This window comes from Nonomuraea sp. NPDC004580 (assembly GCF_040609855.1).
Taxonomy (GTDB): domain Bacteria; phylum Actinomycetota; class Actinomycetes; order Streptosporangiales; family Streptosporangiaceae; genus Nonomuraea; species Nonomuraea salmonea.
This window is the reverse complement of sequence record NZ_JBEXLH010000009.1, coordinates 18,632-74,372: the sequence shown is the minus strand read 5'-3', so window position 1 is coordinate 74,372 and position 55,741 is coordinate 18,632. Positions and strand designations below refer to the sequence as shown.

Genomic DNA, 55,741 nt, shown 5'->3' with positions numbered 1-55,741 from the left:
GTTGACGCCCTGCTGCCGGCCCAGGTGGTCGGCGAGCAGCAGGTTGAGCACCCGCTGGGGGAAGGTCGCCAGGATCGGCTCCGCGCCGGGCAGGTTCAGGCCCGCGAGCGCGGCCTTCAGCCCGTCGAAGCCGGAGATGACCGCGCTGACCTGGCCGCCGGCGCGCGCGATCCGGCGCAGGACCTCGTCCCACTGCTCGGCCTCGACCGCTTCCTCGATGTCGCGCAGCAACTCAAGGAGGAAGCCGACGGACCCGGTGGTGGCATTGAGCGCCGGCGCGATGGTGGTGGCCTGCGCGTCCGTCAGTGGCAGCCCGACACCGGCGAAGAACTGGCGCGCCCCGGCAGGGGAGAGGCCGGTCAGCGGGGACAGCAGCGTGGACAGCCGGCCGAGCAGCCCGTCGAGGCTGCCCCGCTCACCGGTCACGACCGCGCTCGCGGGCGGGCGAGCGCGGCGGGGACGTCCTGCATCGTCTCGACCGGCAGCAGCGCGTCGATGAGCTTCTGCCCGTAGCGTTCGAGGTCGCGGCCGAGCGCGGGCCCGGCGTGCTGGAGCAGCAGGGAGAGCATGGTGCCGGCCAGCCGGGCGCGGCTCACGCCGTTGATCACCGTCGGGATCGGGTGCCCGGGAGTGCGGACGCCCCGCACGCAGTGATGGTAGAAGGCCGCCCCCTGCAGGGCCTGCCAGGCGGCGGCGACGTGGCGTTCCGACCTGAGCAACTCCCGCACCTCCCTCCGGTGCTGTCCGATCTTGCCCAGCAGCAGCCGCCCGAGCAGGCTGGTACGCAGCTGGTCACGCAGTTCCGCCACCCCGCGCCGCTGGGCCAGTTCGGCCGCGGACGGAGGACGGCCCATGACGATGTGGACCGCGCCGCCGGCGCTGGGAGCGGCGCCCGACCAGCCGTTTTCGACGGCGGGGATCTCCACCTGGAGCCGCTGAAGAATCTTGCCGATGGGCGTGGCGATGCCGATGTTCCTGACGTTCGCGAACTCGGGCGCGCTCAGGTCGACGTTCATGTACTTGTCGATCGGCCCCGCTCGGATGATCATCGCGACGACGCGGTTCTCGTGATTGATCACCACGCTGCCCGAGTCGCCGCCCTCGAAGGTCAGCTCCTCACCGTTGCGGTAGCTGTCGATCAGCGACTGCCCGGGGATCGGGCTGGGCCTCGGCAGGATCAGGAACTGGTTGACGTTCGTCATGGACCCGGCCGCGTGATCGCTGGGATCGGAGATCTCCATTCTCATCACGATGCGGTCGGGGTCGGCGGGGTCCTGCGGGGCGAGGGTGTTGCTCAGCAGGGTGCCGTACTTGAGCCGCCCGTTGACGGCGTTGTAGACCCGCACGTACTGCTCGCGAGTCGGCAACGTGCCCAGGGGCGGTCCCTTACCGATGCCGAGGCCGCTGGTGACCGCTCCCTTGATCGGGATCGTGGTCACCGTGCCACCCAGGTCGACCCGCCAGGCGTTGTGGAACGTGACACCGGGGTCGAGCCGGGCCATGGCGCAGTCGGTCTCGCTGGCGTGGCCGTTCGCGGTGGAGATCCAGTTGAAGCCGCCCGTCCACTGGCCTTCGCGGTAGCCGCCCACCCACTCGCCGCCCTCGATGGGCTGGGCCTTGAGGTTCGGGTCGTGGACGGGACGGCCGATCCGTACGCCGCCCGAGCAGCAGGAGCTGTAGTCGGGGGAGTGGACGGCCATGTTGTCGATCACCTTGAACCCGGGGAACAGGACGTGGGAACAGCTCAGCAGAACGGGATGGCCGCTGCTGTCGCGGGCGAAGCAGCCCAGCGAGCCGGGCCCTTTATCGTGATTGGTCTCGATACTGGCGCCGGCCGTGATGGACGGTGGAGCGGCCGCCGCGAACGGGAGTGGCGTCGTGAGATTCTCCACCGTGCTCATGGCGACTCCTCCCTGCCCGCTCCCGCGGGTTCGGCCGATCCGGCCGGTGTCACGCCGAGGCGGTCCAGCACCGGTGCGATGGGGCAGGCGACGCCGTCGCCGCCCGCGGTGGTTCCCCAGAGCAGCCCGACGAGGCGGCGCTGCCCGTCCAGCAGCGCGGCGCCCGAGTCGCCCGACGTCGAGAAGACCCGCCCTGGATCGCGCGGCCCGACCAGCAGCTGCCCCGGCGCGCGGAACTCGCGGCCGTCGATGAACGGCCGGTCGGGGTAGGCGACGTCGAGGAGGACGCCGTCGGTGCGGCCGGTGCCCGGCCCGTGCTTGCACACCAGGGCCTTCGGCTCGGGGCGGGCGACCTCCACCGGCCACGGACCGGCGAGCGCGAGCCGCAGCCAGCCGGGCAGGTTCCGTACGTCGTCGAGCCTGATCAGCGCGGCGTCGACGAAGTACTCCTCGCCGTCATGCTTGACGGTGCCGAGGTGGCCGTGTCCGGCCTGTCCCAGCCGGACGGGCTCGTCGCCGTCGGACGGCAGCGCCCAGACGACGTCCCCGGCCTGAGCTCCGCATCCGTGGAGCACGTGGTGGCCGGTCAGCAGGTGCAGGGCGCCTTCGGCGTCGCGTACGAGGACGGAGGCGACGCCCGGCACGCCGCGGGCGTTGACGATCCGCACGGCCGGCGGCCCCATGAGACCCGGCAGGCTCAGCGTGCCGTCGGGCGAGGTCGCCCGTCGCAGCAGGTCCAGGATGTACTCGCCGTGGGCGGCGAGGTCGGCGCGCAGCCCCTCGCTGCCCTCCCTCATCAGCACGTCGCGCATCGCGGTCAGCGTCTCCACCGGGCTCACCCCGTCGATCTCCGCCGGGAGCGGCCGGTCCGGCCGCTCGGCGCCGCGCAGGACGGCATTGACGTACGCGGGTCCTTTGCGGCGGTGCCAGGTGACCATGACGCGCCGGTTGTGATGCACCAGCTCGCGGACCTCGGTCACGTGCCGGCGGATCACCCTGCCCAGCCGTTCGCCCAGCTCGCTGCGCTCCAGGGAGGTCCATGCGGCGTGGACCGCCGACCAGTCCAGCGGGCGCCCGCCTCGCCTGATGGCCATTCCGGGAACGGCGACCGCGGCGCCGGCCGTGGTCACGCCGGGCGGAGCCAGCTCGACGTTCAGGTGCTTGAACGCGGCCCCGACGAAGATGCCCTGGGAGCGTCCGGTGAGGATCTCGACAGGGGCGCTCATCCCCTTGACGAGAATGATCTGTTTGAGCCCCTGGGCGAGGATGCCCACCACTTTGCGGTCGTCGTCGACGATGGGGGTGCCGGAGTCTCCGGGCTCCGAGAAGTGCTTGCCTCTGACGATCAGCGTCGGCTCGGCGGCGGTGCCGCCGACCGTGACGGTCAGACCGGACTGATCGAAGTGCGCCTTGATCTTCTGCGGGGTGCTCGTCGGGTCGGCGGTGAGATACCGCTCCATGTCCAGCCGGTACTCGGTGACCGGCTCCTGGGCGGGAGGAGGCACGACCTCGACCTCGAACACCCACGCCTGTCCATCGCCGCCGACCTCCTTGATCGGCACCCGTTTCAGCGCGACGATCCTGCCGCGGGAGAACTGGGTCTTCGCGCCGTACTTCTGCACCGCGATGTGGCGTTCGACGGGCAGCGACACCGCGCAGTCGGGCGACGGCTCGGACGCCGAGAGCGTCCATTCCGCGATGAGGTCACGGACCCCCGCGATCATGCCGATCTTCGGCAGCTCGTTGGACGCGTCCGTCTTGGCGGCGAGCTCGACGAGCGCGGCGTCCACCGCGAAATCGACTTGGCCGATCCTGACCTTGGCCTGGATGGACTTGTCCATCAGCTGATCAAGGGTCTCGCGTACCACGGTGCCGATCGGGTTGTTGCACTCGATCTCGCAGCATTTGCTCAGCTCCGGTGAGTACACGATCTTCGTGTCGTCGGCCGCCTCCGGGGTCGGTGCCATGCCGAGGACGTGCGCGCACGTCAGCATGTACCGGCCCGATGCCCCCGGCTTTCTGACGATCAGTCCGGCGGTGCCCTGGTCGAAATGGCCGAGTTTGCCGCGTGTCACTCCCTTTCCCGCATGCACGCTGGGCGTGCTGGAGTGCGGGACGGCGCGCGGCCCGAGAAGCTCGTGGAGGGAAAGCCGCCCTTCACCACCGACGGGATCGTCACTCATCTTGTCTGCCCGCGAGGACGGGCTGAAGTGGTGCCCTTCATGGGAGATGCCACGCGCATCACCTCATTCGGTCGGGATGACTGCGCATCTCGGCTCGCACGTTACGAGTTCATTGGACCCGCGAAATGAGGCGGTGGCAAGTATTTCGAAGAAATGAGTTGACCCACATGAAAGTCGGCGGATATGCAAAAAGAGATCTTCGTATATAGCCCTCGGGCATTCAAGGTGACATTTCGTGATTTGTCAGGTTGTGGCATTTCTCTGAGGGGCCGGCGGCAGGCTGCCTGCGCCGCATGGACCGTCGCGGCGGTGATCCACCGGATCAGGTCGTCACGTCAACTCGCCCCCGTGCTGCAGGCCGGAGCCTCCGTGATTGCCGTCGACGACGCAGAAGTCGTTGCCCTCCGGATCCCGCATCCAGGCATGGGCCTCGAACCGCTCCTTGCCGTTCGCGCCCAGGCCGGCCAGGTGGTCGATCTCCGCCGGCCAGTCCGCGGACACGATGTCGACATGCACGGGTCTTCGGCCGCGGCTCGAGCTGGACCTTCTGGAGGTACGTGAGTGGTGCGGGGCTTGCGTCAGTATGGCGGGATGGACTCTGAAAAACTTCGTGAATCGATCGGCAAGGCCTGGGCGACGGACGTGCTGCCCAGTCTGTCCGGGCTGGTCGAGATCCCCGCCGTGTCGCCCGCCTACGACGCCGCCTGGCAGGAGAACGGGCAGCTGCGGGCCGCCGTCGAGCACGTGCGGGATTGGGTGGCGGCGCGGGGGCTGCCCGGCGCGCGCTGCGAGGTCGTGCAGCTGGACGGACGCGCTCCGCTGCTGTTCGTGGACGTGCCCGCGACGCCGGGCGCGACGGCGGCCGGGACCGTGCTGCTGTACGGGCACCTCGACAAACAGCCGCCGCTCGGTGACTGGTCGGAGGGCTTGGGTCCGTGGCGGGCCGTGGTCCGCGACGACCGGCTCTACGGCCGTGGCGCCGCCGACGACGGTTACTCGGGCTATGCGGCCACGACCGCGCTGGAGGCCGTGCACGAGGCGGGCGGCGAGCACGCCAGGGCCGTCATGCTGCTGGAGACGGGGGAGGAGTCCGGCAGCCCGGACCTGCCCGCGTACCTGGAGCATCTCGCCGACCGGCTCGGCGAGGTGTCGCTGGTGGTCTGCCTGGACGGCGGCGGCGGTGACTATGAGCGGTTGTGGCTGACGTCCAGCCTGCGCGGCGCGGTGCAGGCGACCGTGACGGTGCGGGTTCTGGAGGCGAGCGTGCATTCCGGGCTCGGGAGTGGCATCGTGCCGAGCTCGTTCCGCGTCATGCGCCTGCTGCTCGACCGGCTGGAGGACCCGGAGACCGGCGAGGTCAAGGTGCCCGAGATGGTGGTCCCCATCCCGGAGGAGCGGCGCGCGGAGGCGGCGGAGCTCGTCGCCCGGCATCCGGACGTCGCCGTGCCCCGGCTCCCGGTGCTGCCTGGCATGCGTCGCGTGTCCGACGACGAGGTCGAGCTCGTCCTGAACAACACCTGGCGGCCGACGCTGTCCATCACCGGCGCCGCCGGACTGCCCGACCCGGGGGTGGCGGGCGCCGTGCTGCGCGACCGGACGTCCCTGCGGCTGAGCTTCCGCCTGCCGCCCTCGGCCGACGCCGAGGCGGCGCGGGCCGCGCTAGAGCGGATCCTCACGACCGACGTGCCGTACGGGGCGCAGGTCGAGGTGGGCGAGTACATGGTGATGAACGGCTGGCACGCCCCGGCGACCGCCCCCTGGCTGACGTCGGAGTTGCGGCGGGTCGGCGAGGGCGTGTTCGGCAAACCGTGCCAGAACCTGGGCATCGGCGGCGGAATTCCGTTCATGGAGATGCTCGGCAGGCGGTACCCGCGGGCGCAGTTCGTCGTGACGGGGGCGCTGGGTGCGGACTCGAACGCGCACGTACCGGACGAATGGCTGAACATCCCGTTCGCGGTGCAGGTAACGGAAGCCGTCGCCCACCTCCTCGACGCCCACGCCCGCGCCGCCGACCCGGCCTGAACCCTCGTGACGCGGGCCCCGGCCACCCGGGGCCTGCCGGACACGGCCAAGACCGCGTCAGCCCCGGCGCCGACGCGGCTCGCACCGCACGCGAGAGGATCGTCAGTTCTGGGTGAAGGCGAGTGGCACGCCGCAGGCCTCCTCGGCGGTGACGTAGAAGCCGTCGGGGGTGGTGCGGGTGTCGATCATGTTGTGCTCGATGAGGTGGCGTGCGGCGGTCAGGCCGCGTACGGCGACGGTGTGGGCGGCCAGCAGGGGCAGGGCGGGCACCGTGTGGCCAGGCAGGACGTCGCCGAGCGCGGACTGCGGGATGATCTCCACTCGGCCGTGTCGCAGCATGAGCACGTGTTTGGGGCCGTCGATCCACACGTCGGCGTCCAGGAGGCGGGCGTAGCGCTCCTCGTGCTCGTCGATTTCGTCGTCGGGCACGGCCACCAGCACGCTGTACAGGCCGACGGCGCCGTTGGGGTGGTCGAGGTAGCGGGGTTGGTGGACGTACTGCGGGGTGTGGTGCTGGGTGGCCTGGAGCGCTCCTTCCGGGGTGTGTCCCGCGTCGATGCGGACGCTGTCGGCGCGTACCGTGCGGGCGCCCTCGGGGGTGGCGACCTCGCGTTCCAGCGCGCGGATGCCGGTGGAGGCCAGACGGGCGGCGTGCAGCCGGTCGGCGGTGGTCTGGATGTCGCGTGAGCCGAGCGTCATCAGCAGGCCGCGGTAGGTCCGGCGCAACTGGTGAACGCCCCAGGGGTCAGGGGCGGCCGGGTCGACGATGCCGAGCAGTTCGATGAACGACTGCCCGAAGTAGGCGCACCGGTTGGCGGTGCAGGTGGGCATGAGCGGGCCGCCGGGTCGTTCGGCCAGGTGGTGAGGTGAGACGGGGCTGAGCGTGAAGCCGAGAGCCTCGAAGCGGGCGGCGGCCGCGGCGAGGTCGGTGGTGATGAGCACTGTGTGGTCGATGGAGCCGATGTCGGCGGTCATGTGGATCGTCCTCAAGAGTTCGGTGGGTCAGGCGGCCGCCGCGACGGCGGCGGCGATGAACAGCACTTGCAGGGCCGTACGGGTGGGCAGGGGCGTCACCGGCTTGCCTGCCAGGGTGAGACCGCGGCGGGCGGCTGAGACGTTGGCCGGGAACATGGCGAGCATGAGCAGGGCCAGCCCGATCGCGGCGTAGGGCGCGAGCGGCGGGTACAGCAGCCCGGCGGCGCCGGCCAGCTCCAGCACGCCGGTGAGCGTGACCATGAGCTCCTTGTGCGGGATCGCCGGCGGGATCATGGCGACGAAGTCGCGCCGCCATGAGGGCAGGAAGTGCGGCACGCCGGTGAATGCGAACATCAGGGCGAGCGCGCCGCGCAGGGCCGGCTGCCAGCCGTCCAGGATGTCGACACCGGCCAGGCCGATGAGACGCAGAACGACGAAGCCCCCGGTGAGGGCGATGAACGGAACCATCCCGTCCTCCAATCTTGTCGCTGGCAAGATTGGAGGAGGATGCGCATCTTGTCAATGTCAAGATAAGGTGAGGTCGTCGCACCGGACCCGGAGGTGAGAGAGATCGATCAGTACCACCACGGCAACCTGAAACGCGTCATCATCGACGCCGCGCTGCAGGCCATCGGCGAGTCGGGCCCGGCGGGCTGGAGCCTGCGTGAACTGGCCCGCCGCGCGGGCGTCTCTCACGCCGCGCCCGCCCACCACTTCGGCGACAAGCAAGGCCTGCTGACCGCCGTGGCCGTCGAGGGTTTCGCGTTGTTCGGCGACGCACTCGAGCGCGCGGCCGATGACGTGTGGGAGGTCGGCATCGCCTACGTCCGCTTCGCCATCGACCATCGGCCCTACTTCGAGGTGATGTTCCGGCCCGAGCTCTACCGCGCCGACGATCCGGCCGTCCAGGCCGCACACGAACGCGCCGCGAACGTGCTCATCACCAGCGCCCGCGCCCTGTCACCTGGTCCCGAGCACGACCGGATGACCACCATCGCCGCCTGGTCGCTGGCGCACGGCTTCACCAGCCTGTGGCTCAGCGGCGCGCTGCCCGAGAGCACTCACGAAGACCCGGAGGCGCTGGCCCGCTCGATGATCCACCTCGTCCTCGGCGCCCTGCGATGAGCGATCGGGCGCTCGCCCCGCGTGAGCACGGCGTCAGCACGGCTGGACTGTGAAAATAGTTATCATTTACGCTCGCTTCGCATCAAGGGCAAATCCATGCCTCGAACGGATCGGAAGGACAGCGAGTGATCGTCCATCGCCGGCTGCTGCAGCTGGCCGGCAGCGTGAGCGGGCCCATCGCGGCCTGCGTGGGCCTGGGCCTGGCCGTCAGCGGCGCGTACGTCGCCCAGGCCGTCCTGCTCGCCGCGGCCCTGACGGCTCTGGCGCGCGGGGACTCCATGACCGCCGTTCGCCTGGTGGCCTGGGCCCTGGCGGTGACCGCGGCCCGGGCGGTGCTCCTGTGGGCCAGGCAGGTCGTGACCGTGTGGGCGGGCGGGCTGATCAAGGCCAGGCTGCGCGACCGGCTGATCGTGCACCTGAGCCGGCTCGGGCCCGCTCACCTGACCGGCACGCGCACCGGGAACGTGCAGACCACCGTGGTCGAGGGCGTGGAGGGACTCGACCCGTACTTCAGCCGCTACCTGCCGCAGGTCGTCGTCACCTGCTGCGTGCCCGTGGCACTGGTCGGCTGGCTGTTCACGGTCAACCCGCCGGCCGCGGCGGTCCTGGCCGCGGCCGTGGCCGGGGTCCTGGTCATTCCCCGGTTCTGGGACGCGACCCTGCTGCGGCGGGGACGCGGCCGGTGGGCCGCGTTCACCGCGCTCGCCTCCGACTACCTTGAGGCGACGCAGGGCATGGCGACGCTGCGCGCGTTCGGGGCCGACGGCACGCTGGGCGCGCGGCTGGCCGGGCGAGCTCACGGCCTCTACCTGACGACGATGCGCCAGCTCAGGATCTCGCTGGTGGAGACCGGGATCAGCACGTTCTTCGTCCAGGCGGGCACCGCCGCGGCCATCCTCGCCGCCGTGACCGCGGGCAGCGCGTGGGAGGTGTTCGTGGTCCTGGTGATCGCCGTGGAGTGCTTCCGCCCGGTGAAGGGCCTCTCCGACGCCTGGCACGCCGGATATCTCGGAATCACGGCGGTCGACGGCATCGAGGCCCTGCTGGCGGCGTCCCCGTCCGTCGAGGACCGGGGCACGCGACGCGACGTGCCCGACGCGCCCGCCATCACGTTCGAGCACGTCACCTTCACCTACCCGGGCGCCCCGCGGCCCGCCGTCCGCGACGTCTCCTTCACCGTCGAGCCGGGCCGCACCGTCGCCCTGACCGGCCCGTCCGGCGCGGGCAAGAGCACGCTCGCCGCCCTCCTGCAGCGTCACCACGACCCCGACCAGGGGAGGATCACCATCGGCGGGATCGACGTGCGCGACCTTACGCTCGACGCGCTGCGCGGCGATGTCGCCGTCGTGGCGCAGGACACCTACCTCTTCCACGGCACGGTGGCCGAGAACCTGCGCCTGGCCCGGCCGGACGCCACCGACGAGGACCTGATGGCCGCCGCCCGGCTGGCCGCCGCCCACGACTTCATCGCCGAGCTGCCCGACGGTTACGACACGCCCCTGGGAGAGCGCGGGGCGACGCTGTCGGGCGGGCAGCGCCAGCGGCTGGCCATCGCGCGGGCGCTGCTGGCCGACGCCCCCGTCCTGGTGCTCGACGAGGCCACCTCGCACGTGGACGCGCGCACCGCGCAGGCCCTGTCCGAGGTGCGGCGCGGACGTACCTGCCTGATGATCGCCCACCGGCCCGACACCGTCCGCCAGGCCGACCACGTGGTGACCCTGGAGGACGGCACCCTTCTGGAGACCGTGGCATGAACCCGTCCATCCGCTGGCTCGCGGGCGCCGTCGGCGCGCACCGCCGCGCCTTCATCTCCACCCTCGTCTCCAACCTGCTCGGGCAACTCGCCGCGCTCGGCGCGACCGTGACCGGCGCCTGGCTCGTCGGCCGCGCCATCAGCGGGCAGAGCGCCCCGCTCGACCTGGCCGGCGCCGTGCTCGGCGGGCTGGTCGCCGTCGCCACCCTGGCCGCCTGGTGGGAGACCTACGTCGCGCACGACCTGGCCTACCTCGTGCTGGCCAGGCTCAGAGGCCAGGTGTACGACGCGATCGCCAGGATCGCCCCGGCCCGCCTGCTCGGCCGCCGCAGCGGCGACCTGTCGGCGGTCGCGCTGTCGGACATCGAGACCCTGGAGTGGCTGTTCGCCCACACGCTGGCGCAGCTCATCACGGCCGGCACGGTGCTCGTCGCGGGCAGCGTGGCCGCGGCGACGATCGATCCGCTGCTGCTGACGGTGTCGCTGCCGCTGGCCGCATGCGTGGTGGCCGTGCCGCTGTGGTTCCGTGACACCTCGCGCAGGCAGGGCGACGAACTGAGGGCCGCCACCGCCGAGCTGACCTCCGACGTCATCGACACCGTCCAGGGCATGCCCGAGCTCACCGCCTTCAGAGCGCTCGAACGCCGCAGAGACCTGCTGGCGCGCAGGACCCGCCGGCTGGCCCGCGCCCAGGCGGCCGACGCGGCGCGCGGCGGGCTGGAGGCCGCCCTCACCGACCTGCTCCTCGCCGTCGCGGCGGCCGGGACGCTGCTCCTGGTCGCCACGGTGATCCGGAACCCCGCCGCCGCGCCGGTGGCCATGGTGCTGGCCGCCGGCGCGCTCGGCCCAGCGGCGCAGGTGGCGCTGCTGCTCAAGGAGTACGGCACGTTGCGCGCGGCGGCCGGCCGCGTGCACACCCTGGTCACCGCGCCCGCCAACGTGCCGCCGCCGCGCGAGCCCCTCCAGGTGGCCGGACGGCCGGACGTGGTCTTCGAGGACGTGCGCTTCCGGTACACACCCGACGGGCCCGACGTGCTGCGCGGCATGTCCTTCCGCATCCCGTACGGCCAGACGGTCGCCCTGGTCGGAGCGTCGGGGGCGGGCAAGTCCACCTGCGTGTCGCTGCTGCTGCGCTACTGGGACCCGGACGGCGGGCGCATCCTGGTCGGCGGCGTGCCGCTGCCGCGGATCGCCGATCTGCACCGGCACGTCACGGTCGTGCCGCAGGACGTGCGCCTGTTCGCCGGAACGATCGAGGAGAACGTGCGGCTCGGCGCCCCCGGCGCCGACGCGGCGGCCGCCCTGCGCACCGCCCAGCTCACCCTCGACCCGGAGCTGCCGGTCGGCGAGCGGGGCGCCACCCTGTCCGGCGGCCAGCGCGCCAGGGTGGCCGTCGCCCGGGCGCTCGCCACGAGCGCGCCGGTGCTCGTCCTGGACGAGGCGGTGGCCAACCTCGACCCCGACAACGAGGCCCGCCTCACCGAGGCGCTCCGGCAAGCCGCCGCGGGACGCGCCACGCTCGTCATCGCCCACCGCCTGTCCACCATCCGCCAGGCCGACCACATCGTGCTGCTGGAAGAGGGACGCGTCGCCGCCGAAGGCTCCTACGACGAGCTCAGCGAGCGGCTGTCCCACCTGTTCGCCCACCGCCCGTGAGGCAGCCGGTGATCTCGCCGGCCGAGGGCGTGGTCACGTACGGGCCGATCACTCCGCTGACCGACACCGCCACCCCGGCCGGCAAGGTGATCCGGTGGCGCCGTCGATCAGGGCCGCGTGCCCACGCCGATGAGGGACGTGGCGTCCAGATCGGTCATGCCCCGCTCACGCAGGAGGCGTCCGAAGGCGGCGCGCAGGTGGTCGACGGCGGGTTCGGCCAGGCCGGTGAGCATGCCGCGGAAGCCGCTGCCGAGCACCACCTGCCAGGCGACCGCACTGGCCAGGGGGATGCGCAGGGGGAAGCGGGTCACGACGACCCGCGTCAGCCCGCGGGCGGTCAGGTAGGTGCGCAGGTCCTCCTCGGTGTCGATCCTGGACGCCGCCTGCCTCCTGATGGAGGAGCCACCGGGGCTTGCCGTACGTGCTCGACGGCTTCGGCGAACAGGCGGCCGAAGTCCTCCATGGCGCCCTGGGCCCAGGTGGTGATGGCCAGCCGCCCGCCGGGCCGCAGCAGGCCGGCCAGGCGGGTGACGGAGACGTCCATGTCCGGCAGGAAGGAGACGCCGTGGACGCACTGCACCACGTCGTAGGGCCGGTCCTGCCACGTGGCCGCGTCGGCTTGGACGAAGCGCACGTTCCGCAGACCTTCGGCGGCGGCGCGGTGGCGGCCGTGGGCGAGGAGTCCTGCGGCGAGGTCGATGGCGTCCACCTGGCCGTGCGGCCCGGCGGCCCGCGCGGCCGGGACGGCCGAGGCGCCCGTGCCGCAGCACACGTCCAGCACGCGTTCGCCGGAGCGGATCCCGGCGGTCGCGACGGTGGCCTCGCCTATCGGGTTCCACAGCAGCGGTGAGACCGCTGCGTACTGAGTAGCGGCAGTGTCGAAGACGGCGGCGATGCCGGCGGATGTCATGGGGGATCTCCGTAGGGAGAGGGTCGGGTGCGGGCTTTTCCGGGGCGTTCAAGGGGGGCGGGGGCACAGCTCGTTCAGCCGGCGTGACCGGTGGCCGCCCACCCAGCTGACCACCTCGGCCAGCAGCGCGCACACGACGGTATGGCGGCGGTCATGCGGTTCCTTCCGGGGTGAGCTGCCAGCCGCGGGCGCGCAGGCGCTCGTGCCAGAAGCGCGCGTAGGTGCCGCCGGCGGTGAGCAGGGTGTCGTGGTCGCCGTGCTCGGTGATCCGGCCCTGGTCGAGGGGCGATGGCGTCGGCGTTGACCTGCACGGTGCCGGCCAGCTCGCCGAGCTGGGAGATCGGGTCGAGCATCCGGAGAGTGACGATCATCATGCCGATCATCACCGCGATGGTCATGGTGCCCTGCAGGGTGAACATGACCGTGAGCCCGATCACCGCGGTGTGTACGAGCGGGCGCCAGTACCGAGGAAACTCGAGCAGAGGACATGCCTCACCCTTCACGGTCGATGTCCTGACAAGTTGAGCAAATGATAATCATTGTCGGATGATTCGCGTAACCCCGGATGGATCAGGCGGTCAGATCGCTCAGCCAGGCTCATTCGTACGGTTCGTCGGGCACCGCCACCCGCTCCACGCGGGAAGCGCTCATCTCGGGCGGAGAGTAGGCGTCCGTCCCACGAGCTTTCCGCGGAATCCAGGTGCCGGTCACCCGCACCCACGCATCGGTCTTGGGCTCGGGGGCACCCTTCACCATGACCTGCATCGTGAGAGCGTCGGCGGCGCAGCAGCCGATCCGCATGCGCGTCAGGTACCAGCCGTCGTCCCGGCCCGACGGCACGGCGAAACCGGTCAGCCGGACTGTCTTGCCCCGCAGCGATCCGCTGGGGTCGTCCAAGGCCAGATGGGCGAACTCGAGCATGCTCAGCACGTTCACCCGGCCGTCCTTCAGCACGATGGACCGGGCCTCGACGAGAGTCGGCGGAGGAACATGGGGGGTCTGCGTGGCCTGCCGTACGGCGAACGAGCCGAGTGCCGGAGGAGCGATCAGGAAGATCACCGCGAGCGGGGCCACCAGCAACCACGCCACCCCGTGCCCTCCCGTGTGCCCTCCCGTGTGCCCTCCCGCGTGCTCGCGCTCGCGCTCGTGCTCGGGCGCGGGAACGACCGGGTCGCGGCCGATCAGCGCCGCCAGATGCGCCTCCTCGGCCGCGCGGGCGCGGCGGACCTCCGTTCGGCGCGCCGCGCTCCTGCTCCGGCCGTGGTCCAGAGCCTGGGCGGCCACCGCCAGGACGACCAGCGCCACGCCCGCCGCGATCACCAGCGGCCGGAATCCCGGCTTGACATAGTTGGCGACGTCCGCGGAGAAGACGGAGATCTTCAGCAGCGCCCCGCCGAGCAGGAGGAGCAGCAGGTTCTGCGTTACCCGGTGCACCGGCGAGACCTCTATTCGTACGGCTCCGCCGGCCGCGCGACGGCGGTCACAGCGGTCGCCTTCAGGGCCGGGACCACGTAGTCATCCGGTATCCCGTCCCGCCACGGAACCCAGGTGCCCGTGACCGCCACCCACGAGTCCTCCGCCGGAGCGGCCACCCCCTGGACGGCCACCTCCAGCGCGAGCGCGTCGGCGGCACAGCAGCGCACCTGCATCCGGGTCAGGTACCAGCCCCCGCCGTCCTCGGCCGGCACGGCGAAGCCGACCAGCCTGACCGTCCTGCCGGCCGGCGACGGCCCCGGCCGCGCGTAGGCGCGGCCGATGAACTCGCCCAGCGTCAGCTCCGTCACCTCGCCCCCGGCCAGCGCGCTGTAGGCCCCGTTCCGGGCGAGCGCCGGTGGGCCGTCACTCTGCCTGGCCGCGAAGGCGCCGAGCGGGGGCGGGGCGATCAGCACGATGGCGAACACCGGCACGGCCAGCAGCCACGCCACCCGAGGCCCGTGCCGGTGGGCGCCCGGCCGGTCCAGCATGCCGCCGACGACGGACAACAGGCCGAGAACCACCAGGACCGCGCCGGCCCCCACGAGCAGCGGCCGGAATCCGGGCTTGACGTAGTTGACGTACGTCGTGGAGAACGCGGAGATGCTCAGCACCGTCGCGCCCAGGATCAGCAACACGGCGCCCTGTGCCTGGCGGCTCATGACAGCGCCAGGCCCGCGACGAGGCTGACCCCGATCCCGAGGACCAGCGTGAGCGGCGCGAAACGCCAGGCGAAGGCCCGGCCGAACGTGCCCGCCTGCAAGGCGATGAGCTTCAGGTCCACCATCGGCCCGACCACCAGGAACGCCAGCTTGGCCGTGGGGGAGAACGCCGTAAACGACGCCGCCACGAACGCGTCGGCCTCCGAGCAGATCGACAGCAGCACCGCCAGGAACGCCAGCACCAGCACGGACACGACCGGCACCCCGGCCACCGCGGTCAGCCAGTCGCGGGGGATCACCACGTTCAGGGTCGCCGCGGCCAGCGCGCCGACCACCAGGAACCCGCCGGCGTGCAGCAGGTCATGACGCATCGCGTCCACGAAGAGGCTCACCCTGTCCTCGCCGGTCCCGGCAATTCGGCGGGGCGCCGGCAGCCACGCGGCGCGCCCGAACCGGGCCCAGATCCAGCCCGCCAGCACGGCCACGGCCAGCGAGGCGCCAAACCTGGCCACCACCATCGCCGGGTCGTCGGGGAAGGCCACCGCGGTGGCCACCAGCACGACCGGGTTGATCGCCGGGGAGGCCAGCAGGAACGCCAGCGCCGCCGGCGGCGCCACCCCGCGGACCATCAGCCCGGAGGCCACCGGCACCGACGCGCACTCGCAACCGGGCAGCACCGCTCCGGCCAGGCCTGCCACCGGCACCGCCGCATAGGGGCGCCGGGGCACCGCCCGCGTCCAGAACGAGGCGGGCACGAACGCGGTGATGGCCGCAGACAGCGCCACTCCCAGCACCAGGAAAGGCAGCGCCTGCACGCACACCGCCACGAACACGGTCGCCCAAGTCCGCAGCGCCGGATGCGTCAGGTGGGGGGCGAGCAGGAAACGCCCCGCCACCAGCAGGGCCACCAGGACCATCAGCGCCCACGGCAGCCGGAATCCGGCCGAGCCCTGTAGCGCCCGGGACTCCGGCGGCCGGCCACTGCCCGGGACCGGCCGGTCCGCCGTACTCGGCTGCGCCATCACCCTCCCGCCCGCACTCAGGTACGCGGCAGCAGACTAGCGCGGCTGTCTCACCGCTTACGCCCGATAGTGCGGGAGCCGGGCGTGGTGATACGGTCTGCCGGAAATGATTCTCATTTTCTGGAGTGTCCTTGAGATCGTTGCGTGAGTCAGGTCCATCGGACTCCGGCGTGGCATGGTCGCCGGCGGTCCCGGGAGCTGAAGATCCACCCACCGGTGGAGCGAAGGGGCCGGCCATGCCGCTGATCGTCGTTGCGCTGGCCGGTGTCCTCGCGGTGTCGATGCTGCTGGCGATCGGTCTCGGCGCCGCGGCCGTGCCGCCGGGGGAGACGCTGCACTACCTGTGGGCGGCGCTGACCGGCAGCTCGATCACGGCCGAGGAGGTCACCGCGTACCAGATCATCTGGCAGGTACGGACCCCGCGCGTGCTGCTGGCGGTGCTGGTGGGCGCCGGGCTCAGCGTGGTCGGCGTGGCCATCCAGGCGATGGTGCGCAACGCGCTGGCCGACCCGTTCGTGCTCGGCGTGTCGTCGGGGGCGTCGGCCGGAGCGGTGCTGGTCAGCGCCACCGGCGCGCTCACCGCCCTGGGGATCTACGCGGTGTCGGCCGGCGCGTTCCTCGGCGCGCTGCTCGTCTCCGCCCTGGTCTACCTGGCCTCGCGCGGCGCCGGTGGGCTGTCGCCGCTGCGGCTGGTGCTCACCGGGGTGGCGATGGCGTTCGGCTTCCAGGCCGTGATGAGCCTGATCGTGTACTTCGTCCCGGACGGCGAATCGACCAGCACGGTGCTGTTCTGGTCGATGGGCGGCTTCGGCGCGGCGACCTGGGGAGCGCTCCCGGTCGTGGCGGTCGTCACCGTGGTCACCGTCGTGGTGCTGCGCCGCTCCGGGCGGAGCCTGGACGTGCTCGCCCTGGGCGACGAGACCTCGGTGAGCCTGGGCGTGGACACCGTCAGGCTCCGCAAGGGCCTGTTCGTGCTGACCTCGCTGGCCACGGGCGCGATGGTCGCGGTCAGCGGCGCGATCGGCTTCGTCGGGCTGGTCATGCCGCACCTCGTGCGGCTGTGGGCCGGGGCGGCACACGTACGCGTGCTCACCATCGCCCCGCTGGCCGGGGCGATCTTCATGGTCTGGGCCGACCTGGTGGCCAGGACCCTGGTGGCGCCACGCGAGCTGCCACTGGGCGTGATCACCGCGCTGGTCGGCGTGCCGGTCTTCGTCGTCCTGCTGCGCCGCCGAGGCTACCTGTTCGGAGGCCGCTGATGACCCGCCTGCTGCTGGACGACCTCTCGGTGTCCATCGACGGCGCCGCCATCGTCGACGAGCTGGCGCTCGCCGTCGGCGACGGGGAGGTGGTGGGGCTGGTCGGACCCAACGGCTCGGGCAAGACGACGGCGCTGCGCTGCGTGTACCGGGCGTTGCAGCCGACGGGCGGCGCGGTGCGGATCGACGGCGAGGAACTGACGCGGATGCCGCTGCGCGACAGCGCCCGGGTCATCTCCGCTCTCACCCAGGAGGGGCGGGCGGACCTGGACTTCACGGTCGAGGAGATCGTCGCCCTCGGCCGTGCCCCTCACCTGCGCGGTAACCAGGCGCTCAGCGCCCGCGAACGTGAGCTGTGCCGCCAGGCGATGGCCCGGATGGAGGTGCTGCACCTGGCCGGCCGTGGCGTGCTGTCGCTGTCGGGTGGGGAGCGTCAGCGCGTCCTGGTCGCCCGGGCGCTCGTCCAGGAACCCCGGCTGCTCGTGCTCGACGAGCCGACCAACCATCTCGACCTGCACCACCAGATCCGGCTGCTGTCGATGCTCAGGGGCGCCGCGCTGAGCGTGCTGGTCACCCTGCACGACCTCAACCTGGCCGCCTCCGCCTGCGACCGGCTCGCCGTGCTCTCCCACGGCGTCCTCGTCGCGTGCGGCCCGCCCGCCGAGGTGCTCACCGAGGAGCTCCTGCGCGAGGCGTTCGGCGTCGAGGCGAGCGTCGTCCCCCATCCGCTCACCGGGGTCCCCCAGGTGCTCTACGACCTGGGCACGGCCACGACCATGAAAGGAAACCCGAAGTGAACAGACGCACCCCCGCCGTGCTCCTGGCCGGCGCCCTCCTGCTCGCCGGATGCGGCGCGCAGGTGGAGGACGGCGCGAGCGCCGCGCGCACGGTGACGGTCAAGAGGTGCGGCGAGGACGTCCAGTACACCACGCCCCGCCGGGCCGTCGTCTACGAGGGCGGCAGCGCCGACAAGCTGTTCGCCCTCGGCCTGACCCAGCACGTGCACGGCTACGTGATGCCACCCGCCAACCCGCCGGTCACCGAGTCGCCCTGGGCGGCGGAGTACGCCAAAGTGAAGTTCCTCAGCGACGACCTGCTGAACCGGGAGCTCGTCGTGGACGCCAAGGCCGACTTCGTGGTCGCCGGCTGGCGCTCCGGCTTCAGCGACCAGCGCGGCATCACCCCCGCGATCCTCGACGGGCTGAAGATCCAGAGCTTCATGCACACCGAGTCGTGCTTCAACTATCCCGGCCACCCCGAGCGGGTGGCGCCGTTCGAGGCCCTCTACACCGACCTCGAACGCCTCGGCAAGATCTTCGGCGTCGAGGCCAGGGCCCAGGAACTGATCGCCGGCTACCGCAAGCGCGTCGAAGCGGTCCAGGCGCAGGCGCCCAAGGGCGACCCGACCCCTGTCTTCCTGTACGACTCGGGCACGGACAAGCCGTTCACCGCGGGCAGCCAGGTGCCGCCCACCGACATCATCCGCTTCGCCGGCGGCCGCAACGTCTTCGGCGACCTGGACGCGCGCTGGGGCGAGGTCACCTGGGAGGCCGTGGTCGAGGCCAAGCCGGAAGTCATCGTCATCCTGGACTACGGGGACAAGCCCGCCACGGAGAAGATCAAGTTCTTGAAGGAGTTCCCCACCACCAGCAAGCTGCCCGCCGTGGTCAACGATCGCTTCTACGTCCTGGACTACAACGAGGGCATCAGCGGGCCGCGCAACATCGACGGCCTGGAAGGGTTCGCGAAATACCTGCGCGAGCTCCAGACGTGACCGGATGAGCACCGGTCCCTTGCGTCAGGCCCGGTGAGGCAGGGAATAGCCTGCCTCACCGGCACGGGCGTACGCGACCGTCAAGCGGACGCCCACCAGCTCGCTCATCGCTGATCTCGTCCGTCCCCGTCCCCTGGAGGAGTCCACCTGTGATCGCACCCATGACCACCGGCTCGGAGACGTCGCCGCCCGCGGCGCGGTCCATCCTGCGCGAGAGGCGGTTCCTTCGGCTGTGGTGCGGCACCACCGCCTCGGGGCTGGCGACCTGGGCGCTGCCGTTCGTGCTGGGGCTCGCCGTGCTGGACCGCGAGCTCACCGCCGCCGGTCTCGGGATCGTGCTGGCCACCCGGACCGTCGGCTTCCTCGCCGCGGTGCCGATCAGCGGGGTCCTGGCCGATCGGTACTCGCGCCGCGCCGTCGTGTGGTGGGCCGGACTGGCCGCCGCGCTCGCCACCCCGTTCATCGCGCTCGGGCTCGGACGGTCGATCCCGCTCATGGCCGTGGCGGCGGCGATCGTCGGCGCGGGCCAGGGGGCGTGCCGGCCCGCGTTCCAGGCGCTCACGGCCGAGGTCGTGGACGCCGGCCGCCGCCGGCAGGCCAACGCCGCCATGACCCTGGCCGTGCGCGTCACCACCCTCGTCGCGCCGGCGGGCACGGCGTTGCTGGCCGCCGTCCTGAACACCTGGTGGCTGCTGATCGGCACCGGGCTGCTGTGGCTGGCCGCGGCCGTGCTGCCGCCCCGGGGCCTGCCCGCCCCGGCCCGCGAGGCGGACGGCGTGCGGTTCTTCGCGGAATTCTGCGAAGGCGTGCGCGAGGCGCGCCGGCACCCGTGGTTCCTCGCCGGGCTGGGCGCGCTGGCCGCCGTCATCTTCACCGGTTACTCGGCCACCGGGGTGGCGCTCCCGCTGGTCAGCCGCGACCGCTACGGCACGGAGGCGGTCCTGGCGGCGGCGCTCACCGCCTACACCCTCGGCGCCCTCGCCGGCGCGCTGCTCGTGGCCCGCTGGACTCCGCGTGCCCAGGGCTGGGCCGCGCTCGCCGGCCTGGCCCTGTACGGCTTCGCGCCGCTCAGCCTGCTGCTCCCGGTGCACCCGGCGGTGGTGTTCGCCGCGTACGCGCTGGCCGGGCTGGGCATCGAGGTGTTCAACGTGCCCTGGTTCACCGCCACCCAGCGCGAGGTCGAGCCGCGCCTGCTGGCCCGGGTCTCCTCACTCGACTTCCTCGTCTCCTACGGCCTGGCCCCCGTCGGCCTCGCCTTCCTCGCCCCCGCCATCGACGCCTTCGGCTGGCAGCCGGTCCTGGCCGGATGCGCGCTGGTGTGCTTCCTCGCCCCGGCCGCCGCAGCCCTGGTCCCCAGCAGCCGCGGATTCTCCCGACCTGAGAGGCCCTGAAGATGTCCTGCGGCATCCTCCCTGACCGCGTCGACGGCCAGGACACCGATCGCCTCCGTCACCTGCTCACCGAGACGGGTGCGGCCATCCTCACCGGCCTCGCCGCCACTCCCGACGCGCTCGTCGTCGCCGCTGCGCTCACCCTCGGCCACCGGCTGCGGCAGGTGTTCCCGTATCGCAGCAGGCCGTCCCGCGACGCCGGCCCGGTGCACCTGCACGCCGACAGCTTCGACGTGGTCGTCCACATCGGAGGCGTCCCCGTCCGCAGGCGCGACCCCGACGAGGACTACGTCTTCATCCAGGCCGTCCAGACCCCCGGTTCGGGCGGCGAGTCGTTCGTCGCCGACGCCTACCGTTTCGCCAACGACTGCGGGCGACGTGACCCGGACCCGTGGGACTTCCTCACCAGCGCCGACGTCGACCTCTACGGCAAGTGGGCGGACCTGCGCGGGCTGCCTGCCGTACCGCGCGTCGGCCGGCATGTCGAACACCACTACCGTTGCTGGCACGGCCGCGAAGGGCACAGCGGAGAGCGTTTCGTCCGGATCCTGACCGTGCGCAGCGCCGATGCCCGCTGACGGGCGGCTCGCCGGACCTGCCCGCGGCTACTTGATCGCGATGAACCCCTCGAAGGCGAGATATTTCAGGATCGTTCCGTAGCTCGCGAAGCCGGCCTCCCTGAGGAGGGCGAGGTTATCGTCGGTGGAGACCGGCTGCAGCACCCCGAGCAGGCTCTCCTTCTTGTTGAGGATCTCCTCCGGGCTCAAGCCGGCGTTGCGTTTGAACCGGTAGTGCAGCGTCGTGATCAGGTCCTCGAGCTGCGCGCCCGGCGCCAAAACTTTGTCGAACATGAAGAAGGCCCCACCGGGACGGAGCGCCTGGCAGATCCGGCTCAGCACCTGCCGTCGCAGCCCCGGCGGCAGGAAGTGCATGGTCAGGTACGCGACCACAAAGTCGCACTCCTGAAAGGCGATCGTGGTGAGCTCGCCCTCCACGACCTCGACATTGTCGAGACCGGCGCAGTGGTCGCGGGCGGCCTTGACCATCGCGGCCTCGCGGTCGACCCCGATCCAGTGGGCGGCGTGGTTGGCGGGGCCGTGAGTGGCCAGCCGGTGCAGGAGCTGGCCGGTGGCCGAGCCGAGCTCGTAGCCGACGCGGGGCTGGTCGCCGCCGAGGAAGCAGGTGGACAGGTCGCAGACGAGGTCGTGCCCGGCGTCGTAGAACGGCACGGAGTGGCGGGCGTGATCGACGAACACCGCGGGGACGTCGCCGGAGAAGACCCACGATCCGGGTGAGGTGATGGGCAGCGAGGCCACGGCGGGTCACGCTTTCCGGTACGCCGAGATGTTGCGGGTCGAGGTGGCCGTGAAGGGCGCCTTGTCCCAGCTCGACCAGCGCTCGTGCAGCCGCATGCCGGCGATGCGGGCCATCAGGTCGAGCTCGGACGGCCAGATGTAGCGCACGGCGCCGGGGCGTAGCTGCACTCCTTCCGCCTCGCTGAGCCTGATGTGGCAGGTGCGCATCTCCTGCGTCACGTGGTCGGCGGTCGAGACGAACAGCGAGACCGCGTCGGGTTTGACGTTGGAGGTCCAGGCTCTGCCGTTCTCCAGGACGCCGCTGGCGGGCGCCATCAGCTCGACGACGAAGAAGCCGCCGGGTGCCAGGTGCGCGGCGACGTTCTCGAAGCACTGCACCTGCGCCTCCTGCGTGGTGAGCGCTGATAGGGCGAAGCGGGAGATGAAGGCCAGGCCGAACTCGCCGTCGACCTTCACGTCGGCGAAGTCGCCCTCCACGAGGTCGATCTCGTCGCCGCGCGGTTTGGCGCGGAGTTGTTCGAGCATCCAGGGGGAGTTGTCCACGCCGGTCACGGCCAGCCCGCGGTCGAGCAGCGGGAGGGCGAGGCGGCCGGTGCCGATGCCGAGCTCCAGCACGGCTCGCCCGCCGGCCAGCCCGGCGAGGTAGTCGGCGGCGTCCTGGGTGTCGGGCTGGTCGCCGAACTCCGCCTCCCAGCGGGCCGACCATTCCGGTCCGTAGGCGACGGCGTTGAGCGCGTCGGCGTCTTTCATGTCGGGTTTCCTTTCACGCGTGGGGGAGGGGGAAGACGTTCAGCTCGGTCCTGGCGGGCCAGCCGAGCTTGACGGCGGCGTTGCGCAGCCGATCCGCGCCGAGGTAGGGGAAGGCGGCGGCGAAGTTGCCGGCCAGCCCGGGGACGAGGGTTCTGGTGACGTGGAGTCCGGCGGCGGCGACGTCCGGGGTGGTGAGGTCGACGGCGATCACCTCGTAGCCGGCCTGCTCGACCCGCTGCCGATAGGTGCTCAGGGAGCGGTCGGGCATCGTGGACACGGACGAAGCCGGGATGGTGGTTCCGGAGTCCAGCCAGCTTCGCACCCGCTCGACGGCGCGGGGGTCGAGGTTGACCTGCATCTGGCATTCCAGGTCGCCGACGTCGCGGAAGTCGGGGCGGAAGCTGTCGAGGTAGGCGCGGTCGGCTCGCCACTCGTGCATGAAGTGCCGGGCCTTGCGCCCGGCGTGCACGGCCTCCCAATACAGGCCGTCGGGATCCTGTAGATCACGGGCGATCTCCTGGAGTGTCAGCGCTTCGGCCCAGGCCTTCTCCGCCGCGAGCTCGAGGGTGTCGCGGCAGCCGAAGCCGATCGTCAGGATCTGGTCCCCGATGTGCTCGACGACGCCGGCGATGACGGGGACGTCGAACTCGTTGGGCAGCGGGATCAGCCACGCGCGCTGGTGGGGCAGGCCGCCGAAGACCGTGGCCAGGCGTGGCGTCGGTTCCAGGGACGGAAGGGCGGGCAGATTGGCCCACCAGACCATGGTGGCGTCGCGCTCGATCACCTCTTCGAGCCCGGACCGTACGGCGTCGTCGAAGGATTCCCCGGCCGCGACCCCCGCGTAGTACAGGGGGTTCGTGACGGGCTCGTGGTAGTAGGGCCCGACGTAGTAGTTGCAATAGGCCAGGCTGGCGGGGACCCAGATCGGCCGGTCATGGGTAAGGGAGCGGCCCGCGATCCACTGCACCGGCAGGTCGGCGCCGAAGCGGACGAAGGGGAATCCGTCCGCCGCGTACTGGGCTTCGGAGAACAGGACGATCGATTCGGGCGCGAGGGCGTTCTCGCCGGCCTGGCGCAGCTCGGTGTAGGACGCCTTACGTAAGAGTTCGGGCTGGATCCAGTTGGCGCAGTAGCGTTCCACGCTCTCGCCGATCGCCGCCGCCCGCGCCCCGGCCACGTCGCCGAAGGTGCTGGCGCCGCACAGGACATTGGTGGCCCAGGGGAAGCGCCGGCCCATGTCGGCGACGTCGGCCTGCACGGTGGTCAGGGCTCGCGGGATGGCCGGGCCGTGCTCGATGACCCTGGTGGCCGCCACGATGCCGATCCGGTCGTCGAGGAGCAGGTCCGCGCCCGTGAGGCGATGGTTGATCACTTCGGGCGCCGGGCTGCCCGGCAGGGGCAGAAGCGGATGGAGCCGGATCTGCGGGCCCGTGGGATCCACCTCGATCTCGTTGCCGGCCAGGGCGCAGGGCTCGCCGGCCAGCCAGCGGCGCAGCTCGACCAGGAACATCGCGACGAGATAGGTCAGCACGTCTGGAGGCGGCGGTCGCAGGCCGCCGGTCAGCGAGGGCGAGAGGAGCGCGTCGGCGAGGTCCGGCCGCTGCGTCACGCAGGCCCGGCGGGTCAGCAGGTCCCGGTAGGGTGCGGTGCGGCCGGGCTCGATGGCGGGGCCGAAGTAGCATCTGCCCTGGTCCAGGAAGAAGCAGGTCCAGGGTTGGGAGCGCCGGTCGTCCACCTGTGACAGCAGTTCGGGGTCGAAGCGTGTGCTCAGCAGCGCGAGCGGCCGGTCGAGCGGCACGTCGCCGTCGAGGAGGAGCGTCTGCTCGCCGGGTAGGGCGAGCCTCGTGACGATGGGATGCAAGGTGGCATCGGCGAGAAGTACCGGGGTCCGCGGGGTTTCGATGAGGGAGCCGGTCGAGGTGAGCAGGGCGGCGAGTTCCGGCCATGGCGGGGTCGCGTCGGGTGGCGTCGCGGCGAGGTCTTCAAGGGCGCGGACGACGTCCGCCGCGGGCCGCTCGATCTCGAACATCCGGCCGTCCGGCGTGATGAGCACGGTTGCGTCCTCGCCCAGGGGACGCACGTCCACGTTGACTCTCGGAATGTGTTTCAAGATCGTATCCTTGTCGCGTCGGGGGCCGTGGGGCCGGATGCGTGCCGGCCCCACGGGTTTCACCTCGATCAGCTCCAGCGGAAGGCGCGGAAGCCCGTGCTGTGGTTGTGCGGCGCGACGGTGTCGCGGCGCCGTTCGGTGCTGATTTCGCGGATCATGCGCTGACCTCCTTCCTGTGGATGGTTACTGCAGCTGGTGGCGGACCAGCCGGGCGTAGGTGCCGCCGGCTGCCACCAGCTCCGCGTGCGTGCCGATCTCGGCGACCCTGCCGTGATCGAGCACGATCAAGCGGTCGGCGGTGCGGATCGTGGAGAGCCGGTGGGCCACCAGCAGGGTGGTCCGGCCGGCGCGGACCCGGGCCATGGCCAGGCCCAGCAGCCGCTCGCTCTCCGCGTCCACGTTGGAGACGGGCTCGTCGAGGATGAGGATGGGCGCGTCGCGCAGCAGCGCGCGGGCGATGGTGATGCGCTGCCGCTGGCCGCCCGAGACCCGTGCGCCCCATTCGCCGACGACGGTGTCGTAGCCGTCGGGCAGCTCCTCGACGATGAAGTCGTGGGCCAGGGCGGCCTTGGCGGCGGTCTCGATCTCCTCCTGGCTCGCGCCGGGCCTGCCCAGCGCGATGTTGTCGGCGACCGTCCGGTTGAGCAGGTAGATCTCCTGCGGCACCACGGAGATCAGCCGGCGCAGGTCCTGGTCGGCCAGGTCGCGCAGGTCATGGCCGGCGATTCGCACCGAGCCCGATTCGGGGTCCCAGAAGCGCAGCAGCAGGTTGGTGATCGTCGACTTGCCCGCGCCGGAGTGTCCCACCAGCGCCACCGTCTCTCCCGCGGAGATGTCGAAGGTGACGCCGGATACGGCCGGCGGCAGGCTGGGGCCGTACCGGAAGGAGACGTCGCGGAAGGAGACATCCAGCGTCTGCGGCAGGGCGGGCAGCGGCGGCGGCGCGGCCGGTTCGGGGGCCATGGCGGGCGCGTCGACGACCGCGAAGATCCGCTCGCCCGCCGCGGCTACCACGCCGAGCTCACGGGCGGCGTCGCTGAGCTTGGTGACGGGGGCCAGCGCGGCGGCGGCCAGCACGACCGCGGTCGGGAAGAGCACCACCGGCATGCCACCGGTGGCGACCATGACGGCCGATCCGGCGAGCACGCCGACGACTCCCAGCCCGATCAGCAGGTCGGTCACGGCACGTTCGACGCCGACCCGGCTGCCGTGGGCCAGCTGCGCCTCGTGCAGGTCGCGGCCGTGCGCGCCGAGCCGGGTCAGGAAACGCTCCTCCTGGCCGAACGTGGCGATCTCGCGCAGCCCTTGGACGCCGTCCACGGCGGTGGCGTTGAGCCTGCCGAGGTGCAGCCGCCACGCGCGGCCCTGGACGGTGGCCCGCTTGCGCAGCCAGGCGGGAACGAACGCCACCAGGACGGCGATCGGCAGGATGACGAGGGCGAGCACCGGATGGATGAACCACAGGGCCGCCACCGACCCGGTCGGCACCACGACCGCCACGCACAGCGGGCTCAGCGTGTGGGCGAAGAACACCTCCAGCCGTTCGACGTCGTCCATGACCGTGGAGGCCAGGTCGCCCGAGCGGTGCCCCTTGGGGTGCGCGGGCGCGATCCGCTCGAAGCCCGCGTAGAGCCGCTCCCGGATGTCGACCAGAATCCGGAAGGCCATGTCGTGGGCGATGTGCGACTCCACGAAGGCCAGCACCGCGCGGGGGATCACCAGGCAGGCCAGCACGATCAGCCCGGGGCGCAGCTCGGCCACGCCCGCGCCGGTGATCGCGGTGCCGGCCACCCAGGCGCCGACTGCGGCGATCGCCACGGTGAGGGCCTGGTCGAACACGCCGCTGCCGATGGCGCCGGTCAGGTGCAGCCGGTAGGGCCGCACGACGGCCAGCAGGGGGCGCAGGCCGGAGATCATCGGCTCACCGCCTGCGCCGCCACGAGCTGCTGGTAACCCGCCGACCGTTCGAGCAGCTCGGCGTGGGTGCCGGCGTCTGCGACCCGGCCGTGGTCGAGCAGCAGGATGCGGTCGGCGTCCCGTACGGTCGACAGCCGGTGGGCGATGACCAGCGTCGTCCGGCCGGCGGCCAGCCGGTCGAGAGCCTGCTGGATCTCCGCCTCATGGGCCGAGTCGATGCTGGAGGTGGCCTCGTCGAGGACGAGGATCGGCGCGTCCTTGAGCAGGGCGCGGGCGATGGCGATGCGCTGCCGCTCCCCGCCGGACAGGGTGGCGCCGCGCTCGCCGACCACGGTGTCGTACCCGTCGGCCAGCCTGCTGATGAAGTCGTGGGCGCCGGCGGCGACCGCGGCCGCCTCCACCTGCCCGGCATCGGCGTCCGCCCGGCCGAGCAGCAGGTTGTCGCGGACCGTGCCGTGGAAGAGGTAGGTGTCCTGGGCCACCACGGAGATCAGGCCGCGTAACCGCGCCAGGGACAGCTCCCGGATGTCCTGCCCGCCGACCAGGATGCGGCCGGACCTGGGGTCGAAGAAGCGCAGCAGCAGCGCGACGATCGTGCTCTTGCCCGCGCCGGACCGGCCGACGATCGCGACCGTACGGCCTTCCTCCACCGCGAACGACAGCTCCGAGACGACCTCCTGCCCCTCGCGGTAGCCGAAGGACACGCGGTCGAACGAGATCGACGAAGACGCCGGCGGCGGCTGCGGATGCCGCGTCTCGACGACGGCCGGTGTGGCGTCGAGCAGCTCGAAGATCCCGCCGGCGGCGGAGATGGCCGGGTAGGCGGAGTGGTAGGCCTTCTGCAGCTCCTCCAGGGGCCGGAACGCCTCGCGGGCCAGGAGCAGGACCAGCAGCAGGCCCAGCACGTCGAGCTGCCCGGTGGCCAGCCGCATGGCGCCCAGACCGATCGCCAGGGACACGCCTGCGACCGACAGCAGTCCCATCGCGCCGGTGCGCAGGTTGGCCACCGCCACGAAGCCGATCGAGGCCCGGTAGAACTCGTGGGATTCGCGCGCCAGCTCACGTCCGCGCTCGCGGCTGACGCCGAAGGCCTTCAGCGTCGTCATGCCCTGCAGGACGTCGAGATAGTCGGCGCCGAGCCGGCGCCACAGCCCCCAGAACCAGCCGGCCCGCTCGGCCTGCAGGCGCCGGGCGAGCAGGGGGGTCGCGGTGATCGCGAGCGCTCCGGCGAACAGGACGCCGCCGATGAGCGGATCGACGACGACGAGCCCGGTCAGGATCGCCAGCGCGCCGATCGCGGCGCCCAGCAGCTGGGACAGGAACCGGCTGACGTACACGTCGATCTTCTCCACGCCGTCGACCACCGTCGCCTGGGTGGCGCCCGTGCGGTTGGCCGCGGTGTAGCCGGGCCCCAGCTCGAAGAGCTTGGCGTACAGGCGCCTGCGCAGGGAGTCCTTCACGGCCCGCCCGGTGGTCACGGTGACCAGCTCCCGCGCCCACAGCAGGACCGCCCTGGTCACCAGCATGCTCCCGACGACGGCCAAGGGAACGAGCACGCCCTGCCACGGCTGTCCGGCGAACACGACGGCCAGGGCCTGCGCGATCGCGATGCCCTGCCCCACGTGGGTCGCGGTGATGGCGAGCGTCACCGCCGTGCCGAGAGCCAGCCACCCGCGCGCACCGGCGGCCAGACGTAACAACCGTGGAGTCAAGGGGGCAACCCGTTGCCGAGTGGACGCAGGTTTGATAACCGTTGTCATGTTCAAGGACGCTAACCCGGCACCCGCAGGTGCGCAACAGCAGAGGAGAAAATGGATGAAACGCTTATTCTGCGCACTCCTGGCCGCCGGACTCGCCGCGTGCGGAGCCACCGGCCCTCCGCCCCGGGCGGCGCCCGGGCGGGCCGGCTGCGTGACGGAGTTCTCGTCCGAGGAGAACTACTTCCCCCACCAGGTGAGGGCCGAGTACGCCAAGGGCTGGCAGGTCCGCTACGAGCGCTCGTACAAGGTGCTCAAGACGACGGTGCAGGCGGCGGGCGGGCACGCGAAGGCCGGAAGCCGCGAGATCGACAGCACCTACGTGCTGCTGCAGTGCGGCGCCCCGCGACCCGAGCTGACCGGCGAGCTGGCGGGCGCCACCGTCATCGAGGTCCCTGTCAGGACGATGGTCGACGGCGGCAGTGTCCTGTACGCGTCGCTGGAGAAGCTCGGCAAGGCCGACGCGCTCGTCGGCTACGCCGAACCGTTCATCGGGGACGTCGAGGCGCCCTACCTGCCGAAGATCGCCGAGCGGATCAAGGCGGGCAAGGTCGCGGAGATCGGGTACGAGGTCAACTACGAGGCGCTGGCCGACGCCGATCCCGACTTCTACACCAACTACGCCGGAGACGACCAGACCTTCAGCAAGATCGAAGAGCTCGGCATCCCGATCGTTTTCTACTTCCCCTACTCCGAAACGCCGCTCGGCGCGGCCGAGCAGATCAAGTTCCTGTCGCTCTTCTTCAACGTCGAGCAGCAGGCCCAGCAGGTGTTCGACCCGATCGAAGCGCGCTACCTGAAGCTGCGCGCCCAGATCGACGCGCACGTCACAGGCCGGAAGAAGCCGAAGGTACTGATCGGTACCGTCGGCGAATCGGGATCGGTGACCACCAGGCAGCGCGGGCGGTTCGAGCCGCAGCTCATCCGCGAGGCGGGCGCGGAGCCGGTACCTGACCTGCCCGGCGGCGGCATCGCGACCCTGTCGCTGGAGAAGTTCCTCGACGCAGGAGCCGACACCGACTACTGGATGGACCTGGTCTTCTTCCCCAAGCACAAGACGGGAGCCGACTACATCGCCGCCGACGACCGGCTCGCCCGCCTGCCCGCCCTGGAGAACGGCACGGTGTTCCATCGCGTCGGGGCCCGAGGGGCCGACTACTTCCTCAACGGCGCGCTGGAGGCCGACCTGATCCTGCGCGACATGGTGAACCTCCTGCACCCGGAACTCCTGAAGAGCGGCGATGAGCTCCAGTTCGTCAAGCGTGTTCCGGCCCAGTAGCCTGCGCCGCGCCGTCGTCCTCGCCGTGCTCGCCGCCGGTGTGCTGGCCGCGTTCCTGGCCACGCTGGCCTGGGGGTCGGTCAGCGTGCCGCTGGAGGAGGTCATCGCCATCCTGCGCGGGCAGGACCCGGCCCGCAGGACCTGGCGGGCGATCGTCCTCGGACTGCGCCTGCCCCGCGCGACGACCGCGGTCCTCGCCGGGATGGCGATGGCGCTGGCCGGGCTCGCCATGCAGACGCTGTTCCGCAACGCCCTCGCCGAGCCGTACGTCCTCGGCGTCACCTCGGGCGCGGGCCTCGGGGTGGGCCTGCTCCTGCTGCCGCAGGGCGCGACGACCGGCGTGGGCGCCTCGCTGCTGGCCGGACTCGCCCCGCTGCACGGGATCGGCGTCGTCGGCGCGGCCGCTCTGGGAGCGTTCGCCGTCCTGCTGGTCATGCTGGCCATCGCCGGGCGGGTGCGCAACATGGTCATCGTCCTGGTGGCGGGCATCATGGTCGGAGCCTTCCTCGGCGCGATCACCAACGTGCTGGTGTTCTTCGCCCGGCCCGAGGCCGTGGTGGCCTTCACGCAGTGGCAGTTCGGCAGCTTCGAGGGGGTGCGCTCGACGCAGCTTCCCGTGCTCGCCGCGGTGGTGGCCGCGGGCACGCTGCTGCTGACAGTCTTCGTCAAGCAGCTGAACATGTCACTGCTGGGGGAGCGGTACGCCCAGAGCATGGGCCTGTCCCCGCGGCGGGTGCGGATCGTCGCCATCGCCGCCACAGCCCTGCTGTCCGGCGCGGTCACCGCCTACACCGGGCCGATCGCCTTCCTCGGCATCGCCGCCCCGCATCTGGCTCGGGGCCTGCTCGGCACGGCCGACCACCGGCTGCTGATCCCCGGCTCGGCGCTGCTCGGCGCGATGATCGCCCTGGCGGCCGGGATCTTCGCCCAGCTACCGGGAACCGGGCTCACGCTGCCGCTCAACGCCGCTCTGGCGCTGCTCGGCGCACCCGTCGTGCTCCACGTGCTCCTGCGGATCAACCGCGCCGGCGGAGGTTTCAGTGTCTGACGTACGGCTGGGCGCCACGGACCTCACGGTGGGTTACCGCCGCCGCGCCGTGCTCTCGGACATCAATGTCACCTTGCACGCCGGGGAACTGGCCTGCCTCATCGGCGCGAACGGCATCGGCAAGTCCACCCTCATGCGCACCCTGGCCCGCGCCCAGCCACGGCTCGCCGGGCGCATCGAGCTGCGCGGGCGGCCCATCGCCGACCTCTCCCCGCGCGAGCTCGCCGCGGAGCTGGCCATCGTCCTCACCGACAGGGTCGCCGTCGGGCAACTGCACGGCTACGATCTCGTCGCCCTCGGACGCGCCCCGCACACCGGATGGTTCGGCCGGCTCGACGACACCGACCGCCGCGTCATCGAGCAGGCCCTGGACACCACCAACGCCGGGCACCTGGCCGACCGGCCGGTGTCGGAACTCAGCGACGGCGAACGCCAGCGCCTCATGATCGCGCGGGCGCTCGCCCAGCAGCCGTCCGTGCTGCTGCTGGACGAGCCCACCGCGTTCCTCGACGTGGCCGCCCGGCTGGAACTCATCAAGCTGCTGCTCTCCTTGACACACGAGCACGGCCTCGCCGTCCTGATGTCCACCCACGACGTCGAGCACATGCTGCGGCACGCCGACTCCGTCTGGCTCATCACCCCCGAGCACGACCTGATCAGCGGCGCGCCGGAAGAGATCGGGCTGGCCGGGCACCTGCAGCGACTGCTCAACGACGCCGCCGTCGTCGACCCGCGAACCGGCACCCTCACCTGGGGCAGCCGCCACTCGGCCACCGCAGGCATCACGGCACCGCACGACTGCCCGGCCGACCTGCTGTCCTGGACCGCCCGCGCGGTGGAGCGCGCCGGATACCGCGTCGGCGACGGCGAAGCCGACGTCACGGTCGAGGTGCGCTCCTCCGGCGGCTGGCGGGTCGGCTCCCGCGAGCTAGGCTCGCTGGCGGCCCTGGTCGCCTTCCTGCGAACGGGCGCATGACCGGCACCGTCAGTGCAGGGTTCCGTATCCGGCGAGGATCGCGTCCAGCCCGGAGAGGAACAGGCTGTCCGCATGCAGCGTGACTGCACCACCTGCTGGGCGACCACCTCGTCCGGACCAGGTCTCCTGAACTGCCCGAGCGGGGCCTGACCGCCCTCGTGGGCCCGAGCGGCTCCGGCAAGACCACCGTCACGCGGCTGCCGGCCCGGTTCTGGGACGTCGACGCGGGCGCCATCCGCTTCCGCGGCCACGATGTCCGTGCCTTGCCGCACCAGACGCTCCTGTCGTCGATCGCCATCGCCTTCCAGGACGTCTACCTGTTCGAGGGCACCGTCGAGCAGAACGTGCGACGTCGGCGTCGCCCGGGCGCGAGCGACGCCGGCTTCGTCCGCGAGTGGCACGCGGGCGAGGGCTGGACCCTGCGCCCGCGCACCGGAGCATGACGCCGTGCGTTCCTGGCCAGTGCGCGGATCACGGCTCAGAACGCGTCGGGGTAGAGTCGCTCCGCGATCTGCCGCACGATCGAGACGTTGCCCAGCGTTCCGGGGAACACGTCGGCGCTGGAGACCGCGATCAGCCGGTCATCGCGCACCGCCGGCATGTCCGGGAAGGTAGTGGTGAGGTACTTGCGGGTCGCGGCCTCGTGCTTGTCGTCGTACACCGAGAACACCAGCGCGTCGGGCCGCTCGGCCGCGAGGGACTCGGGTGTGATCGTCGCGGCGAAGAACTTCGCGAACGCCGGCTGCTCGGGAGTGTAGACGTTGTCGGCCCCCGCCAGGCGAAGGATGTCGTATTCGACGCCGGCGCCAATGGCCTGCAGAGTAGTGCCGTCGACGTACACCTGCGCGACGCGCAGCTTCTTCACGCCGGCGAGCGCCTTGGCGACCTTGTCGAGCTCGGCCCGGCTCTTCGCGATGAGGCCGGCGGCGGCGTCGTCGACGCCGAAGATCTTGCCGATGTTCTTCAGATCGGTGAACAGATCCGTGACCTCGCCGGTCATACGCCGGTCTTTGCACCCGCCGTTGGCGACGTAGACGGAGACTCCGGCCTGCTCAAGCTGCTCGATGCTGGCGAAGCCCTGCTCGGCGGTGAACTCGTAGGTGGTGGGCGAGTAGACGAAGTCCGGCTTGACGGCCAGCAGGTCCTCACGGCTGGGCGGGGTGACTCCGCCGATCACCGGAATGCCGGCGGCAAGCGGCGCCACGTCCTCCGGCAGTGCCTGTGCCTTGGCCTGGGCCTGCCCGGCGATGCGGTCGGCCAGGCCGAGACGCAGCAGCAGCTCGGTCTGCGCCGGGTGCATGCCGACGGCTGCTTTCGGAGCGTCGTTGACGACGACCTCGCGGCCGCAGTTCTCCAGCGTCACCGCGGCGGCCGCGCCGGCTCCCGGGGAGGCCGGGGTCACCGAGGTGCCGCAGCCGGCGAGAAGCAACGCCACGGCGGCGCTGGCGATGGCGGCGGAACGTGCGGGAATGCGAGAGGCGCGCGTCATGTGGGTGTGCTGCTTTCTGTTCGGGTGGAGGCCACGTCGATGGGGTCACCGCTCGCATCGAGGCGGCGGAAAGCGAAGACAGGTTCATCGGGGTCGCCGAGGACGCGGACGTCCACGCCAAAGGTGGTGCGGATCAGCTCAGGGCTGAGCACCTGCGCCGGCGGCCCGGCGGCGACGATGCGCCCGGCGGCGAGCACGACGACACGGTCGCAGTACTGGGTCGCGAGGTTCAGGTCGTGCAGGGCGGCGATCACGGTGCGTCCCAGGCTGCGCACCGTGCTCATCAGCTCGTGCTGGTGGCTGATGTCGAGATGGTTGCTCGGTTCGTCCAGCACCAGCACGGGGCTCTCCTGCGCGAGAGCGCGGGCGAGCATGACACGCTGCCGCTGACCTCCGGAGAGGGTGGCGACCATGCGGTCGCCGAGGTCGGTGATCTCGGCGCGGCGCATCGCCTCGTCCACGACACGCATGTCGTCCGGGGTGTCCCGGCCGAAGGAGGCGTGGTGCGGGGCGCGACCGAGCAGCACCGTCTCCTGAACGCTGAGGTCGAAGTCGGTCACCGGGTCTTGGAGCATGACCGCCACCGCTCGCGCCGACTGCCTGCCGCTCAGGCGCTGCACGTCCTGCCCGTCGAGGCGCACCGCGCCCTGCCGTGGCTTCAGCGCGCGGTAGAGCGTACGCAGCAGGGAGGACTTTCCGCTGCCGTTCGGCCCTACCAGGCCCACCACCGTGCCCGATTCAACGGTCAGCGACGCCCGTCGCACCACGTCCCGGCCACCGAGGGCGACGGTGACGTCGTCGAACTCCACCCTCATCGGCCGAACCCCGCACGCTCGGCCCCGTTCCGCCGCATCAGCCACAGGAAGAACGGAGCGCCGACGAATGAGGTGAGGATGCCCAAGGGGACCTCCGTCGGCGCCGCGACCGTACGCGCCAGCAGGTCTGCGATCATCAGGAACACCGCCCCGCCCAGCACCGTCACCGGCAGCATCCGCCGATGGTCCGCACCCACCGCGATCCGCGCGATGTGCGGGATGACCAGCCCGACGAACCCGATCCCGCCGGCGACCGAGACCACGGTGCCGGTCAGCAGCGACGCCACCACCAGCAGCAGCCCGCGCAACCGGGAGGCGTTCACCCCCAGCGAGACCGCCGACTCGTCCCCGGTCAACAGCGCGTTCAGCGACCGCGCCAGCAGCGCCGCGATCACCCCGGCCACCGTGAGCGCGACGGCCGGGCCGATCAGGCTCGGCATCGACGCCGCCGACACGCTCCCCAGCAGGAAGAACAGCACGCTGACGACGTTCTGCGCGTCCGTGGAGATCGTCAGATAGCTCGTCACCGCGCTCAGCAGGGTTCCCAACGCGACACCGGCCAGAATCATCCGCATCGGCGACAACGCTCCGTCCTTCCGCGCCAATGCCCCGACGCCGGCACAGGCCGCCAAGGCGCCCGCGAACGCGGCCACGTTCAGCGACAACCCGCCCAAGGCGGCCGAGCCGAACACGATCACGAGCACCGCCCCGACGCTCGCCCCTGAGGACACGCCCAAAATGTAGGGCTCGGCGAGCGGATTGCGGACTGTGACCTGCATCAATGCGCCCGCCAGCGCCAACCCGGCACCGGCCAGCGCCGCCAGCAGCGTTCGCGGCAGCCGGAACTGCCACACCGCCTGATCCTGCAACGGCGTCAGCGCCCCATCCGACATCCACGGCATCCCAGGAACCAGATGCCCGATCACGATCTGAGCCGCCTCCACCAGGCTCACCGGCACCGATCCCACCGCACCGGACAGCACGATCAGAACCCATGCCGTGACCGCCAGCGCCACACAGAGCAGCCCTGTGCGTCGCGCCCGGCGACGCCGCGCGCGACCAGGCGGCTCTGTCTGATCGTCAGAGGGAGAGGAACGCTGAGAGGGACCTAAGTACACGACGCGGCATGCTATCGGTAATGACTATCATATTCAATTTCGGCCGACGCCCTCCGAGATCAGGAGAGTCAGGGTCTCAGCTCGGCGACCTCGGCGACGGCGGCGCCCAGGTGCCGCACTCGATCACCCTTCCCCTGTCGTTCCGCCGCCATCCCGCAGACGCGGCAGACGAGATGGTGGTGACTGGCGGAGCCGCACAGCCGGTACACGGTCTCTCCGGCGTGGGTGAAGGAGTACAGAAGCCCGGTTTCCGTCATCGAGGCGAGAGCGCGAGGTCCACAGGGGTTGCCGTTCCGGCCACGCCTCACTGGGGTGATCCCGTGATGCACCACAATCCCAGCTCGGTCGGGCCGGTAGGCGTGGCATGCAGGCCGTGTCCGGCGAGTTCGGCCTTGAGCCGGTCCGGGCCGAGGAGCCACCAGGCGTACTCGACCTCCACCTCCTCGGCCGGTTCCCCGTCCTGAAAGGCGCGGTAGGTCATGTGCCAGGTGATCTGGTCGGGCCCGGAGGGTTTCGCGCGGCTCCAGCCCTCGTACCGTCGCCGCCCGATGCGCAGCTCGGAGAACCGGGTCTGCGGCACGGCGACGGGTTCGGCCGGAGGCTGGAGGTTGAGCAGGGCCCGGCCGCCGGGCAGCAGGCGTTCGGCCAGCAGCCGCCAGATCGTACGGCGGTCGCCGGGGCCGAAGTGGCCGATGACGTTCATGGCGACCAGCGTGCCCAGGCGGGGCGGGAGCGTGGCCTGGAGCAGGCCGCCCGGCAGCACGGTCACGCGGTCGCGCAGGTCGGGGTCGTCGTTGACCCTGGCGAGCAGGACCGCGCGCAGCCCTGGCGACGGCTCCACGGCGTGGATCTCCGCCCCCGGCAGTGTCCGCGCGATCACGCGGGTGCCGTGGCCGCCTCCGGCGCCCACGTCCACGACGGGCCCGGGGGCTCCGCGCAACGCCGCGGCCAGCGTGGGGGCCAGTGCTGTCCAGGGCACGGCGAGCATGACGTCCACGAACTCCGCGGAACGCTCGTACTCGTCGGTCACATGAGGCTTCACGTGCTCTCCTCCAGGTTCAGCACCGGGGCGAAGGGGTCGTCGTAACGGGCCCACGCCGCGGCGCCCGGCAGCAGGTCCCCATGATCGGTGAGGCAGGAGTCGAGCAGGCCGCAGATGCGGTCGTGGTCGATGTCAGGCCCGGTGAAGGCCAGGTGCTGGACGCGGTCGCCGATGATCGGGTTCCAGTCCAGGGCGGCGGCGGCCCGGCGGGCAGGGGAGACCAGCTCCCAGGCGGCCTCGGGCAGTGCCGCCAGCCATGGGCCGGCGTCCCGCACGGAGACCACCCCGGCCACGGCGTCCCACGCCAGCATGCGTTGGTGCCGGTTGGCCAGCCAGAACCGGCCGCGAGAGCGGACCGTGGTGGTGACGAGCTCGTCCATGACGTCGAACAGCCGGCCGGGGTGGAGCGGGCGCAGCCGGTGCCAGACGATCGTGGTGACCTCGCCGGCCCGCCCGTCGGCGGGGAACTGGGCGGTGGCCGGGTCGACGCGTTCGGCGAGTTCGCGGACGTCCAGCGTGGGGCCCGTGGGGTCGGGGACGGTGACGATCGGCGTGTGCGGGGCCAGGTGGCCGAGCACGGCGGCCGACAGCTCGGCGTCCTCGGCGTCGCCTCCGTGCAGCGACAGGCTGGTGGCGTACTCGATCTGGCGGGCCAGCACCTCGGCCAGGTGCCGCTGGTCGCCGGCCGTCGCGGTCCGGCAGGTGTCGGCCAGGCGGTCGCCCCGACAGATGTCCACGGGCAGGTGCCCGGCGTCCAGCGCCGTGTGCACGCAGGCCAGGCGGAGATGGCCGGCACGGGCCAGGGCTTCGGCCATGGGGCGCGGCTCCACCGAGTCCCCGAGGTCGATGATCAGCAGCGGCGCGCCGGGGGAGTCGCGGGCCATCCGCTCGGCCTGGCCCGCGGTGATGCCGTGACCGACGGCGATGGCTCCTGGATGGCGGCGCAGCAGGCGATCGACCGCCTCGGCCCGGGCGCAGCCGTACAGGCCCCCGACGAGGGCGACGGGAATGGGCACAGTGCCTCCAACAGGTTCAGATGCCGGTGCAATAATGAAAACCGTTGTCGTTATCATGGCATGAGTTCGTCCATGGGAAGGAACCGTTTTGGCTAGAAATGAGGTGCGGCCGGTGATCAAACTCCGATCCACGGCCGGCACCGGCTACACGTACGTGACGAGGAAGAACTGCAGGAACACCCCCGACAGGCTCACCTTGCGCAAGTACGACCCGACCATTCGTCAGCACGTCCTCTTCCGGGAGGAGCGATGAAGAAGGGCGTCCACCCGGAGTACCGGCCGGTCGTCTTCCGCGACCCCGGCGCGGACTTCGCGTTCCTCACCCGCTCCACGATCAGCAGCGACAAGACGATCGAGTGGGCCGACGGCAACACGTACCCGGTGGTGGACGTCGACGTGTCGTCGGCGAGTCACCCGTTCTACACCGGCCGCAGCCGCGTCCTCGACACCGCCGGGCGCGTCGAGCGGTTCAACCAGCGCTACGGGAGGGCCTGATGTCCGCGCACTGCCAGCTCACCGGCGTCAAGCCGGTCTTCGGCAACAACGTCTCCCACTCCCACCGCCGCACCCGGCGCCGCTGGAACCCCAACATCCAGCAGCGCCGCTACTGGCTGCCCCGCGAGGACCGCTACGTCCGGCTCACCGTCAGCGCCCGCGCGATCAAGACCATCGACAAGATCGGCGTCGAGGCGGCCGTCGCCCGGATCCGCGCCAGGGGAGAGAAGATCTGATGGCGAAGAAGAGCAAGATCGCCGCCAATGAGCGGCGCAAGGCCGTCGTCCTGCGTTACGCCGAACGGCGCGCGCGGCTTAAGGAGGTCATCCGCACCGGCACGCCGCAGGAGCGGGCGGACGCCGTACGCGAGCTGTCCCGGCAGCCGCGCGACGCCAGCGCCACCCGCGTGCGCAACCGCGACTCCGTCGACGGCCGCCCTCGCGGGCACCTGACCAAGTTCGGGCTCTCCCGGGTGCGGTTCCGGGAGATGGCCCACCGTGGCGAGCTGCCAGGCATCACGAAGGCGAGCTGGTAGCCATGGCCGTCCCCAAGCGCAAGACCTCGCGCAGCAACACCCGGCACCGCCGCAGCCAGTGGAAGGCCACGGCGCCTGACCTCGTCCCGGTCACCGTGAACGGGCGGGAGCTCCTCGTGCCCGGCGCCTCGTCCGCGCCTACCAGAGGGGCTTGATCACCGTCCAGTGAGATGACTCGGCCACCGGGCCGTCCGCCGTGCGTCAGTAAGCCGGGCGCGGTGGCACGGCAGGATGCCCGGTGGCCGTCACTGAGCCGGATCCGCGGGCGCGTCTTCATCACCGCGGAGTCGAACAGGCTGCCCGTCATGACGAGAAGCCCGCCGCGCGCGGCGAGCGGCTCGTCGTAAGGACGGATGACCGCCGGGTCCGCCAAGCGATACCGCTTCCGGACCGACGCCGGCCATGTGCTCGGCATCGACGTCGGCGTGCACAAGGTCCTCGCGGTGATCACCGATCTGGCCGGCCGTACCGTCTCCAGCGGCTGGGTCGCGGTGGACGGGCGCACCACGCGCGATGAGCGGCTGGAGGCCGTGTGGCGGGCGGTCGAGGCCGCACTCGTCGCCTCCGGACTGAGCGCCCGCGACCTGTGGGGCGTCACCGTCGGCAGCATCGGCGTCGTCAACGGGGAAGGTGTGGTCACCCGGGTCGAGTCCCTGCCCCGGCTGGGCGGGGGTCGATCTCATCGGCCATCTCGGGCAGCGGCTGTCCTGCCCGATCACCGTCGAGAACGACAGCAAGCTCGCCGCCCTCGCCGCACAGCGGCTCGGTATCGCGTTGCGTCGCGCTCGGCGCGGCCTGTTCGGCGCTGGAGCACGTGGACGACCATTTCTTCTCCACCGACGGCTCGATCTCCCGCCCCGCGGCGCCCCAGCGGCTCGCCTGACACCCCGCGCCTGCGGAAAACGCACACCCCCTTCCAGGAGGACACGCCCATGCGTAGATTCATCCCGCCTCTCGCCGCCGCCCTGGCCTTGACCGGGCTGCTCACCACGGCACCTGCGGCGGCCGGCGCCGCGGCCACGCCCGTGATGTACCGGCTGGCATGTGACGGGCTGCTTCCCGGCAGCACCTGCACGGCGGTCGCCACGGCCCGGCCGCCCGCACCACGTGCAGGAATTCACGCTCACCGTCACCAGGGGCGACCAGGTATGGGCGCGGGAGACCCTCTACGGCCGGACCGGGACCGTACGCAGCCGGCCGTTCGTCCCGCCCGCGCGCAGGCAGAGCGTGAAGCTCGACGTCTCCGTCACCACCCTGCCCAGCAGCAGGTCGGCACCCCCGTACGGATGATGTCCTGGAACCTGTTCGTCGGAGGCACGATCAGCGGCCAGGAGAAGACGGGCGAGAATCTCCGGCAGATGATCGACTACGTCAACGAGGTCGACCCCGATGTCCTGTTCGTGATCGAGGGCTACGGGTCGGGGCAGAAGACCTCGACGCGCTGAACGCCGGACGGCCGGAGGATGAGCGGTTCACCGGCGTGCGGCTCACCACGCCGGAGGGCTACAGCGCCAACGGCGACAACTTGTGGCTGTACACCAAGCTCAAGGTGGAGAAGGTCTACCCGCGCTACGCGGACGCCGACATCACCTCGTTCAACCTCGGCGGCGCCCGGCTCGGCCTGCCCGACGGCAAGCACGTCCACGCCTTCAGCATGTGGACCTGGCACGGACCTCGGACAGGTGCGGAACCTGTCCGCGGTCAGGTTCCAGCCCACGCTGGCGTACGACATGAGCGGCACCGTCGAGCGGGGCGTCGTGCAGGTGAGCGAGGACGGCACGACGTTCAGGGACGTCGAGCGGGTCGAGTGGCCGCGCATGTCGGCTCCCCACGACGTCGACCTGAAGGGGGTCTCGGCCAGATACCTGCGGTTGCGCGTGGACTACGGCATGGGCGGGGCCTCCACGCTCGCCGAGAGCATCCCGTACGAGATCTCCTGACGGCGGAACGCCCCCGCCCCCTGTCACGGGAGCACCAGGCTCCATCCGCACCACGGTCGCTACCGCACGTGCGGTGGCGACCGTGGTGCGGGTGGAGATCGTCTGGCGCACGCCACACCGACAGCGACCCGGCCCGGCGTCCGCCGGGCCGGCGATCCAGCGGGACCTCAGCATGCCGCCGCCGTTCGGCGGAGCAGGGGTTCGGCGGCGGCCCGCAGCTCGTCGCTGAACGGCGCGGGCCGCAAGGTGGCCGGGTCCAGATTGACGTTGACGCGATAGCCCTCGGCGTGCGCCACCGCGCGATCGGCCGACAGCACGCGGAAGCCGTAGACGCCGCTGGTGCGGCCCATGCGCTCGATCCAGAAGTGCACCAGCGGCTCGCCCGTCCCCGCGATGGGCACGTGGTAGGTCACCTTGAACTCGCGTACGGCCAGGAAAACGTCCTTGAACGCCGACCTGGCCGGGTCCGGCGCCCAGCCCAGGCGCTGCCAGTACGTGCTGATCGCCCGCTCGACCAGCAAGGCGTACCGGGAGTTGTGCAACAGGCCCATCGCATCGATATCGTCGAAATGCACCTGGACCGGTTCGTACACGCCGTCGTCAGTCATGATCAATCCTCCGGGAGAAGCGTCGGGTCGGGGCAGAGCGCTCGCAGGCGTTGCAGCACGGCGCGGCGAGCGTGAACGAGGGAGGCCGCCCCGTCGTGCAGGCGGGAGTGGATGATCACCATCTCTCCGAGGGCGTCGATCTCGTACGCGAGCTGCGCCACATCCGCGCTTTCCGCCAGCTCGCCCGCTGCGATGGCCTGCGCCACCAGCCGCCGGATGAACTCCTGCCACTCGCGCATGGCGCGCGCGAGCCGATCGCGCACCGCGCCGGGGCGGTCGTCGAACTCGGCCTGGACGGTGAAGAAGAAGCACCCGCCGGGAAGCACGCCCTCGCCGTAGAACGTCAGCCGCGCCTCGTGCAACGCGAACAGCCGCCGCACCCCGGCCGGAGCCCGCATGGCGGGCGCCACCACCCGCTCAGCCCATTGGCGGGCGGCCCAGTCCACGGCATCGAGCTGTAGTTGCTCCTTGTCGCGCCAATGAGCAAAAAATCCGGACTTGCTGGTGCCGGTTGCCGTCGCCAGCCGCCCCAGCGAGAGGCCGTCCAACCCCTCGACCGAGGCCAGGCCCACCGCCTGTTCCAGGATCGCCTCGCGGCTGCGCAACCCGCGCAGCCGCCGGCCGTCTTGTGTCATGCGCCCAAACTATCTTAACGACCGATCGTTTGTATAGTTGGCGCTCCCTGGCCGGTGGTGAGAGCCGGCCCCGCACACATCCGGAGCCCATGCGGGCCCTGCTGGCCGCCACCAGCGTCTACCTGCTCGCGACCGCCGCACTCACCGCTCTGCTCTCCGGTTGCCGGTTCGGCCACGGGGCGGCGGGGCACGGGGAGGCCATCGGAACGAGGCAGGGCATCGGAGCGAGGCAGGGCATCGTCCAGGCGGCCGGCTCGGCGCGGTAGTCGTGGTCGCGGGCCAGCTGAACGCAACCGCGGCCTGGCCGACCTGGTGGCCGAGCACGAGGCGCCGGCCGCCCTCCACGGCGACAACCACCTGCCGCTGCTGGACCGCTTCTATCGTGGGCTGCTGCTGCGCCTGGCCGGCGTGCTCGTGCTGGAGCCGTCAGCGCGGACCGCAGGCTCCTGGAGGCGCTGGAGTTCGTGCGACGCCAATGCCACCCGCACCAGCGAGCTCAGCGGCGAGAAGGGCGCGGTCGAGGAAGACGTCGTCGATGAGACGACGGGCGAGATCTCCACAGTCACGGTGCGCAAGCATGTGGAGGTGTCCTCCGCGCCGGGAGGCGTGGCGGTCTGGGCAAGCGCGGGACGCGGGTTCCGGAACCCGCTTGGGGTCGGGGGCGGGCGGGGCTCGGACAAATGACGAGGGCTCGTGGCGGACTCGATAGCTCGGAGGAGCTGCAATTCCGGCTAACGGAGGACTCGGTAGCGAAGGTGAGCCTCACTCGCGAAGGCTGATGTGTCGAGGCGCTCAAGCTCGATGTGCCGCCCAAGGCCCGCGAACAGCGAGATGCCGTCGCCGAGCAGGACCGGCGCAACGTCCAGGTGGAGCTCGTCGACGAGACCGAGTCGCAGGCACTGTCGTGAGATGGTTCCTCCGAGCAGGCTGACCCAGCCGTCTCCGGCCGCCTGCGTGGCCAGCCTGACGGCCTCGTTGATGTCGTCGACGAACTGTTGACTCGTCCTCGCATGGTCGCTCTGATACGAACCGTGATCGCCGAATCGCACCACTTCCCCGAACTGCGCGAGCGGACCTTCGACTTCGGCACGGTGCCTGTGCTGCAGGCGCTGGGGCGCTATCTGCGGGAGGCGCACTCCGCAGGAAGCGCCGACATCGACGATCCGGATCTGGTATCCGCACAGTTCCTCGGCATGATCGCTTCCGCGTTGCCCATAGCCGGGGACGGGGCCGTCTTCTTCTGCTGGGTGATCAGCTTCGGCGCTGGCCTCGGAGATCGGCGGGCGGCGACCGAGCCGGTTGCGGGTGCGATGGTCGTAGATGAGTAGGCCCGGTTCGTCGTCGTCGGGTTCTTGCGGGACGTCGCTGGTCAGGGGCACGAAGTCGCCGGGGCGGCCGATGGCGGCCTGCCCCCGCCCGAGCTGGTAGGCGATCTCACCAGCTCGCGGCGGTCCTTGAGCGCGACCCCTTCGCAGGCGGCGCAGGACCTCACCGCCGCCTGTCCCGAGCCGGCCGCTCTTGCAACGACCCTGGCCGGCGGCCGGCCCGCCGCGCCGATGACGACCTCGGCCGCGAGGCCGCTCGGTCAGCGGATCACCGGGAGCGGGCCCCGGTCGGGGGTGAAGAGCTGGTCGTCGAGGTGGTCGACGGCGTAGTCGATCGCGCCGGTCACCACGCACTCGTCGCCCAGGGTGGAGGCGCGCACCTCGGGCATGCGCATGCATCTGCGCTCCAGCCGGTCACGCAGCGGCCCGAGCAGCACGTCGGCGGAGCGGGAGAAGCCGCCCCCCAGAACCACGAGCTCCGGATCGAGCAGGAGGACCATGGCGGCGGTGCCGACCACGAGGTCGTCGATGTAGCGGCCGACCGCCTCCAGCGCCACCGGGTCGCCGTTCCTGGCGGCGGCGAGCGTGTAGCCCGCCGCGTCCTCCGGCGGGGTGCCCTCCGGGACGGACGCGCAGGTGTTGAGGTGTTCGGGGGCGTCGAACCAGCGGGCCTCGGGCAGCATGGAGATCTCGCCCGACGCCGCGCCGTACCCCCTGTGCACCTTCCCGCCGATGATCAGGCCCGCGCCCGTCCGCCTGCCGACGTGGAGGAACACGACGTCCTTGGCGCCCCGGGCCGCGCCGCGGCGGTGCTCGGCCATGGCGGCGAGCCGGCTGTCGTTCTCGATCAGAACCGGGCAGGGGAAGATCTCGCGCAGTTTGCCGGCCAGGTCGAGATCGCGCCAGGCGGGCACCGCCGCCGAGTAGACGACCCGCCCCTCGACGTCGATCACGCCGATGGTGCCGAAGGCGATGGTCCACACGTCCTCGATCGCCGTACGGCTGAGCGCGAGGCAGCCGGAGACCGCGCGTTGGATCGCGGCCAGGCGTTCCTCCAGAGTGGCGTCGAGCTGTACGGGCTGCCGGGTCTCCGCCAGGATCACGCCGTCGAGGTCGGACAGGGCGGCCCGGATGTTGTAACCCCCTATGTCGACGCCCACCAGGTAGCCGCTGTCGGCGCGGAAGCGGTAGCGGCGGGCGGGCCTGCCCATGCTGCCGGGGCTCGGCGGCACCTCCTCCACCCAGCCCAGCTTCATGAGCTCGTCGGCGACCTCCTTCATGGAGGGGCGCGACAGGCCGGTGCGTTCGGCCAGCGCGGACAGGGTGAGCGGCCCCGCCCCGCGCATCGCCCTGATGGCGGTCAGGGAGTTGAGCTGCCGCAGCCGGGACAGGTCGCCACCGCGTAGGTCCGCCATCACCCTCCTTAATGTAGGCCTCCTCCTTAAGGCCCTGATTATGCCAGCAGCCGGGCCATGGTCATAGCTCAGTCGTCGCAGGATCAACGGGAAATCAGGCCATTGACCATCGGACAAGCCCGGTGCTACTAATGAAGCGCTCCTTCGTAAGTTGAGTGGAAATGAGGACTGATGTCCTTCACTGACATCGGCGAGGTCAGGTGTCGTCCCGATGAGGCGCGGGTGTTCGAGCACGGCTGGCAGTCGTGGAGCCCCACCGGCGCCTACCGTCTGGACGACAGCCCGCCGCGCCCCGCCGACGAGACGATCCAGATCCTCTGCTACCGGCCCGAGACGCCGGTCCCCGCGGGCGTCTTCCAGGGCGAGGGGCTGCTGGCCGTCGACCCGGGCGACGGGTCCGTCGAGCTGTGGTCCGCGCCGGACCCGCTTCACGTGCCCTCGATCAGGGCGCGGCGCGCGGGCCAGGACCGCCTGGTGATCTCCGCGAACGGCCCGGTCCGCCACCACCGCGCCGGAGGCGATCTCGGCGCCGCCCTGCGCGAGTGGGCCACCACCGTCGCCGCCGGGCACGCCCCGGCCTCCTTCCCGGCGGTCCCGCCCATGTGGTGCACCTGGTACGGCTACTGGGACAAGGTCACCGACGCGGACGTGATCGAGAACCTGGAGCTGTCCGAGCGGCTCGGCCTCGGCGCGGACATGTTCCTCATCGACGACGGCTACGAGGCGGAGATCGGCGACTGGCTGGAGCCGCGGCCGGGCTTCGGCTCGCTGGCACGCGCCGTGGACGCCGTGACCGCCGCCGGCCGGCGGACCGGCATCTGGACCGCGCCGTTCCTGGTCGGCCACCGCGGCCGGATCTTCAGGGAGCACCCGGAATGGCTGGTCGGCGGCGCATACGCCGGCCGCATGTGGGACCAGGAGCTCGCGGTGCTGGACGTCACCCACCCCGGGGCGGCCGAGCACGTGGTGAACGTCTTCCGCACGTTCGCCGCGATGGGCATCAGCCACTTCAAGCTCGACTACCTCTACGCCGGCGCCCTGGCCGGAACCCGGCACGAGGACGTCGATCCGATCACGGCGTACCGCAGGGGCCTGGAGCTGATCCGCGAGGGCGCGGGCGGCGACGCCACCCTGCACGGGTGCGGCGCGCCGATGCTGCCCAGCATCGGGCTGGTCGACATCATGCGGGTCAGCCCCGACGTCGCGCCCACCCTGCACCCCAAGTCGGGCGACATCAGCCAGCCGTCGCAGCTCGGCGCGCGGCTCACCGGCGCGGCCCGCGAGTTCCTGCACGCCCGCTGGTGGGTCAACGACCCCGACTGCATCATCGTGCGGCCGGAGGTGGAGGCCAGGCAGCAATGGGCGGCCCACATCGAGGCGACCGGCGGCCTGCGCGGCGCCAGCGACCCGATCGCCGCGCTGGACGACTGGGGCCTGGAGACGACCAGGCGGCTCATGGTGCCCACCACCACGGACCCGTCGTGACCAGCGGCACCCTGCCCGACGTCGCCTCGCGCGAGCGCGTCGAGCGCGGGGGCCCGAAGCCGCGCCGGCGGTCGGCCGGATGGCACGCCTACCTGTTCATCGGGCCCAGCCTGTTCGGCGTGGTGGCGTTCTTGCTGCTGCCGATGGTGATCGTGCTCGTGCTCAGCCTGTTCGAGTGGGAGCTGCTGTCCGCCCCCGAGTTCGTCGGCCTGGACAACTACCGGAGGCTGCTCGGGGACGGCGAGACCTGGCACTCGCTGCTCGTGACCGTCGGCTACGTCCTGCTCTGCATCCCGCTGCAGACCGTGCTCGCGCTGGCCATGGCGATGCTGCTCAACCGGCCCGTCAAGGGCCTCAGGTTCTTCCGGTCGCTGTACGTGGTGCCGTGGATGGCCACGCCGATCGTGCTCGGCCTGATCTGGAACTGGATCTTCGACCCCCGCGACGGCGCACTCAACAGCGCGCTCGCGCTCGTCGGCGTCACCGGCCCCGACTGGCTGTCCGACCCCGCGTGGGCGCTGCCCGCCATCGCGCTGGTCAGCGTCTGGCAGCACACCGGCTACAACATGCTGTTCTTCCTGGCCGGCCTGCAGAGCATCCCGAAGGAGCTGCACGACGCCGCCTCGACTGACGGCGCCACCCCGGCGCAGCGGTTCTGGCGGGTGACGTTACCGCTGCTCAACCCCACGATGTTCTTCGTCACCGTGACGAACCTGATCGGGGCCTTCCAGGTGTTCGACACGGTCTACGCGATGACGGCCGGCGGGCCGAGCCGCAGCACCGAGGTCATCAACTTCCGGATCTTCGAGACGGCCTTCAAGCAGTTCGACTTCGGCTACGCCTCCACGCTGTCGATGCTGCTCTTCCTGATCATCCTGGTGGTGACGCTGGCGCAGGTCAGGTTCTTCAGCAAGCGCACGACCTATGACCTTAGCTGAGGCTCACATGACCAAGCGCGTTCTGCTCTACCTCGTGCTCGCCGCCGGCGCGTTCGTCTCGGTCTTCCCCTACCTGCTCGTGGTGCTGACGGCCGTCAAGACGCGGGCCCAGCTCAGCTCCACCGCCCCCTGGCTGCCGCCGCTGCCGCCGACCGCGAGCAACCTGACCGAGATGCTGGCCGGCGACTTCCCCCGCTACGTGCTCAACACGGCTCTGATGACGCTGGCGCTGACGGCGGGGCAGCTCGTCTTCACCACCTTCGCCGCCTACGCGTTCGCGCGGCTGCGCTTCAGGGGCAGGGACGTGCTGTTCTGGCTGTACGTCGCCACCATGATGGTGCCCAGCGCCGTCACCATGATCCCGCTGTTCCTCATCATGCGGGAGCTCGGGCTGGTCAACACCTGGTACGGCCTGCTCGCCCCCTACATCCTCGGCACCCCGTACGGCATCTTCCTGATGCGCCAGTTCTTCAAGGGCCTGCCCGCCGGGCTGGAGGAGGCCGCGCGGATCGACGGGGCAGGACCGCTGGCGATCCTCGTGCGCATCATGCTGCCGCTCTGCCGCCCGGCACTCGGCACGCTGGCGATCATCACCGTGATCTCCTCCTGGAACAGCTTCCTGTGGCCGCTCATCATCACCAGCGGCGACGAGACCAAGGTGATCACCGTCGCGATCGCGACCCTCAAGTCGGGCATCGGCGTGGACTACAACCTCATGATGGCCGGCAGCCTCATCGCGCTCGCCCCCATGGTGGCCGTCTTCATCTTCTTCCAGAAGCACATCGTCAGGTCGGTGGCTCTCACCGGCCTCAAGTAGAAGAGGTCAGCGAATGTCGCACAACCCCCCGATTCGCTGGGCCGGAGCGCTGCTCGGCGCCGCCCTGCTCACCCTCACCGCCTGCGGCACGGGCGGCGGCGGTGAGGCGGAGAAGGTCACGTTGACGTACCGGCTCTGGGACGAGCAGCAGAAGGCCGGCTACGAGAAGGTCATGGCGGCCTTCGAGCAGGCCAACCCGGGCATCGACGTCACGATCGAGCTGCTGCCGTACGAGCAGTACTGGACCAAGCTCACCGCCGACGCGGTCGCCGGCACCGGGCCGGACGTGTTCTGGATGACCCCCACCCAGTTCCCCGAGTACGTCACCAAGGGCGTGCTCGCCCCCGTCCAGGTGGGCGACACGGCCAAGTACCACCAGACCGTCGTCCAGTCGTTCACCTACGACGGCAAGCTGTACGGCGTGCCCAAGGACTGGGGCATCGTCGGCCTGCTCTACAACAAGGACCTGTTCGCCAAGGCCGGCGTGGAGATGCCGGACACGCTCACCTGGGCCGCCGACGGCTCCGGCACTCTGCTCGACACGGCCCGCAAGCTCACCGTGGACGAGGCCGGCAAACACCCCGGCGAGGCCGGGTTCGACCCCGCCAAGGTCGAGACGTACGGATTCGCGTCCTGGAACCACTACCAGACGCAGTGGATGAACTGGATCGGCTCCAACGGCGGCAAGCTCGTGGACAAGCCCTTCGGGACGTACACCTTCAACGACGCGGCCTCGGTGCAGGCACTGCAGTTCGGCGTGGACCTGGTCAACAAGCACCACGTCTCGCCCCCGGCCACGCAGACCAACCCGCCGACCGGCAACGTCACCGACATGTTCAAGGCGGGCAAGGTCGCGATGTTCCCGGCGAACAACGCGCTGCTGCCGTTCGTCGCCCCTGAGGCCACCTTCGAGGTCGGCGTCGCCCTCATGCCCGAGGGCCCGGCCGGCCGCGCGGTCAACCTCAACGGGCTCGCCGAGGCCGTCTACGCCAAGAGCAAGCACCCCGAGGAGGCCATGAAGCTGGCCGCCTGGCTCGGCACCGAGCAACCGCAGAAGATGATGGCCGACGGCGGCTACGTCTTCCCCGCCATCACTGGCCTGGCGCAGGGCTACGTCGACTACTGGAAGGCGAAGAAGCTCGACGTCTCGCCGTTCCTGGAGGAGTCGGAGGGCACCACGTTCCCGCTGCCGATCACCACCGGCTTCACCGGCTTCGAGACCAAGCTGAACCAGATCTTCAACGAGATGTACCTCGGCAAGCTCAGCCCGCAGCAGGCCGCAGACCAGGCCGTGTCCGAGGGCAACGCCTCCATCAAGTAAGGAAGAACATGATCACCCGGCGCGCGTTGTTCGCCGGGGGCGTCAGCCTGGGAACGTCCGCCGCACTGGGTGCCTCACCCGTGCGCGCGGCGGTCCGGCGCGCCCCCGTCTCCGACCCCTTCCAGCTCGGCGTCGCCTCCGGCGAGCCCACGCCCGACGGCGTGGTGTTATGGACCCGCCTGGCCATGGACCCGGTCGCGCTCGACGGCTTCGGCGGCATGCCGGACCGCGCGGTCTCCGTCCAGTGGCAACTTGCCAAAGATGAAAATTTCCGACATGTCGTACGGCGCGGCGCGGCCCTCGCCCGCCGCGACGAGGCCCACAGCGTGCACGTCGAGCTCGACGGTCTCGCCCCTGGCACCGAGTACTTCTACCGCTTCAAGGCCGAGGGCGAGATCAGCCCCGTCGGCCGCACCCTCACCGCCCCCGCCCCCGGCACCCGCGGCACTGCGCTGAACCTCTCCTTCACCTCCTGCGCCGACTACCAGACCGGCTGGTTCACCCCCTACCGCAGGATGGCCGAGGACCAGCCCGACCTCATCGCCTTCCTCGGCGACTACATCTACGAGTACGGCGACTACAAGTACCCCGTCCGCGACCAGGCCGGCGGCGAGTGCCTCGACCTGGCCGGATACCGCGTACGCCATGCCCAGCACAAGGCCGACCCCGAGTCGCGGCTCGCGCACGCGATCGCCCCCTGGGTCGTGGTCTGGGACGACCACGACATCGAGAACGCCTGGGCCGGCGACGTTCCCGAGCAGCCCGACCCGCCCTTCCTCCAGCGGCGCGCCGCGGCGTTCCAGGCGTACTACGAGAACATGCCGCTGCGCCGCGCCCAGAAGCCGGACGGGGCGGCGCTCAGGCTGCACCGGTCGATTCGCTGGGGTTCGGTCGCCAACCTGCACCTGCTCGACACCCGCCAGTACCGCGACCTGTACGCCTGCAGCGGCAGGAGCGGCACGATCGGCCCCGACTGCGTGCAGCGCTTCGAGCCCAACCGCACCATCCTCGGCCAGGAGCAGGAGCGCTGGCTCGACGGCGAGCTCAGGCGGTCCGAGGCCACCTGGGACCTGCTCGGCCAGCAGGTCTTCTTCATGGAGATGGACTGGACCAACGGCCCCGGCAAGGGCTATTCCAACGAGGGCTGGGACGGCTACGTCGCCTCCCGCGACCGGCTGACCGCCGCCATCGACGCCTACAAGCGCAACGCGGTCGTGCTCACCGGCGACGTGCACTCGCACTGGGCCGGCGAGGTCAAGCGCGACTACCGGGACCCCGAGTCCAAGTCGGTCGCCGTCGAGCTGGTCACCACCTCGGTCACCAGCGCGGGCAACGGCCTCGATGAGTACCCGGACACCCGGATCCTGCTGGAGGAGAACCCGCACGTGAAGTTCTTCAACGGCCGGCGCGGCTACGTCCGCACCCGGATCACCGATCGGGAGATGAAGGTCGACTTCCGCTCGCTGTCCCGGGTCACCGAGCCCTACGCCCCTGCCTACACCTCCGGCTCCTTCGTCATCGAGCCGGGCCGCCCGGAACTCCACCCAGGCTGACGGGAGCCCCATGCGTAAGTTCACGGCCGCCGTCGCGGCGGCCTTCCTCGCCGTGCCGTTCGTTCCCTTAGCCGGCGCCGCGGACGCCGCGCAGACCCCGCCGATGGGCTGGAGCAGCCGCACGCTCGGCTGCTCGGTCTCGGAGTCGTCGGTACGCCAGGCCGCCGACGCGCTCACCCCGCTGGCGCCGCTCGGCTACCGGTACGTCATCCTCGACGACTGCTGGCTGGCCGCCCAGCGCACGGGCGGGGCTCTGGCCCCCGACCCGGCGCGCTTTCCCGGCGGCATGCGCGCCCTGGCCGACTACGTCCACGGCAAGGGGCTCAAGCTGGGCCTCAGCCTGTCGGCCGGCACGAAGGCGTGCTCGGGTGGCGGCCCCGGCTCGTACCGGAACGAGGCCGCCGACGCGGAGCAGGTCAAGGGCTGGGGCGCCGACTACGTCAAGTACGACTGGTGCTCGGTGCCGACCGCCGACTTCCCCGGCCAGAACGTCCAGCAGATCGCCCAGACCCTCTACCCCCGCATGCGCCAGGCCCTCGGCGACGGCGTCGTGTTCGCCATGAACAACGAGGACGGCAGCACCGTGCCCTGGTTGTGGGGCAAGGACGCCGCCACCACCTGGCGGACCAACGTCTACAACCGGCCCATCCCTGACGCGTACGCGAGCATGGTCGACATCTGGGAGACCAACCAGCTCAGAGCCGAGTACGCCGGCCGGGGGAGCTGGGCCGATCCCGACCTGATCCAGGCCGGGCGCGGCGGGATGACCGAGACCGAGTACCGCACCCAGTTCACGCTCTGGGCCATGGGGGCGGCCCCGCTGATCCTCCAGGCCGACCCGGCCAAGGCACCGCCCGCGATCGTCGCCAACCCCAAGGTGATCGCGGTCGACCAGGATCCGCTGGGCGCCCACGGCACGCTCGTCCGCAGCGACGGCTGGTACCACGTGCTGGCCAAGCCGCTGGCGAACGGCGACCGGGCGATCGCGCTGTTCAACGAGAGCGACCGGGCGGCCACGATCTCCACCTCGCTCGGCCGCTCCCGCTACCGCGTGGAGAACCTGTGGACCGGTGCCGTCGCCTCCTCCAAGGGCGAGCTGGCGGCCCAGGTGCCCGCACACGCGGCCCTGCTCTACCGGGTCTCGGAGAGCCGCGAGCAGGCGCCGCCCCTGGTGACGTTCGAGGCCGACCCGCCCGCTTTCCTCGGCGACGACCGGCCCTCGGTGCTGGAGCCCGGCAAGAGCGCCGACCTGGTCACCCGGGTCACGAACACCGGCGCGACGGGACGGCTGCGCGACGTCGAGGTCACGGCCGCCGTCCCCGAAGGGTGGCAGGTCGCGGCGCGCACCCCGGCGAAGAAGGCCCGGCTCGACGCCGGCGACACGTTCACCGTCACCTGGGCGGTCACCCCGCCCGCGGCGGCCGAGCCGAAGAACCACGAGCTCACCTTCACCCAGGGCGGGCAGAGCGCCGTGGCCGTCGTCACCGTGGCGCGCGCGCCGGGCCAGGGCCGCACGTACCTGAGCGACGTGGCCTGGACCAGCGCCAAAAACTACTTCGGACCGGTCGAGAAGGACACCAGCAACGGCGAGCGGGCCGCCGGCGACGGCCGCCCGATCACCATCGACGGCGTCCGATACGCCAAGGGCCTCGGCGCACACGCACCCGCTGACATCGAGTACTACACCGCCGCCCGCTGCTCCACCGTGGAGTTCAAGGCCGGGATCGACGACGAGGTCGGCTCGGCCGGCTCGGCCGATTTCGAGGTCTGGGCGGACGGGGGCCGGGTGGCGCACTCGGGCGTGCTCACCGGCGCCATGCCCGCCCGCACGGTCACCGCCCGCATCGAGGGCGCCCGGTTCGTCCGGCTGGTCGCGACCAACGGCGGCGACAACGCCTCCTCCGACCACGCCGACTTCGCCGACGCCGTCATCACCTGCTCGTAAGGAGTTGCCCTTAATGATCGTTCCCAAGCCCATCACCTTCAGGCGCAGGCCCGGCCGGTTCGTCCTCGACCGGGACACCTCGCTGACGGCCGTCCCGGCCCTCGGCGAGGTGGCCGCCTGGTTGCGCGGCGCGCTCGGCCCCCTCACCGGAGGGGAGCTGCTGCCGGGCGGGCAGGGCCCGGACACGATCAATCTGACTCTGGGTGACCTGGCCCCGGAGGCCTACCGGCTGACCGTCGGGGAGGACGGGGTCAGGATCGTCGCGGGCGGGGCGGCGGGGGCGTTCTACGGCGCGCAGTCGTTCCTGCAACTGCTGCCGCCCGCCGCCTTTCGAAAGGCGGCGGCCGGCCCGCTCACCGCGCTCACCACGCTCACCGCGCCCGGCGCGCACGTCGAGGACGCGCCGCGCTTCGGCTGGCGCGGCTGCCTGCTCGACGTGGCCCGCCACTTCATGCCCAAGCACGAGGTGCTGCGCTTCATCGACCTGCTGGCCATGCACAAGCTGAACGTGCTGCACCTGCACCTCACCGACGACCAGGGCTGGCGCGTCGAGATCCGCCGCCACCCCCGGCTCACCGAGGTCGGCGCCTGGCGCCGGGAGAGCCAGACCGGCTGGAACGGCCCCATGGACGGACGCCCCCACGGCGGCTACTACACCCAGGACGACATCAGGGAGATCGTCGCCTACGCCGCCCGCCGGCACGTCACCGTCGTCCCCGAGATCGACCTGCCCGGCCACACCCAGGCCGCCATCGCCGCCCATCCCGAGCTGGGCAACCTCGGCACCCCCTTGGAGGTGGGCACGACCTGGGGGATCGGCGAGAACGTGCTCAACGTCGAGGACGCCACGATCACCTTCTTCCGCGAGGTGCTGGAGGAGGTGCTGGAGCTGTTCCCCAGCCCGTACGTGTGCGTCGGCGGCGACGAGTGCCGCAAGGACCAGTGGCGGGCCAGCCCGGCGGCGCAGCGCCGCATCGCCGAGCTCGGCCTGCGGGACGAGGAGGAGCTGCAGAGCTGGTTCGTCCACCAGTTCGACGCGTTCCTGACCGGGCGCGGGCGCCGGCTGGTGGGCTGGGACGAGATCCTGGAGGGCGGCCTGGCCCCCGGCTCCGTCGTGGCCTCCTGGCGGGGCGACCTGGGCGCGGTGGCGGCGGCCCGGCGCGGCCACGACGTGATCAACTGCTCCAACACCGAGCTCTACCTCGACTACCGGCAGGGACCGGGGGAGGACGAGCCGGTGCCGTTCGGCACGGTGCTGACCGTGGACGACGTCTACGCCTTCGAGCCGATCCCGGCCGACCTGCGGGGAGACCCGGCGGCCCGGCACGTCCTGGGCGCGCAGTGCGGGATCTGGACCGAGCTGATCGACAACGGCCGGCAGGTCGACTACATGGCGTTTCCCCGGCTCGCGGCCTTCGCCGAGACGGTCTGGAGCCCCGCAGAACGGGACCTGGCCGACTTCCGGAGTCGCCTGGCGGCGCACCTGCGGCGGCTGGAGGCGGTGGGCGTGGAGTACCGGCGCGAGGAGGGGCCGCTCCCGTGGCAGACGCGCCCCGGCGTGCCCGGGCGTCCCGAGGACCCCGCGAAGTGGCAGGCCCAGCTCGCCGCCTGGACCAGCAACCTGCGGGACCTCGCGTGAGCAGCGCGGGACGCACGCTGCGCCGGTCCGGGCGCCCCAATGTGCGGGACCTCCCGTGAACCGCGCGGGACGCACGCTGCGCCGGTCCGGGCGCCCCAATGTGCGGGACCTGCCGTGAACCGCGCGGGACGCACGCTGCGCTGGCCCGAATGCGACAACGTGCGGGACTTGGGCGGGCTGCCCGTCGCCGGGGGCGGCCGGATCCGGCCTGGCGCGCTGGTGCGGGGCGACCGGCCGCGGCAGGCGAGCGTGGCCGCGATGCTCGGCCACGGCGTACGGCTGGTCGTGGACCTGCGGTCGAAGGCCGAACGCGCCGCCGATCCGGGGCCGTCCGAGCCGCGGATCACCTGGCGCCACCTGCCGGTCCTGCGGGAGGAGGACGCCGTGCTGGAGGAGATGGCCGACACGCTGGCCGGCATCTACCGGCGCATCCTCGACCACGGCGCCCGCAGCTTGGCCGCCGTCGTCTCCGCCATCGCCCACGCACCGCCAGGCGCCACCCTGGTGCACTGCCACTCCGGCAAGGACAGGACCGGGCTGGCCATCGCGCTGACGCTCACCCTGGCCGGGGTGGCGGCGGCCGACGTCGCCGCGGACTACGCCGAGACCGCCGCCCGCATGAGCCTCGACGCCCACCTCGCCGCGCTGCCCGGCGAGGCGGAGCGGGCCAGGTCCCGCCGGCTGTTCGCCGAGGTCGGCGCCGGCACGATGCTCGCCACCCTCGCCCACCTGGACGACCGGTACGGCGGCGCCGCCGCGTACCTGCGGGAGGGCGGCCTGCCCCCCGCGGACCTGGCCCTGCTCCGAACCCGCCTGACCACCGACCCCTGACACCACGGCCGCCTGCCCACTGACAGTGATGATGCAGGGGAGCGCTTCCCGGCAGGGTTCTTCGCCATTCGTGCACGACGGACGCCCCATCGCCGACCTGCTCGCCTTCGGACGTACGCACCTGGCGGGCGGCGTGTCCCCCTCCGGCACCCGTGTCCTGTCGGCGGAGTCGACCGCGCTGATTCAGCAGGTGTCGTACGACATGCGGACCCCGAACGTCCCCCCGATGGGCCTGGGCTGGGTGCGCTACCCGTTCGGCGACACCGGTCGGTTGTTCGGGTACGCGACAATACGGCCTGTGATTGTGGACCAGGCGATCTACTGCAACGGTGTACGCGAGACGATCACCGGCGATATCAGCGACGCCTTCGGCGCCGCGCGGGCCCGGGGCGACTGCTTCTTATGGATCGGCCTGCACGATCCCACGCAGGAGGAGTTCGACCTGATCACCGGCGAGGTGCAGTTGCATCCGCTGGCGGTCGAGGATGCCATCCATGCCCACCAGCGGGCCAAGCTGGAGCGCTACGACGACACGCTGTTCGTGGTGCTCAAGCCGCTGCTGTATGACAAGGAGAGCTCCGATGTCGAGGTCGGCGAGATCAACTTGTTCCTGAGCAAGGATTTCGTGATCAGCGTCCGGCATGGCCAGGCGGCTCCGCTGGCCGCGGTGCGCCGCCGGCTGGAGGCCGATCCCGAGCTGCTGGCCTCCGGGCCCGCCGGCGTGCTGTACGCGATCTGTGATGAGGTCGTCGATGCCTATGGCCGCATCAGCCACGAGGTGGAGAGCGATCTGATCGCGCTGGAGCGCCGGGTGTTCAGCGGCGAGCGCGGCGACGTCACCGAGGACATCTACCGGCTCAAGCGGGAGGTGCTGGAGTTCCGCACCGCGCAGGATCCGCTGATCCCGGTGCTGGAGGACATCGTCAAGGGCCGGGTGGAGCTGTGCTCGGTCAACCGGGAGCGCTTCCGCGACGTGCTGGACCACCTGCTGCGGGTGGACGCAGCGGTGGATGAGCGCAACGAGCTGCTGACCAGCGTGCTGAGCGCACACCTGGCGCTGGTGGGGCGGGAGCAGAGCCAGGCGGCGATGCAGCAGAACGCCGACATGCGCAAGATCTCCTCGTGGGCGGCCCTCATCGCCGTGCCCACGATGATCGCCGGCATCTACGGCATGAACTTCGACTACATGCCCGAGCTGCACTGGCTGCTGGGCTACCCGTTCAGCCTGACCGTCATGGTGATCGCCGTGATCATCGTGTACCGGCTGCTGCGCAGGAGCGGATGGCTGTGAATCTCTTCGACAAGCTGCGCCGCCGGTACTCCACCGCCAGGCTGCTGGTGGCCGCCGTCGTCGCGTGGATCGTCTTGCTGAGCGTGCTCATCCTGCTCGACCCGCGCGGCGCCGGCTCCACGCCATGAGGTCGAGGCTCGGCACTCGCCCGGCCGCCGATCGTTGCGATGTAGATGATGCCGGTCTCGGCCTTCTTGACGTCGTAGTCGGCGGCCTGAATGAGCTTGAG

At 71.4% G+C, this 55,741-nt stretch carries 59 protein-coding genes and 1 pseudogene (1 of these 60 only partly in view); 34 read left to right on the top strand and 26 right to left on the bottom strand.

The features are described 5' to 3' along the window. From ABZW11_RS12715 to ABZW11_RS12700, 4 genes are all read right to left on the bottom strand, one after another. A protein-coding gene (locus ABZW11_RS12715; protein ID WP_355415691.1) for a DUF6603 domain-containing protein crosses the window boundary here: on the bottom strand, positions 1–426 show its 5' portion. It extends 4,140 nt beyond the left edge of the window; only the first 426 of its 4,566 coding nucleotides appear in the window; the start codon lies at positions 424–426; the stop codon falls past the left edge of the window. After that, complete coding sequence (locus ABZW11_RS12710; protein WP_355415689.1) at positions 423–1,901, bottom strand: hypothetical protein; 1,479 nt, start codon at positions 1,899–1,901, stop codon at positions 423–425. Before ABZW11_RS12710 ends, ABZW11_RS12715 begins: the two co-directional genes overlap by 4 nt. Continuing rightward, a complete protein-coding gene (locus ABZW11_RS12705; RefSeq protein WP_355415687.1) occupies positions 1,898–3,976 on the bottom strand; it encodes a hypothetical protein in 2,079 nt (692 codons plus the stop codon). The genes ABZW11_RS12710 and ABZW11_RS12705 overlap by 4 nt, the downstream gene beginning before the upstream one ends. Positions 3,977–4,414: 438 nt before the next feature. Continuing rightward, positions 4,415–4,666 (bottom strand): VOC family protein, encoded by a 252-nt coding sequence (locus ABZW11_RS12700; RefSeq protein WP_355415888.1) that lies wholly within the window; start codon positions 4,664–4,666, stop codon positions 4,415–4,417. A 9-nt stretch (positions 4,667–4,675) separates the two neighbouring features. Between ABZW11_RS12700 and ABZW11_RS12695 the strand changes: the two genes are divergently transcribed. Continuing rightward, positions 4,676–6,106, top strand: coding sequence for a M20/M25/M40 family metallo-hydrolase (locus ABZW11_RS12695; protein WP_355415685.1), 1,431 nt, complete (start codon positions 4,676–4,678; stop codon positions 6,104–6,106). Between the two features lie 102 nt (positions 6,107–6,208). On the opposite strand, the gene ABZW11_RS12690 is transcribed toward ABZW11_RS12695, so the two are convergent. Then, positions 6,209–7,081 carry a VOC family protein gene (locus ABZW11_RS12690; protein WP_355415683.1) on the bottom strand — a complete coding sequence of 291 codons (873 nt, stop codon included), beginning with the start codon at positions 7,079–7,081 and terminating at the stop codon, positions 6,209–6,211. A gap of 27 nt (positions 7,082–7,108) precedes the next feature. Further along, positions 7,109–7,549, bottom strand: a complete 441-nt coding sequence (locus ABZW11_RS12685; RefSeq protein ID WP_355415681.1) for a DoxX family protein — start codon at positions 7,547–7,549, stop codon at positions 7,109–7,111. Between the two features lie 93 nt (positions 7,550–7,642). Between ABZW11_RS12685 and ABZW11_RS12680 the strand changes: the two genes are divergently transcribed. From ABZW11_RS12680 to ABZW11_RS12670, 3 genes are all read left to right on the top strand, one after another. Further along, the gene (locus tag ABZW11_RS12680) at positions 7,643–8,206 is read left to right on the top strand and encodes a TetR/AcrR family transcriptional regulator (protein WP_355415679.1); all 564 of its coding nucleotides are present in this window, start codon (positions 7,643–7,645) and stop codon (positions 8,204–8,206) included. 125 nt (positions 8,207–8,331) lie between these two features. Then, positions 8,332–9,960 carry an ABC transporter ATP-binding protein gene (locus ABZW11_RS12675; protein WP_355415677.1) on the top strand — a complete coding sequence of 543 codons (1,629 nt, stop codon included), beginning with the start codon at positions 8,332–8,334 and terminating at the stop codon, positions 9,958–9,960. Further along, a complete protein-coding gene (locus ABZW11_RS12670) occupies positions 9,957–11,615 on the top strand; it encodes an ABC transporter ATP-binding protein (RefSeq protein ID WP_355415675.1) in 1,659 nt (552 codons plus the stop codon). The genes ABZW11_RS12675 and ABZW11_RS12670 overlap by 4 nt, the downstream gene beginning before the upstream one ends. 107 nt (positions 11,616–11,722) lie before the next feature. Here the strand turns inward: ABZW11_RS12670 and ABZW11_RS12665 are convergent, their stop codons facing one another. The 5 genes from ABZW11_RS12665 to ABZW11_RS12645 all read right to left on the bottom strand — a co-directional run bounded on the left by ABZW11_RS12665 (position 11,723) and on the right by ABZW11_RS12645 (position 15,682). Beyond that, positions 11,723–11,926, bottom strand: coding sequence for a hypothetical protein (locus ABZW11_RS12665; protein ID WP_355415673.1), 204 nt, complete (start codon positions 11,924–11,926; stop codon positions 11,723–11,725). Positions 11,927–11,952: 26 nt separating this feature from the next. Further along, positions 11,953–12,525 (bottom strand): class I SAM-dependent methyltransferase, encoded by a 573-nt coding sequence (locus tag ABZW11_RS12660; RefSeq protein ID WP_355415671.1) that lies wholly within the window; start codon positions 12,523–12,525, stop codon positions 11,953–11,955. A gap of 597 nt (positions 12,526–13,122) precedes the next feature. Next, positions 13,123–13,959, bottom strand: coding sequence for a TIGR03943 family protein (locus ABZW11_RS12655; protein WP_355415669.1), 837 nt, complete (start codon positions 13,957–13,959; stop codon positions 13,123–13,125). Positions 13,960–13,970: 11 nt separating this feature from the next. Then, the gene (locus tag ABZW11_RS12650; protein WP_355415667.1) at positions 13,971–14,660 is read right to left on the bottom strand and encodes a TIGR03943 family protein; all 690 of its coding nucleotides are present in this window, start codon (positions 14,658–14,660) and stop codon (positions 13,971–13,973) included. Beyond that, the gene (locus ABZW11_RS12645) at positions 14,657–15,682 is read right to left on the bottom strand and encodes a permease (protein ID WP_355415665.1); all 1,026 of its coding nucleotides are present in this window, start codon (positions 15,680–15,682) and stop codon (positions 14,657–14,659) included. The genes ABZW11_RS12650 and ABZW11_RS12645 overlap by 4 nt, the downstream gene beginning before the upstream one ends. Positions 15,683–15,918: 236 nt before the next feature. Here ABZW11_RS12645 and ABZW11_RS12640 point away from each other — a divergent pair, with 236 nt between their 5' ends. The 5 genes from ABZW11_RS12640 to ABZW11_RS12620 all read left to right on the top strand — a co-directional run bounded on the left by ABZW11_RS12640 (position 15,919) and on the right by ABZW11_RS12620 (position 20,684). After that, complete coding sequence (locus ABZW11_RS12640) at positions 15,919–16,941, top strand: iron ABC transporter permease (RefSeq protein WP_355415663.1); 1,023 nt, start codon at positions 15,919–15,921, stop codon at positions 16,939–16,941. After that, positions 16,941–17,738 (top strand): ABC transporter ATP-binding protein, encoded by a 798-nt coding sequence (locus ABZW11_RS12635; RefSeq protein ID WP_355415661.1) that lies wholly within the window; start codon positions 16,941–16,943, stop codon positions 17,736–17,738. The genes ABZW11_RS12640 and ABZW11_RS12635 overlap by 1 nt, the downstream gene beginning before the upstream one ends. Further along, on the top strand, positions 17,735–18,715 hold the full coding sequence (locus tag ABZW11_RS12630; protein WP_355415659.1) for an ABC transporter substrate-binding protein: 981 nt from the start codon (positions 17,735–17,737) through the stop codon (positions 18,713–18,715). The genes ABZW11_RS12635 and ABZW11_RS12630 overlap by 4 nt, the downstream gene beginning before the upstream one ends. Positions 18,716–18,876: 161 nt before the next feature. Beyond that, on the top strand, positions 18,877–20,106 hold the full coding sequence (locus ABZW11_RS12625; protein WP_355415886.1) for an MFS transporter: 1,230 nt from the start codon (positions 18,877–18,879) through the stop codon (positions 20,104–20,106). A gap of 2 nt (positions 20,107–20,108) precedes the next feature. Continuing rightward, entirely contained in the window at positions 20,109–20,684 is a 576-nt protein-coding gene (locus tag ABZW11_RS12620; protein ID WP_355415657.1) for a TauD/TfdA family dioxygenase, read from the top strand. Positions 20,685–20,711: 27 nt separating this feature from the next. Here the strand turns inward: ABZW11_RS12620 and ABZW11_RS12615 are convergent, their stop codons facing one another. The 5 genes from ABZW11_RS12615 to ABZW11_RS12595 form a co-directional block, all read right to left on the bottom strand. Then, positions 20,712–21,422 (bottom strand): methyltransferase domain-containing protein, encoded by a 711-nt coding sequence (locus ABZW11_RS12615; protein ID WP_355415655.1) that lies wholly within the window; start codon positions 21,420–21,422, stop codon positions 20,712–20,714. 6 nt (positions 21,423–21,428) lie between these two features. Next, complete coding sequence (locus ABZW11_RS12610; RefSeq protein ID WP_355415653.1) at positions 21,429–22,172, bottom strand: class I SAM-dependent methyltransferase; 744 nt, start codon at positions 22,170–22,172, stop codon at positions 21,429–21,431. 13 nt (positions 22,173–22,185) lie between these two features. Continuing rightward, positions 22,186–24,282, bottom strand: a complete 2,097-nt coding sequence (locus ABZW11_RS12605) for a YcaO-like family protein (protein WP_355415651.1) — start codon at positions 24,280–24,282, stop codon at positions 22,186–22,188. 183 nt (positions 24,283–24,465) lie between these two features. Further along, a complete protein-coding gene (gene cydC, locus ABZW11_RS12600; protein ID WP_355415649.1) occupies positions 24,466–26,199 on the bottom strand; it encodes a thiol reductant ABC exporter subunit CydC in 1,734 nt (577 codons plus the stop codon). Continuing rightward, complete coding sequence (locus ABZW11_RS12595; RefSeq protein WP_355415647.1) at positions 26,196–27,911, bottom strand: ABC transporter ATP-binding protein; 1,716 nt, start codon at positions 27,909–27,911, stop codon at positions 26,196–26,198. The genes cydC and ABZW11_RS12595 overlap by 4 nt, the downstream gene beginning before the upstream one ends. A 103-nt stretch (positions 27,912–28,014) precedes the next feature. Between ABZW11_RS12595 and ABZW11_RS12590 the strand changes: the two genes are divergently transcribed. From ABZW11_RS12590 to ABZW11_RS12575, 4 genes are all read left to right on the top strand, one after another. Then, positions 28,015–29,235: an ABC transporter substrate-binding protein gene (locus ABZW11_RS12590; RefSeq protein ID WP_355415645.1), complete on the top strand. Its 1,221-nt coding sequence runs from the start codon at positions 28,015–28,017 to the stop codon at positions 29,233–29,235. Then, positions 29,198–30,283, top strand: a complete 1,086-nt coding sequence (locus ABZW11_RS12585; RefSeq protein ID WP_355415643.1) for an iron ABC transporter permease — start codon at positions 29,198–29,200, stop codon at positions 30,281–30,283. Before ABZW11_RS12590 ends, ABZW11_RS12585 begins: the two co-directional genes overlap by 38 nt. Further along, positions 30,276–31,259: an ABC transporter ATP-binding protein gene (locus ABZW11_RS12580; RefSeq protein WP_355415641.1), complete on the top strand. Its 984-nt coding sequence runs from the start codon at positions 30,276–30,278 to the stop codon at positions 31,257–31,259. Before ABZW11_RS12585 ends, ABZW11_RS12580 begins: the two co-directional genes overlap by 8 nt. Positions 31,260–31,342: 83 nt before the next feature. Next, entirely contained in the window at positions 31,343–31,702 is a 360-nt protein-coding gene (locus tag ABZW11_RS12575) for an ATP-binding cassette domain-containing protein (protein ID WP_355415884.1), read from the top strand. A gap of 35 nt (positions 31,703–31,737) precedes the next feature. Here ABZW11_RS12575 and ABZW11_RS12570 read toward each other — a convergent pair whose 3' ends face one another. The 6 genes from ABZW11_RS12570 to ABZW11_RS12545 all read right to left on the bottom strand — a co-directional run bounded on the left by ABZW11_RS12570 (position 31,738) and on the right by ABZW11_RS12545 (position 36,739). Continuing rightward, the gene (locus tag ABZW11_RS12570) at positions 31,738–32,748 is read right to left on the bottom strand and encodes an ABC transporter substrate-binding protein (protein ID WP_355415639.1); all 1,011 of its coding nucleotides are present in this window, start codon (positions 32,746–32,748) and stop codon (positions 31,738–31,740) included. Further along, positions 32,745–33,563 carry an ABC transporter ATP-binding protein gene (locus ABZW11_RS12565; RefSeq protein WP_355415637.1) on the bottom strand — a complete coding sequence of 273 codons (819 nt, stop codon included), beginning with the start codon at positions 33,561–33,563 and terminating at the stop codon, positions 32,745–32,747. The genes ABZW11_RS12570 and ABZW11_RS12565 overlap by 4 nt, the downstream gene beginning before the upstream one ends. Next, a complete protein-coding gene (locus ABZW11_RS12560; protein WP_355415635.1) occupies positions 33,560–34,579 on the bottom strand; it encodes an iron ABC transporter permease in 1,020 nt (339 codons plus the stop codon). Before ABZW11_RS12560 ends, ABZW11_RS12565 begins: the two co-directional genes overlap by 4 nt. A 170-nt stretch (positions 34,580–34,749) precedes the next feature. Then, complete coding sequence (locus ABZW11_RS12555) at positions 34,750–34,989, bottom strand: transcriptional repressor (RefSeq protein WP_355415633.1); 240 nt, start codon at positions 34,987–34,989, stop codon at positions 34,750–34,752. After that, the gene (locus ABZW11_RS12550) at positions 34,986–35,723 is read right to left on the bottom strand and encodes a methyltransferase (protein ID WP_355415631.1); all 738 of its coding nucleotides are present in this window, start codon (positions 35,721–35,723) and stop codon (positions 34,986–34,988) included. Before ABZW11_RS12550 ends, ABZW11_RS12555 begins: the two co-directional genes overlap by 4 nt. Beyond that, on the bottom strand, positions 35,720–36,739 hold the full coding sequence (locus ABZW11_RS12545) for a GTP-binding protein (protein WP_355415629.1): 1,020 nt from the start codon (positions 36,737–36,739) through the stop codon (positions 35,720–35,722). The genes ABZW11_RS12550 and ABZW11_RS12545 overlap by 4 nt, the downstream gene beginning before the upstream one ends. An 88-nt stretch (positions 36,740–36,827) precedes the next feature. Between ABZW11_RS12545 and rpmG the strand changes: the two genes are divergently transcribed. From rpmG to ABZW11_RS12505, 8 genes and pseudogenes are all read left to right on the top strand, one after another. Continuing rightward, positions 36,828–36,992 carry a 50S ribosomal protein L33 gene (gene rpmG / locus ABZW11_RS12540; RefSeq protein ID WP_355415627.1) on the top strand — a complete coding sequence of 55 codons (165 nt, stop codon included), beginning with the start codon at positions 36,828–36,830 and terminating at the stop codon, positions 36,990–36,992. Further along, complete coding sequence (locus tag ABZW11_RS12535; RefSeq protein ID WP_355415625.1) at positions 36,989–37,234, top strand: type B 50S ribosomal protein L31; 246 nt, start codon at positions 36,989–36,991, stop codon at positions 37,232–37,234. Before rpmG ends, ABZW11_RS12535 begins: the two co-directional genes overlap by 4 nt. Beyond that, entirely contained in the window at positions 37,234–37,470 is a 237-nt protein-coding gene (gene rpmB / locus ABZW11_RS12530) for a 50S ribosomal protein L28 (RefSeq protein WP_355415623.1), read from the top strand. The genes ABZW11_RS12535 and rpmB overlap by 1 nt, the downstream gene beginning before the upstream one ends. Next, positions 37,470–37,769: a 30S ribosomal protein S14 gene (rpsN, locus tag ABZW11_RS12525; protein ID WP_345408646.1), complete on the top strand. Its 300-nt coding sequence runs from the start codon at positions 37,470–37,472 to the stop codon at positions 37,767–37,769. The genes rpmB and rpsN overlap by 1 nt, the downstream gene beginning before the upstream one ends. 2 nt (positions 37,770–37,771) lie before the next feature. Then, a pseudogene (gene rpmF / locus ABZW11_RS12520) lies at positions 37,772–37,938 on the top strand (50S ribosomal protein L32). A gap of 938 nt (positions 37,939–38,876) precedes the next feature. Then, positions 38,877–39,059 carry a hypothetical protein gene (locus ABZW11_RS12515; RefSeq protein ID WP_355415621.1) on the top strand — a complete coding sequence of 61 codons (183 nt, stop codon included), beginning with the start codon at positions 38,877–38,879 and terminating at the stop codon, positions 39,057–39,059. Then, on the top strand, positions 39,056–39,214 hold the full coding sequence (locus ABZW11_RS12510; RefSeq protein WP_355415619.1) for a hypothetical protein: 159 nt from the start codon (positions 39,056–39,058) through the stop codon (positions 39,212–39,214). Before ABZW11_RS12515 ends, ABZW11_RS12510 begins: the two co-directional genes overlap by 4 nt. A gap of 237 nt (positions 39,215–39,451) precedes the next feature. Further along, positions 39,452–39,709, top strand: coding sequence for a hypothetical protein (locus ABZW11_RS12505; RefSeq protein ID WP_355415617.1), 258 nt, complete (start codon positions 39,452–39,454; stop codon positions 39,707–39,709). Positions 39,710–39,876: 167 nt separating this feature from the next. On the opposite strand, the gene ABZW11_RS12500 is transcribed toward ABZW11_RS12505, so the two are convergent. Together ABZW11_RS12500 and ABZW11_RS12495 are read right to left on the bottom strand one after the other, a co-directional pair. Further along, positions 39,877–40,317, bottom strand: coding sequence for a thioesterase family protein (locus ABZW11_RS12500; RefSeq protein WP_355415615.1), 441 nt, complete (start codon positions 40,315–40,317; stop codon positions 39,877–39,879). A gap of 2 nt (positions 40,318–40,319) precedes the next feature. Next, positions 40,320–40,952, bottom strand: coding sequence for a helix-turn-helix domain-containing protein (locus ABZW11_RS12495; protein ID WP_355415613.1), 633 nt, complete (start codon positions 40,950–40,952; stop codon positions 40,320–40,322). An 89-nt stretch (positions 40,953–41,041) separates the two neighbouring features. On the opposite strand from ABZW11_RS12495, the gene ABZW11_RS12490 reads away from it, so the two are divergent. Both ABZW11_RS12490 and ABZW11_RS12485 read left to right on the top strand, forming a co-directional pair. Further along, positions 41,042–41,218 carry a hypothetical protein gene (locus ABZW11_RS12490; protein ID WP_355415611.1) on the top strand — a complete coding sequence of 59 codons (177 nt, stop codon included), beginning with the start codon at positions 41,042–41,044 and terminating at the stop codon, positions 41,216–41,218. A gap of 46 nt (positions 41,219–41,264) precedes the next feature. Further along, the gene (locus ABZW11_RS12485) at positions 41,265–41,636 is read left to right on the top strand and encodes a hypothetical protein (protein ID WP_355415609.1); all 372 of its coding nucleotides are present in this window, start codon (positions 41,265–41,267) and stop codon (positions 41,634–41,636) included. A gap of 47 nt (positions 41,637–41,683) precedes the next feature. Here the strand turns inward: ABZW11_RS12485 and ABZW11_RS12480 are convergent, their stop codons facing one another. Continuing rightward, a complete protein-coding gene (locus ABZW11_RS12480; RefSeq protein ID WP_355415607.1) occupies positions 41,684–42,001 on the bottom strand; it encodes a dihydrofolate reductase family protein in 318 nt (105 codons plus the stop codon). Here ABZW11_RS12480 and ABZW11_RS12475 point away from each other — a divergent pair. Then, positions 41,984–42,280, top strand: a complete 297-nt coding sequence (locus ABZW11_RS12475) for a TetR/AcrR family transcriptional regulator C-terminal domain-containing protein (RefSeq protein WP_355415605.1) — start codon at positions 41,984–41,986, stop codon at positions 42,278–42,280. The two genes, ABZW11_RS12480 and ABZW11_RS12475, sit on opposite strands and share 18 nt — an antisense overlap. 257 nt (positions 42,281–42,537) lie before the next feature. Here the strand turns inward: ABZW11_RS12475 and ABZW11_RS12470 are convergent, their stop codons facing one another. Then, a complete protein-coding gene (locus tag ABZW11_RS12470) occupies positions 42,538–43,692 on the bottom strand; it encodes an ROK family protein (protein ID WP_355415603.1) in 1,155 nt (384 codons plus the stop codon). Between the two features lie 171 nt (positions 43,693–43,863). On the opposite strand from ABZW11_RS12470, the gene ABZW11_RS12465 reads away from it, so the two are divergent. From ABZW11_RS12465 to ABZW11_RS12420, 10 genes are all read left to right on the top strand, one after another. After that, on the top strand, positions 43,864–45,177 hold the full coding sequence (locus ABZW11_RS12465; protein WP_355415601.1) for a glycoside hydrolase family 36 protein: 1,314 nt from the start codon (positions 43,864–43,866) through the stop codon (positions 45,175–45,177). Then, on the top strand, positions 45,174–46,115 hold the full coding sequence (locus ABZW11_RS12460; RefSeq protein WP_355415599.1) for a sugar ABC transporter permease: 942 nt from the start codon (positions 45,174–45,176) through the stop codon (positions 46,113–46,115). The genes ABZW11_RS12465 and ABZW11_RS12460 overlap by 4 nt, the downstream gene beginning before the upstream one ends. Positions 46,116–46,122: 7 nt before the next feature. After that, a complete protein-coding gene (locus ABZW11_RS12455) occupies positions 46,123–46,932 on the top strand; it encodes a carbohydrate ABC transporter permease (RefSeq protein ID WP_355415597.1) in 810 nt (269 codons plus the stop codon). Positions 46,933–46,945: 13 nt separating this feature from the next. Next, entirely contained in the window at positions 46,946–48,253 is a 1,308-nt protein-coding gene (locus ABZW11_RS12450; RefSeq protein ID WP_355415595.1) for a sugar ABC transporter substrate-binding protein, read from the top strand. Between the two features lie 8 nt (positions 48,254–48,261). After that, positions 48,262–49,806, top strand: coding sequence for an alkaline phosphatase D family protein (locus ABZW11_RS12445; RefSeq protein WP_355415593.1), 1,545 nt, complete (start codon positions 48,262–48,264; stop codon positions 49,804–49,806). Between the two features lie 10 nt (positions 49,807–49,816). Then, a complete protein-coding gene (locus ABZW11_RS12440; RefSeq protein WP_355415591.1) occupies positions 49,817–51,751 on the top strand; it encodes an NPCBM/NEW2 domain-containing protein in 1,935 nt (644 codons plus the stop codon). A gap of 13 nt (positions 51,752–51,764) precedes the next feature. Then, a complete protein-coding gene (locus ABZW11_RS12435; RefSeq protein ID WP_355415589.1) occupies positions 51,765–53,390 on the top strand; it encodes a beta-N-acetylhexosaminidase in 1,626 nt (541 codons plus the stop codon). Between the two features lie 114 nt (positions 53,391–53,504). Then, entirely contained in the window at positions 53,505–54,221 is a 717-nt protein-coding gene (locus tag ABZW11_RS12430; RefSeq protein ID WP_355415587.1) for a tyrosine-protein phosphatase, read from the top strand. Between the two features lie 70 nt (positions 54,222–54,291). Continuing rightward, positions 54,292–55,512 carry a magnesium and cobalt transport protein CorA gene (locus ABZW11_RS12425; protein ID WP_355415585.1) on the top strand — a complete coding sequence of 407 codons (1,221 nt, stop codon included), beginning with the start codon at positions 54,292–54,294 and terminating at the stop codon, positions 55,510–55,512. Beyond that, on the top strand, positions 55,503–55,640 hold the full coding sequence (locus ABZW11_RS12420; RefSeq protein ID WP_355415894.1) for a hypothetical protein: 138 nt from the start codon (positions 55,503–55,505) through the stop codon (positions 55,638–55,640). The genes ABZW11_RS12425 and ABZW11_RS12420 overlap by 10 nt, the downstream gene beginning before the upstream one ends. The last annotated feature ends 101 nt before the right edge of the window (positions 55,641–55,741 follow it).

Coding starts and splice junctions, on each gene's coding strand:
- ABZW11_RS12710 (WP_355415689.1), bottom strand. CDS start 1,901: ATGAGCACGGTGGAGAATCTCACGACGCCACTCCCGTTCGCGGCGGCC.
- ABZW11_RS12695 (WP_355415685.1), top strand. CDS start 4,676: ATGGACTCTGAAAAACTTCGTGAATCGATCGGCAAGGCCTGGGCGACG.
- ABZW11_RS12690 (WP_355415683.1), bottom strand. CDS start 7,081: ATGACCGCCGACATCGGCTCCATCGACCACACAGTGCTCATCACCACC.
- ABZW11_RS12685 (WP_355415681.1), bottom strand. CDS start 7,549: ATGGTTCCGTTCATCGCCCTCACCGGGGGCTTCGTCGTTCTGCGTCTC.
- ABZW11_RS12670 (WP_355415675.1), top strand. CDS start 9,957: ATGAACCCGTCCATCCGCTGGCTCGCGGGCGCCGTCGGCGCGCACCGC.
- ABZW11_RS12660 (WP_355415671.1), bottom strand. CDS start 12,525: ATGACATCCGCCGGCATCGCCGCCGTCTTCGACACTGCCGCTACTCAG.
- ABZW11_RS12650 (WP_355415667.1), bottom strand. CDS start 14,660: ATGAGCCGCCAGGCACAGGGCGCCGTGTTGCTGATCCTGGGCGCGACG.
- ABZW11_RS12645 (WP_355415665.1), bottom strand. CDS start 15,682: ATGGCGCAGCCGAGTACGGCGGACCGGCCGGTCCCGGGCAGTGGCCGG.
- ABZW11_RS12640 (WP_355415663.1), top strand. CDS start 15,919: ATGCCGCTGATCGTCGTTGCGCTGGCCGGTGTCCTCGCGGTGTCGATG.
- ABZW11_RS12635 (WP_355415661.1), top strand. CDS start 16,941: ATGACCCGCCTGCTGCTGGACGACCTCTCGGTGTCCATCGACGGCGCC.
- ABZW11_RS12625 (WP_355415886.1), top strand. CDS start 18,877: ATGACCACCGGCTCGGAGACGTCGCCGCCCGCGGCGCGGTCCATCCTG.
- ABZW11_RS12620 (WP_355415657.1), top strand. CDS start 20,109: ATGTCCTGCGGCATCCTCCCTGACCGCGTCGACGGCCAGGACACCGAT.
- ABZW11_RS12610 (WP_355415653.1), bottom strand. CDS start 22,172: ATGAAAGACGCCGACGCGCTCAACGCCGTCGCCTACGGACCGGAATGG.
- cydC (WP_355415649.1), bottom strand. CDS start 26,199: ATGATCTCCGGCCTGCGCCCCCTGCTGGCCGTCGTGCGGCCCTACCGG.
- ABZW11_RS12590 (WP_355415645.1), top strand. CDS start 28,015: ATGAAACGCTTATTCTGCGCACTCCTGGCCGCCGGACTCGCCGCGTGC.
- ABZW11_RS12585 (WP_355415643.1), top strand. CDS start 29,198: ATGAGCTCCAGTTCGTCAAGCGTGTTCCGGCCCAGTAGCCTGCGCCGC.
- ABZW11_RS12570 (WP_355415639.1), bottom strand. CDS start 32,748: ATGACGCGCGCCTCTCGCATTCCCGCACGTTCCGCCGCCATCGCCAGC.
- ABZW11_RS12565 (WP_355415637.1), bottom strand. CDS start 33,563: ATGAGGGTGGAGTTCGACGACGTCACCGTCGCCCTCGGTGGCCGGGAC.
- ABZW11_RS12535 (WP_355415625.1), top strand. CDS start 36,989: ATGAAGAAGGGCGTCCACCCGGAGTACCGGCCGGTCGTCTTCCGCGAC.
- rpmB (WP_355415623.1), top strand. CDS start 37,234: ATGTCCGCGCACTGCCAGCTCACCGGCGTCAAGCCGGTCTTCGGCAAC.
- rpsN (WP_345408646.1), top strand. CDS start 37,470: ATGGCGAAGAAGAGCAAGATCGCCGCCAATGAGCGGCGCAAGGCCGTC.
- ABZW11_RS12510 (WP_355415619.1), top strand. CDS start 39,056: ATGATGTCCTGGAACCTGTTCGTCGGAGGCACGATCAGCGGCCAGGAG.
- ABZW11_RS12500 (WP_355415615.1), bottom strand. CDS start 40,317: ATGACTGACGACGGCGTGTACGAACCGGTCCAGGTGCATTTCGACGAT.
- ABZW11_RS12495 (WP_355415613.1), bottom strand. CDS start 40,952: ATGACACAAGACGGCCGGCGGCTGCGCGGGTTGCGCAGCCGCGAGGCG.
- ABZW11_RS12490 (WP_355415611.1), top strand. CDS start 41,042: ATGCGGGCCCTGCTGGCCGCCACCAGCGTCTACCTGCTCGCGACCGCC.
- ABZW11_RS12470 (WP_355415603.1), bottom strand. CDS start 43,692: ATGGCGGACCTACGCGGTGGCGACCTGTCCCGGCTGCGGCAGCTCAAC.
- ABZW11_RS12465 (WP_355415601.1), top strand. CDS start 43,864: ATGTCCTTCACTGACATCGGCGAGGTCAGGTGTCGTCCCGATGAGGCG.
- ABZW11_RS12455 (WP_355415597.1), top strand. CDS start 46,123: ATGACCAAGCGCGTTCTGCTCTACCTCGTGCTCGCCGCCGGCGCGTTC.
- ABZW11_RS12450 (WP_355415595.1), top strand. CDS start 46,946: ATGTCGCACAACCCCCCGATTCGCTGGGCCGGAGCGCTGCTCGGCGCC.
- ABZW11_RS12445 (WP_355415593.1), top strand. CDS start 48,262: ATGATCACCCGGCGCGCGTTGTTCGCCGGGGGCGTCAGCCTGGGAACG.
- ABZW11_RS12440 (WP_355415591.1), top strand. CDS start 49,817: ATGCGTAAGTTCACGGCCGCCGTCGCGGCGGCCTTCCTCGCCGTGCCG.
- ABZW11_RS12435 (WP_355415589.1), top strand. CDS start 51,765: ATGATCGTTCCCAAGCCCATCACCTTCAGGCGCAGGCCCGGCCGGTTC.
- ABZW11_RS12420 (WP_355415894.1), top strand. CDS start 55,503: ATGGCTGTGAATCTCTTCGACAAGCTGCGCCGCCGGTACTCCACCGCC.